Raw genomic sequence first — 57,671 nt, forward strand, 5'->3', positions numbered from 1 at the left:
GGCGAGCACAGTGCCCGCGGCCCCCCCACCCCCGACCCCTCCCCGCAAGGGGGAGGGGAGTTGGCGTCGCCCGTCGCCACCTTCCGCGCGTCATGCGGGCTTGCTAGCTTTGTGCGGCCGTTCGCGAACGCGCGGGGGCTCCGGATCGCTCATCATGATGGCCTGCGCGTCTGCTTTGGTCCGCATTGCCTTCGTCGCCGCGCTGGCGATTCTCGCTGGCGTCGGTGTCGCGTCCGCGCAGCAGCCGGGCGCCGGCGCCAATCCACCCGAACCGCCGCCGTCCATCCAGCCGTCCCAAATCCAGCCGTCCCGAATCCAGCCCCAGCCGATCCAGCCGCCGCCCGGCGTTACTCCCGTTCAGTTCGCCTCGTTCGATGGCGTCACCACGCTGACTGCTTATCTCGCGCGCCCCGAGGGCGATCAGAAGCGGCCGGCGGTGGTGATGCTGCATGGCTGCTCGGGGCTGATCAATCCGCGCGGGCGGTTCTTTCAGCTGTATCCGGCGTGGCTGCGCACCCTCACCGAGCAGGGCTATGTGGTGCTGGTGGTCGACAGCGCGACGCCGCGCGGCTTCGGTCAGACCTGCAGCGCCGGCGAGAAGCGGCGCACCATGCTGCGCGACCGGCCGAAGGACGCCTATGCGGCGCTGGCCTGGCTGCAGGCGCAGCCGTTCGTGCGCGCCGACCGTGTCGCGCTGATCGGCTGGTCGCAGGGCGGCGGCATCGTGCTGCTCAGCATCAACGACCGCAGCATCGGCCGCCCCGCCGATCTGAAAACCGATTTCGCCGCTGCGGTGGCGTTCTATCCCGGCTCCTGTTCGGAGAAACTGCAGAGCGCGCCCTACACCCGCGTGCCGCCGCATGGCTGGACCGCGCAGGTGCCGCTGCTGGTGCTGTTCGGCGAGGCCGATGTCTGGACCGAGCTGGCGCCGTGCCGCGACTTCCTCGAGGCCGCCAAGGCGCGCGGCAACGCTATCGAGCTGATCAGCTATCCGAACGCCGTGCACGCCTTCGACGCCCCCAAGCTGCCGCGCACCGAACTGCCGCAATACCGCGCCCCCGACGGCCGCATCCCGGTCGTCGCCACCGACCAGGCCGCCCGCGCCGACGCGCTGTCCCGCGTCGCGGCGTTCCTCGGTCGCCGGCTGGCGGAGTAGTTCGAATCCTGGATGCAGCGCAGAGCAATCCGGGACCGGCCGATTTGCCAATATGGCTTGGGCTTCCTGACGCCTACTCTCTGTGGATTGCCCTATCTGAATTTCGAGGCTTCGCCGTGCCGACGATTGCCTGGTTCTACGGTATTGCGATCAGGATGTATGTCCGCGATCACCCGCCGCCGCACGTCCATGCCATCTATGGCGAGCACGAAGCATTTGTTGCGATCGAAACAGGAGAGGTCATCGAGGGGCGCCTTCCGGCTGCCGCGGCGAGACTCGTCAAGGACTGGGCACTGGCGCGGCGCCAGCAATTGCGTGATAATTGGGATCTTGCGCGAGCAGGCGAACAACCCGAAAGGATTGCGGGCCTCGATGCTGACTAAGGTCATCCATCTGGACAAACTCGGCCGCCACCGGCTGCGGGTGCGGTTCAATGACGGCAGCGAAGGCGTCCATGACTTCGCCACCGACGTTGCTGCGCCCGGAGCGCTGCTGGCGCCGCTGCGCGACGAGGCTTACTTCGCCCGAGTGTTTCTAGACTTTGGCGCCCCGACCTGGCCCAATGGTTTCGACATCGCTCCCGAATGGCTGCGCCGGGAAATGGAACGTGCCGGTGAACTCACCCGCGTTGCCGCGGAGTAAGACGAGACCTAGGCTGCTTCGGAAGGCGGGCGGTCCCGATGCCGACGAATGACTGGCCGATGGACGAGGTGTTGCGCCTCAAGGCACTCGACGAGCGACGTCTGGCTGCGCTTCACCGACGGCTGCGAAGGCGTGCGTGATCTGTCGGATCTGCTGAATGCCGATGGCCCGATGCTGGCGCCGCTGCGCGATCCGGCGTTCGTCGCCCGCGCCTTCGTCGAGATGGGCGCACACGTTCCCATGGCGTGGCGCAGCCCGTCCTCGATCCGTGCCGTGTCGACCGATCCGTCCTACCGGCTGATGGCCGTTCAGCCCAACAAGTGGTTCGAGGAGTCCGACGACCATTCCGACTTCGTCAAGGCGCTCGCCGAGGTGCGGCGTCTCGGGACGCGGGAAGGTTGGTGTTATCACCACGTCCAGGCCATCCTGCTGTCGATCGACCAATACGCCGAAAGCGCGCTCGGCAACCGCGAGTACTTCTGGAACAAGCCGCACGGCATCCGATAGCGCCAGCGCAGAACGGCCCTCCGCCGTGCGACCGACATCCACTCCGCGCCCACCCCAAGCCGCAGCGCGCCCCCTCTCCCGCTTGCGGGAGAGGACTGGGGTGAGGGCGACACGAGCACGGACGCGGAAAGTCTGGACGCGGCCGCAGCGCGTATCTTCGGAGCCAGCGGCGTCGCCTCGTAGGGCGGGTTAGGCGAAGCCGTAACCCACCGCTCCGATCGCGGCGGATTACGCATTCGGCTAATCGCCCTACGAGCTACGAGCTACGCTCGCTATACCCACAGCTATAGGCGGAGGTTCGTGAGAGCGTCGCCGATCAGACGGATCGGGATTAAAGGAGTCTTCCATCTCGCCTTCTTAGCTAACCGAAGAATCATCGGTTCAAAATCAGTTCCCGCTGCTTTCGCGATCACATCGGTTGCGATTTCAATCTCTTTGTTTGCACTCGAATAAGTCAGGGGAACATAGAATAAGCCGTGCGATGCGTTAGCGAGCAACTGCCCCAGCGCATTCAAGTCCAATCTGATCCGTTTCCCCGAACTTAAGCTGTAGATGGTCGAGCCGGCTATTGCGGCCCGTATGCCTTCGCTGCCAACTTGAAAAATTTGTATTGGTGATCCAGTCTCCATGAATTGGCGCATTTTATGAATTGAGATGCTTGTAAGGCAGTTCGCGATTAGTGAGCGAGCGAGGCCTTGACTGCCGGAAGCCGACAGTTCAGCGGCTATACAATTCATAATAGCTAAGCAGGAATCGTACCTCTTTGAATCAAGTAGGCGGGCAATAAGATATTCGTCAGCAGGCACTTTGTTTTCTCTCATATAAAAGTAATGTGTGTAAATTGTGCTTGGATGCCTGCTATGTCGTCCAGGATCGCTTATTTCTTTAGCGATGTTCCTGTCAGTTGCGCAAACTTCTATTACGCGAGGGCTGATTTGTCCAAGGTCTCCTAAAAGGCCCTGCCGAAGGTGTGAAACTCCTCGTGGGGTGCCACTTTCAGAGGGTGGGCCTTCTTCTATGAAGGTCAGAATTTCACTATTTATGACTTCCATAAATTCTCTGTACGATCCTAGTTTGAATGATCCAGATTCGAAATAGTTCGCAATCAGGAATTCTAGGTAGCTTTTGTGGGGGAAGTAGTAAAACCTCTTAGCTTTGCTGCCCAGTACACCCGATTGATTAATAGGCTCGATTACAGAGCCAACGATTGCCTCTCGTATTGCCGTTATTGTTGTTTTTCCAGTTTTGATGGCGGACGGAATAATATCAATCGGAACTTCCTCTGCTTCGAAGCGGTTTTCCTTCTTTACGTTTAAGAGCCACCAGGCGATAGCCTGCATGAACTCTGCTCTCGGGTCATTGTCCGCTCGATCGTCTAAGAGCGGATTTGGTGGAAGCTTGCGAGCTGCTTTTCGAGACTCTCTTGAGATGAAGCCGTATATAAATCGCCGATATAACTCGTAGCGGTTGATTAGTTCGTTGGAGGACAAGCATTCGTCTATAATCTTTGTGAACATGCTGAGTTGTACGGGGCGTGCGAGTAGGCCGTCATCCCCGTCGGGAATTTTCTGTAGTAGAATGTTATAGTTCCTCTGCTCTGTAGGACTGAGTGTCGCGCCGCGCTTTCTTAGAAATGCGTCAAGATAACCAACGATTTCATCTCGCGAAAAGAAGGCGACCTCGACTTTAGCTAGCTTCTTAAGTTGCTCATTTTTGGCGTCGAACAGAGAGCCAAGTATCGCTTCCTCTTCGGAATTTGTCAGGAAGGAGTCGGGTCTACCCAGGATTATGATTTTGGCTCTGTCGCCAAATAGGGGCTTCATCTCTTCAAAAGTATAGACAAAATCGTCGATAGCCATTGCGTGGCGCATCTCATCGAAGCCATCTAAAATCAGTAGGTATTGCCCCTGCCGATTCATTTCCAGAAAATAACCAAATGAGAAATCTTTGACCGAGGCGCCTCCTTCTCCGCTGCTTAGCGCGGAGCAAATAAGCGCGGTTAAATCTTGTTTTGAATACATTCCCCCTAACGCTATGCGAATAGGTATTCTATCGAATTGCCCTTTCTGATATTCTTCGGAAAGAACGCTGGCTAAATGGAGGCTAAATGTTGTCTTCCCCAGTCCGTAACCACCGTAGATCATCAGTCCGGTCTTGTTTGACTTTATCCAATCGCGGACTTCGGCGAGCAATGTCTTGTTGCTACCTTTGACGCGGGTGTGAACATAGCTCTTCGAGACATCGTCGTGTTCGTAAACGAGAGTGTTGTTTCTCAGTAGCGCGCTGAAATTCATTAATGATGCGCAGAATTCGCCGTAAGTTGAGTATCTAACGTGCGGCAAATTATCCAATGTTGATCGCGGAGATCCTGACAACGGTTCGCGCCCCACAATCCAAAGATTGTCGATCTCTCTTGAGGCAAGGGATGGCTGGTAGAGGTTTGCGATCGAGGCAAGGTTTTGGCTTGTAAGTCGGCCAGCCCAATCCTTTGCCTCAATCGCTATCGGTCGCTCAAAGGTTGGATTGGTGTCGTCTATAAAAAATACATCGGCTGTAGTTGCCGTCAGCCGTTTCTCCACCCAAACTCTCTGATACTTAATTCTGAGCAATGCTGCTATTCTGTCTCGAAGATCGTCTCCTGGCAGTTCCATAAGGCACCCTGTATTATTCATTTTCGTCCGTATCTGAAGCAATGCATACTGACGAATATCAAGGTGGTCGGCAATTAGTGTGCAACCATTGTCTAACGCCCATACCATTTTCTGGCGCTGTTCTCCGCGCTTCAACTTCTCCGCCGCGACCACAATGATAGTTTGCTAGCGCTTCGCAAAATCCGCTACTGAGGGATCGACGGCGATCTTCTTGACAATCCTCTGCGTCGAGCTTATATTCCTATCCATCCCGCTCCACTCCCGAGGGGCGGCTCGCGATCGTCACTTGTCGCGGGGCGGGGTGCGGTGGACGCGGCAGCGTCGGCGCGGAGGAAGGCGGCAGGGGGCCGCGAGGCAGGAGGTCCGCAGGGCCTGGCCTCGGGGTCTATGGAGCCGCCGACCAAAGCGCGGACGACGACGCTGTGCGGTGCGGGCCGGGGCGGAGATGCGCCCCATCTGCATCGCCTTTGCGCGCCGGCCCAAGTCGTGTGGTCCTGACGCCCGTCGCTGGCGTCAAGGGACGGAGCGCCTGCACGCCGACCGGCCGCAGGAGTCAAAGGTCCGGACGTCCGCGTCCGCTCCGCTCAGTCCCGACGGTGACGAACCCAAGCGTATCAATCGCCACCGGGGAGAGCACGAAGCAAGCCGGAAGCCTCACCGCGTGCGGAACGCCGGACGACCGGTGCTTTCGTAGTGACTAACTCATGCGCTTTTTGCTTTGCGCATGAGGCTGCGGACGCATCGCGCGTCCGGCGTTCCGCGCGCCCTCGGTTCGGGCGCGGCGCCAAGGGGCAGGGCCCCGCGGCAGATGGGCTAACGGCGTCCCCCGCGCCGTCCAAACAACAGGGGCGATGACGCATGTCCGCAGGCAGCCGGAACGAGGGAGCGCCGCCATGGCCGCGATCGCCTGTCCTTTTGGTTCCGTTTCGGCCATAACTGTCGCAGATGGGCACGAATCCGCAGAGCCTGCTTTGGCGCGTCTGAAAGTCTGGGACATCATTCACGCCACCCGGCGGCTGCGCTCGCTCGGGCTGGTCGGCGATCTCGCCGCGGTGGTGGCGACCGCGCTGGCGCTGCTGCTGCGCTTCCTGACCGATCCGGCGCTGCCGCCCGGCTTTCCCTATCTGACGTTCTTTCCGGCGGTGGTGCTCACCACCTTCTTTTTCGGCCTGCGCGCCGGCATCGTCTGCGGCGTGCTGAGCGGGCTGGCGGCCTGGTACTTCTTCATCCCGCCGTTCTTCAGCTTCAATCTGGGCGGCCCGACCACGATCGCGCTGGGGTTCTATGTGGTGATCATCGCGGTCGACATCGCGCTGATCCACATCATGCATCTGGCCGCCGCGCGGCTGCGCGAAGACGCCGAGGAAACCGCGCGGCTGTACCAGCAGCAGCGCACCATGTTCCAGGAGCTGCAGCACCGCGTCGCCAACAACATGCAGTTCGTCTCGGCGATGCTGCGGCTCTACAAGAAGCGCGCCGGCGACGATCCGGCCGCGATGCTGACCGCGCTCGACGACGCGCGGGTGCGGCTCGACACCATGTCGCGGATCCACCGCTATCTGTACGACCCGGCCAGCGTCACCCGCCCGGTCGGCGCGTTCTTCGAGGATCTGTGCGCCGATCTGCTCGAGGCGGCCGGCGCCGAGCACGTCCGCGTCACCGTCGACATGCCGCCGGTGCGGTTCGATCTGACGCGGCTGACGCCGCTGTCGCTGATCGTGGTCGAAGTGATCACCAACGCGCTGAAGCACGCCTTCCCGGACGGCCGCGGCACCATCGCGCTGCGGCTGGTGCAGGACGAAGGCCGCATGGTGCTGACCGTCGCCGACGACGGCAAGGGCATGACGCCGGGCGCCGTGCCCGGCGAGGGCGGCAGCCTGGGGCTGAAGATCGTCAACAACCTCGCCAGCCAGATCGGCGGGACGATCAGCTACGAGACCGGGCGGGGCACCACGGCGCGGATCGCGTTCGACGCGGCCTGATCGAAACGGCACGCCGCGGCGGGCGGCTCCGCGCTATCATCGCGGCGCTCCGATTGCTCTGACCAACCCATTTCAAGGAGACCGCGCATGCCCCAGATGCTCACGCCCGTCTCGTTCGCCGATCCCGAAGCCCCCGCCGCCGGCGGCGGCAGCGGCCCGCTGTCCGGCGGCGTCGCCCAGGTGATCAATCCGTGGCGCTGGTTCACCAGCGTGTTCGGCAATCAGGTCAGCCTGTTCCAGATCAACCTCGGCCGCTCCACGGCGCCGGACACCGAAGCCCGGATTCTCGACGAGGTCGGCTCCTACGGCCGCCAGCTCGGCCGCATCGGCGACGCGCTCGAGGTGCTGGTGAAGGAGTTTCCGCGTGAAGGCCTCAGCGACCACGCCGTCGCGGCGCTGGAAGACTTTTCGGCGCAGATGCGGGAGATCAAGCGGGTGAAGGAGAAGCAGCGGGCTTCGTCACGCTGAGCCAGCGAGGCCGATGCCGTGCGGCGCACCGCAGCGGCCACGTCCCGGCCGTGCCCGGCTCCTCGTCACGACGAGCCGGCACGGAGCAGGCGCGGCTCAGCGCTTCTTCACAAATACGGTGCCGGCCGAGTAGCCGGCGCCGAACGAGCAGATCAGGCCGAGGTCGCCTTGCGTGAGGTCATCCGAGGTCTTGTGGAAGGCGATGATCGAGCCGGCCGACGAGGTGTTGGCATAATCGTCGAGGATGATCACATTCTCCTCCGGCGTCGGATCGCGACCCAGCACCTTGCGGCCGATGATCTCGTTCATATTGATATTGGCCTGGTGCAGCCACATCCGCTTCAGCCCATGCGGATCGATGCCGAGCTCGCGGGCGTGCTCGATGATCATCTCGGAGACCAGCGGCACCACTTCCTTGAACACTTTCCGCCCCTGCTGCACGAACAACTTGTCGACATTGTCGCGCCCTTCCGGCGCGGCACGGTTGAGGAAGCCGGCATTGTTGCGGATGTTGTTGGAGAACTGCGTCTTCAGCCGGGTGCCGAGAATGTCCCAGCCTTCCTGCGCATCGTCGGCGCGCTCGACGATCGCCGCGGTGGCGACGTCGCCGAAGATGAAGTGACTGTCGCGGTCGCGGAAGTTGAGATGGCCCGAGCAGATCTCCGGATTGACCATCAGCACCGCATCGACCGAGCCGCCGCCGACGAAGTCCGCCGCGGTCTTCAGTCCGAAGGTCGCCGACGAGCAGGCGACATTCATGTCGAACGCGAAGCCGCCGAGGCCGAGCGCGGCCTGCACCTCGATCGCCATCGCCGGATAGGCGCGCTGCATGTTGGAGCAGGCGCACAGCACCGCGCCGATCTTCTCGCGCGGCTTGCCCCAGCGCGCGATCGCTTGTTCAGCCGCCTTGACGGCGATCTCGGCCAGGATCGAGATTTCCTCGTTCGGCCGCTCCGGGATCACCGGGCGCATGACCGCCGGATCGATGATGCCGGGCTTGGCAACGACGTAGCGCGACTTGATGCCCGAGGCTTTCTCGATGAATTCGGACGACGACGGCGCAAGCGGCTCGACCGAGCCGGCGGCGATCGCGTCGGCATGGGCCGCGTTGAAGTTCGCCACATAGGTGTTGAAGGCCTCGACCAGCTCCGCGTTGGAAATGCTGTCGGGCGGGGTGTAGAGGCCGGTCGCGGCGATGACGGCAGGGCGCACGGAAAGCTCCGGTCACGAAGGCTGAGTGAGAGGACCGCCGGCCGAAAGCGATCCGTCGCGCCCCGCCGGATCCGACGCCGAACGGCCGCCGTCTTCTTTGACGCCGGACAAAAGGCGGCAGCGGCCGGATCGTCCGTTGGTCGAGCGCGGTCGCGGGCAGGGCGCGCAGGCGTTCTGGCCGGCGCGGGCCGATGCGGTATGAAACGGCCTGCGGCGAAACACAAGCAGATTGCCCACCAAACAGGCGCTAAAATGCGCTGCAGTGCGGCCGTTCAGGGCGGGTTCAAGGAGATTGACGATGCGATCCGGACATCTGCTCGACCCGCTGCCGCCGGCCGGCCCCGACGAAGCGCTCGATACCCTGCTGGCCCGCGGCGGCGTCCGCATCGAGCGCATCGTTTCGTTCGGCCAGTCGAGCCCCGAGGACTTCTGGTACGACCAGGCCGAGGACGAGTTCGTGCTGCTGGTGTCCGGCTCGGCGACGCTGCGCTTCGACGACGGCCGCGACGTGACGCTGACCCCCGGCGTCTGGGTCGACATCCCCGCGCACTGCCGCCACCGCGTCGAGGCGACGGCGGAGGGAGAGGCGACGGTGTGGCTGGCGATGTTCTGGCCGGGCGGGACACAAGCGACGACGTAGCGTGACGGCGTGTGTAGTAATCGCTGGGTAGCGCGCGCCCGGCGATGACTACGCCTCACCGCACTCGGCGTCGAATCGCCGGGGCGAGCGCGCGCAATGACGTGGACCTGATGAGGCGCCGTCCGGCCCTGACAGATCGATCTGTCACTTGGCGAAACACCGGCTGTGACGCGGTGAAACAGTCCGCCGTTCGGCGCGCGACGCGAAGCAATTCCACGTCCTCATCGCCGGAACGATCACCCGCGCAATCGATTAGGCAGGCAGGCTGGGCGATCGGATAGCAGAGGGAGATTCAATCATGGCAGGCCAACTCGATGGCAAGCGCGTGCTCATTCTCGCCACCAACGGCTTCGAGCAGGCGGAACTCGAAACGCCACGCGATCGACTCAAGGCGGCGGGTGCGCAGGTCGACATCGTCTCGCCCGAGCAGGGCGAGATCAAAGGCTGGGACGTCAAGGACTGGGGTCGGCCGGTGAAGGTCGACAAGCAACTCGGCTCGGTAAAGGCGGACGATTACGACGCCATCGTGCTGCCGGGCGGGCAGATCAATCCCGATCTGCTGCGCGTCGATCAGGACGCGCTGAAGCTGATCAAATCGTTCTTCGACGCCGGCAAGACCGTCGCGGCGATCTGCCATGCGCCGTGGCTGCTGATCGACACCGGCATCGCCAAGGGACGCAAGATGACGTCCTACAACTCGATCAAGCAGGACGTGATCAACGCCGGCGCCAAGTGGGAAGACAGCGCGGTGGTCACCGACAACGGCGTCATCACGTCGCGCAACCCGGGCGACCTCGAGGCGTTCTCCAACAAAATCATCGAGGAAATCCGCGAAGGCCGTCACCAGCGCAAGGCGGCGTAACGTCGACGCTTTTCCTCAGCTCGAAGACGAAAAAACCGCGCCGGTTGATCGGCGCGGTTTTGGTATGAAGAGGAGACGGATGGGCGCCGCGTAGGTTCGCGAGGGCCGGTCGTGCGCCGTCGACTTGCGGCGACGCTCAGCCCTGCAGCCGGCGATGCCGTTGCATCACCCGCGCGGTGCTTTCGGCGCGGACCGGGATCGGCTGCAGACCGAGTCCTGCGGGGATCCGCTTGCCGCGGTCGCCGCCGCGCCAGTCGGTGCCCATCGCCATGACGGCCGAGCCCATCGCGGCGCTGCCGAAGGTGATGACGAAGCCGAACAGCAGCAGGCCGAAGGCGGTGCCGGGAGAGGCGTCGGCCAGGATCAGCTCGCGCAGATGCCCGGGGTTCACCCACATCAGCCCGCCGATCAGCAGCATGGCGAGGCAGATCCCCGCCGCCAGATTGATCGCCAGCAGCCGAAACAACGGTTGTCGCAGAAGCGTGCGGGACATGATGCGGTCCTCATTTGTCGGCCAGTCTGCCGAGCAGGCTCGTGTCAGGCAGTCAGTCAAGGCAGTCGGACGACCGGCGATGATCAATCTCGGGAGGCGTTCATCCGCCGATCATGTTGTCTGCCGTCATGATAGCGTTCCGCGAATATGGGACTCCGGGGCGCGCCTCGCAACGGCGATCCGGAAATGCTAGATTCGCCTTATTGTCATAGCAATCCGCATCAATACGCATCCTGAATAATCCCCTTCCGCTCGGAGAACAGCGTCAGATGGTCAACCTGCGTCCCGCCCTCGCCACCTGCGCCGCCATTGCCGCGCTTCTTGCCGCCGCCCCTGCGCAGGCCGCGCGCTGCGGCGGCGATTTCAACACCTTCGTCTCCAGCATCTCGGCCGAAGCCGCGCAGGCGGGAATTTCGCAGGACGTGATCTCGCAGGCGCTCGGCGGCGTGACGCCCGATCCGGCGGTGCTGGCGTTCGATCGCCGCCAGCGCGGCACGTTCAACAAGACCTTCGAACAGTATGTCTCGACCCGGGTCGGAGCTGGCCGGATCAAGACCGGCAAGGCGATGATGCTGCGCCACGCCTCGCTGCTGTCGCGGATCGAGCAGCGCTTCGGCGTGCCGCCGCAGATCCTGGTGGCGATCTGGGGGCTGGAGTCTGATTTCGGCAAGGGCGACATGGGCAAGCTGCCGGTGTTCCGCGTCCTCGCCACGATGGCGCACGACTGCCGTCGCACCGAGCTGTTCCAGGGCGAATTGCTGGCGGCGCTGAAGATCGTCGATCGCGGCGACCTGCCGCTGCGCGACATGATCGGCGCCTACGCGGGCGAACTCGGACAGACCCAGTTCCTGCCGTCGTCCTACATCAAATACGGCGTGGACTTCGACGGCAACGGCCATGTCGACCTGCGCCACAGCGTGCCGGACGTACTGGCCTCGACCGCCAATCTGCTGAAGACCAACGGCTGGAAGGCCGGCGGCTCCTACGAAGAGGGCACGCCGAATTTCGAAGCGATGCGTGAATGGAATCGCGCGCTGGTCTATCGCAAGACGATCGCTTACTTCGCCGATCAACTCGCCGGGCAATAGCCGGCGCCGGCCGCGAGGCCGGCGTGACGCTTACTTGCCGGCCTGGACCACGCGCTTGATCTGATCGAGCGTGAAGGTCTGGGCACCGATCGACAGCAGCGGCGGCGATTTCGACAGATCGACCGAGCTGATAGTGCCCTGGATCTGGGTCGAAACCGTCGCGGTCTGGCCTGCCGCGTCGGTCGCGACGATCGACAGCGAGTAATCGCCCTCCGGCCATTTGGTGCCGTCGTTGCCGCGGCCGTCCCAGGTGAAGCCCTGATTGTTGCCGGCATTGAGGGTGAACTTGCCGGTGTACACCGTCTGCCCGGTCGAGCTCTGGATCGCCACCTGGGCGCTCACGGGCTTCTCGGTCGATAGCGACCAGCCGGCGGTCTTGCCGTCGAAATGCGATTTGCTGCCGTCCACCACCGCATTGGCACCGACGAAATTGATCGCCTGCGACGCCTGCGCCGTGGTCTGCAATTTCAGCAGCGACGCCAGCGTCTCGTTGCCCTTGAGCTGCTGTTCGACACCGGCGAACTGCACCAGTTGCTGGGTGAACTGATTGGTATCGAGCGGGTCCATCGGGTTCTGGTTCTTCAGCTGCGTGGTCAGCAGCGTCAGGAACGTCTGGAAATTGTCCGCAATGCCCGGGCTCGACTTTCCCGACGAGCCCGAACTGCTCGGGGTGTAGTTGGCGTTGGGTGCCGAATACGGCGTCGTCGCATTGGTTGCATCGACCGACATGATGGCGACCTCCTCAGATCTTGATATCGACGCCGCCGCTCGCACCGAGCATGCGACCGTAGCTGCGCCCGGCGGGTATCGCGGGGGGCAGGTCCTCGTCCTTGATGACCAGCCGCTGCGCGTGCCGGCCGCTGTCCTGCTGCTGGCCCTGCTGACCTGACGACGACTGGTCGCGCAGGCTGAATTGCAGGCCACTGTCGCCGGTCTTGAGGCCGGCATTGTCGAGCGCGCGCTGCAGCTGGGTCTGGTCCTGGCGCAGCATCGCCAGCGTTTCGGGTTTCTCGACGGTGAGATGCGAGGTGACCTGGCCGTGGCGGTCGACTTCGATGCGGACGTCGATGCGACCGAGTTCGGCGGGGTCGAGCCGGATGTCGAACCGGCTGGCACCGGCATTGGCGCGCGCCGCAATCGTGACGGCGAGATCCTGCACCGCGACCGGAACGTTGGTGGCGAGCGCGGCGGTGAGCTGCGGCGCCGCGGCGGTCTGCTGTGTGAGGGTAGAGGCCTGCAGCGGCTGCGCCGCCTGCACAGGCGGCTGCAGCGCGCTCGGATCCGGTGCGGCCAGCGCCGTGGCGTCGGCATGGTGCTGATGGGGGGCGGGCTTCGGCTGCGCGTTGAGCTGATCGACGGCGTTTCCGGTCGCCGTAGTGGCGCTCGCCTGGTCGTCCTGCGGCTTCGCGGCAGCGGTCTGCGTCTGGCCCTGCGGCGCGCCGGTGGCGGGCGTGGCGTCCGTGGTCACCGGCGTCTTGATGGTCGCAGCCGGATCGGTCTTGGTCGTCGCCTCTGCGGTCTTGCCGGCGTTCGGCTGAGCCGCCAGCAACGCGAGCTTGGGATCGGTGGTGACGCCGGTGGCCGTCGCTGCGGCGGCCGTGGACGTTGTGCCGGCTTCGGCTGGCTGTGCGCTTGCCGCGAGGTCGGCGATCGTGGCCTGCGCCTTCAGCGCGGCGGCCGCGGCGATGGTGAGCGGTCCGGCACTGGCGGCCGCGTCGGCGGTGCCTTCCGTCGGGGTGCCCGTCGCTGTCGCAGGCGTCGTCGGCACAACGGTCGGGACGACCACGGCCGGCACCACCGGCTGGGTGGCGGCAGCGGTGCCGTCGGCCGGCTGGGTCTGGTCCGCCGTCTTGGTGTCCGAGCCGTCCTTGCTGTCGGCCGCTTTAGCGCCATCGGCCGGCTTGCTGTCGTCGCCCTTGGCGGCCTTGCCGTCCTTGCCGGGTTTCGTCGGCGCAGCCGAATTGGATTGAGGCGCATCGTTCCGGCTCGGCTGCGGAGCCGAGTTGTCGGTGCTGCTGTCGCGCGGGCGGCTCTGGTCGGCTGAGTCGCTGCGCCGCGGGCGGGCGGTGCGATCGTCCGCTGCGTTGGCCGTGCGGGTGTCGGGCGCCGGGGCGGGTTGAGAGCTGGCGGCATTGGCGGTGTTGCTGTCGACCAGCGACGCAAAGCTTTCGGTCGGCGCCGCCCGATCCTGGCGGGGCGCGCTCCGCTGGGCCGGGGGTGCGGTCGCGGCGATGTCCGAAGATGCGTTCAACACAGGCATGCTCTCACAACTGTTCCGCGGCTTTCTCAGCAAGGAGCGGGCCACCTGCGAGAAGGCAAAATAGCTGAACAATATCAATGCGGCTGGCGCCAGAGCGGGGCGAGCCTGAACGCCGGTCGCGGCGCGCTTTCTGCCCGCCCGGCAAGAATTGCCCGAGCCTTCCGGGAAACCCGGAGCCCGCGCATTGCGCCCCCGAAACGCCGCCTATATTAAAGAACCAGCACCATCGAAGTTTGCGGAAACTGGTTTTGCGGCTTCCGGAACAGGCGGAAGGAATGGTCGCGTCGGCACTCCCCGCGACCGCAGCGTATGACTGACACCATGCTCAACAGCCTGGATCTGGAAGGCCGCCCGCAGGACACCCGCGTGGTGGTGGCGATGTCGGGCGGCGTCGATTCGTCGGCGACGGCGGCGCTGCTGAAGTCGCAGGGCTACGACGTCGTCGGCATCACGCTGCAACTCTACGACCATGGCGCTGCGATGCACCGCAAGGGCGCCTGCTGCGCCGGCCAGGACATCCACGACGCCCGCATGGTGGCCGAACGTATCGGCATTCCGCATTACGTGCTCGACTACGAAAGCAAGTTCCGCGAGTCGGTGATCGACAGCTTCGCCGACAGCTACGCGTCCGGCGAGACTCCGGTGCCGTGCATCGAATGCAATCGCTCGGTCAAATTCCGTGATCTGCTGGCGACCGCGCGCGAACTGGGCGCGTCGGCGCTCGCCACCGGGCATTACGTCTCGTCGCGCCGCCTGCCGGACGGATCGCGCGCACTGGTCTGCGCCGCCGATCGCGACCGCGACCAGAGCTACTTCCTGTTCGCCACCACGCGCGAACAGCTCGATTTCCTGCGCTTCCCGCTCGGCGACATGACCAAGCCGCAGACCCGCGAACTGGCGCGGCAGTTCGGCCTCTCGGTCGCCGACAAGCACGACAGCCAGGACATCTGCTTCGTCCCGACCGGCCGCTACACGGATATCGTCGAGCGGCTGAAGCCGAACGCGATGGAGCCGGGCGATATCGTCGATCTGGGCGGCCGCGTGCTCGGCAGCCATCCGGGCATCGTACATTTCACCGTCGGCCAGCGCCGCGGCCTCGGCATTGCGTCGCGCGCGCCGCTGTATGTGCTGCGCCTCGACGCCGCGACGCGGCGCGTGGTGGTCGGTCCGCGCGAGGCGCTGCGGATGGAGCGTATCGTGCTGCGCGACGTCAACTGGATCGGTGACGGCGCGCTCCATCAGGCGGTCGGTGACGGTCTTGAACTGTTCGTGCGCGTGCGCTCGACGCGCGCGCCGCAGCCGGCGTGGCTGCGCGCGGCCAATGGCGGCTACGAAGTCGAACTCGTCGCCGGCGAGGAGGGAGTTTCGCCCGGGCAGGCCTGCGTGTTCTACGACGCGGCCGAAGGTCAGGCGCGCGTGCTCGGCGGCGGCTTCATCAAGAGCGCCGCGCCGCGATCGATCGGAGATGCCGCGCGCGAGTCCGTGGAGTCGCCCGCGCTCGCGGCGATGCGCGGTTAGGAATTTCGGGGCAGGTTATGGGGAATGATATCGACCGCGCAGGCGTCGCGAAGGCGTATGCGCGCTGGGCGCCGATCTACGACATGGTGTTCGGCAAGGTGTTCGACAGCGGCCGGCAGTCGACCATCGCGGTGGCGGATGCGATCGGCGGCCGCGTGCTCGACGTCGGCGTCGGCACCGGACTATCGCTGTCGGACTATTCGCCGACCACGAAACTATGCGGCGTCGATATTTCCGAGCCGATGCTCCGCCGGGCACACGAGCGCGTCCGCACGCTGAACCTCACCAACGTCGAAACGCTGGCGGTGATGGACGCCAAGAACCTCGCCTTCCCGGACGGCTTCTTCGACGCGGTCGTGGCGCAATACGTCATCACCGCGGTGCCGGATCCGGAAGCGACGCTCGACGATTTCGTCCGCGTGCTGAAGCCGGGCGGCGAACTGATCCTCGTCAACCACATCGGCGCCGAGAGCGGCCCCCGCAAAGTGTTCGAACTGGCATTCGCGCCGCTGGCGCGGCGGCTGGGCTGGCGCCCGGAGTTTCCGTGGGCGCGATTGGTGAACTGGGCTAAGCGCCACGGCGGCGTGGAACTGGCCGAACGGCGTCCGATGCCGCCGATGGGGCATTTTTCGCTGATCCGCTACCGAAAGCTCTGAGCCGATTTCGGAACTGCGCGGCGGCCCGTCCGTTGTCGCGCATGACCCGGACAATCGCACTCGCATACGCCTGTCTGATGCTGGCTTCGGCGCCCGCCCTGGCGCAGGCGCCGCCGAAGACGCCCGCCAACCCGGCTCAGACGCCGGCGACGCAATGCCCGCCGGGCGCCGCCCGGATCAATCCTCCAGGAACGACAGCGCCCGGCGGGACCACCGGCCAGACGCAGGAGCCGCTCGGCGACAAGCTGGCCCGAACCGATGGGGTGCTGTGTCCGCCGGCTGGCGTCGACCCCGAGATGCACACGCCGGCGCCCGACTCGGGCACAATGCGCGTCATTCCTCCGCCGGGCTCGCCGGGTGGGGACCAGAGCGTGCAGCCGAAGTAGGCCACGACCAATTTGAGGTGGGCTGCGATTGCTTGACAGCGCGCCGCGCGCCTCCTTATATGCCGCGCGTTCGCATCGGTGCCCACAACGGCACTGCCGAACCGCCGTGGCGGGGTAGCTCAGCTGGTTAGAGCACGGGAATCATAATCCTGGGGTCGGGGGTTCAAGTCCCTCTCCCGCTACCATTTTTCCCAGCAAGTTCCTGAAATTGCAGTCCTTCGGCGATTTTTGCTGCGCCAAAGGAATGTATCAGCGATGCATTGGCGCGGGTTTTCTGCAACGAGCGGAGGGCCGCCAGCTGGTTCGTGCCTGTTCACGTCCCTAGAGCCCGGCTTCGTTGACGGCCTCTCGATCCCGACGCCAAACGGTCGCGACCTTTCGTGTGTCATGGGACTGACACCCGGAGCTAGTAGCTATTCGGCGCTAGGTTTGGCGACGGCTTGGCCGCAGCTCATGGCGGGGCGTCGCGTTCGTCGCTGCCGCATCTGATGCGTGCAGAAGATGTGCCGGGCACGTCCATGCGCGATTGGCCGGTCGGCGATGAGAGTGTTGCGGCTGCTCTATGTGGTCATTGTGGCGTTGTGGTCTTTCGGCCCGGCGAGCGCCGAGCCCTTTATCCGGTTTGATATTCCGGCAGCGCCCCTGGACGTCGCGCTCGCAGCCTTCGGCCGCGTCACCAAGGAACAGTTGCTGGTCGATGCCGCTGGCCTCGACGGGCGGCGTTCCAGTCCGGTGATCGGCCGCTTCACGCCGGAGGCGGCGCTGCGGCAGATGCTGGTGGGGACCGGCCTCGGCGTACAAGCGATCGAAGGGCAGGGGTTTGCTGTTGCCGCTGCGGGGAGCCAGGCTGCCGACGAGGTGATCCGCAACGCAGGAGCCGCTTCGCGTTTCACCGCGTTTTCGGCGCTGATCCAAGCGGCGTCGGCCAAAGCGCTCTGCGTTTCGCCCGACACCGCGCCCGGCAGCTACCGGGTGATGGCGCGGCTGTGGATCGGCGGGTCGGGCGTTGTCGAACGAGCCGAGTTGCTGACATCGTCCGGCGACCTCGGCCGCGACGCGCGGTTGACCGACACGTTCCGTCACCTTGGTGTCGGTATCGTCCCGGCCGGATTGCCACAGCCGGTGACCTTGCTGATTACTTCGGAGCGGGCGACGCCCGACTATTGTGCGAAACTGATCGCGTCCGACAAGACGTTGCCGGCACGATGACCGAGAACCCGCTTTCGGCACTGCGCCGCCTCCTGGTCGACGACTATCACGCTCTGCGCGAGCGTCTGGCGCGCCGCTACGGTTCGGCGGATTTCGCCAGCGAACTCCTCCACGATATCTGGCTCAAGCTCGGCCGGGCGCCTGCAGAAGGGGCGGCCGTCGCGGTGCGCAATCCGCGCGCCTATCTGTACCGCGTCGCCATCAATCTCGCCGCCGATCGCGGCCGCTCGGAGCGTGCGCGGCTGTCGACCGCCGAGCTCGACGCGCTGCATCGGCGCGCCTATGAGGATCTCGATCCGGAACGCATCGCCGAGGCGCGGATGGATATGCGGGCGCTGGCGGACGCCATCAACCGGCTGCCGCCGCTGCGTCGCGCCGTCTTCATTGCGGCGCGGCTCGAAGAACGTCCCTATAAGGAAATCGCGGCGCGTCATGGCATATCCGTGCGCGTGGTCGACCGTGAATTGAGCCTCGCACTGGACGATCTCTCCCGGGCGATCGAAAAAGATCGCCACGGCGGTGGGAACGCCGTGCGAAAAACGTCATCGTCATGATGGAACAGATGGACACTCCAGGCGCCGCCTCGACCGCGGAGGCCGCGACGCAGTCGGCGCGAGGCGAAGCGCGAGGCTGGCTGCGGCGCCTGCACGGCGGCGAGGCGACAAGCGACGATGTTGCGGCCCTCGAGCATTGGCGCGCGCAGAGCCCGGCTCACGCCCGCGCCTTTGCCGAAGAGTCCTTGTTCTGGAGCGTGCTCGGCGATGCGGCGCGCCAGGCCGAGCGCGAGCGCGCCGCGCAGCCCGTACGCGCGCGGCTGCCCGCGTCGCGTCGCGACTTTCTGATTGGCGGCACCGCCTTGGCGGCCTCGGCCGCCGCCATCGCGGTTATAAGTCCGCCGCTCGGGCTGTGGCCCTCGGCCGCCGAATGGAGCGCCGATTATCGCACCGCGACTGGCGAACGCCGCCAACTCGATTTGCTGCCGGAATTGTCGCTGGAGCTCAACACCCGCACCAGTCTGGATATCCGCCAGCGCGGCGAAACCGGCGCGGTGCTCGAACTGGTGTCCGGCGAGGCCGCCATCGTTAATCGCGGCGGATCGACGGCCAACGTCACCGTCGTCGCCGGCGCGGGCCGTATCAACGGCCGCGATGCAGCCTTCAATGTCCGCAAGACAGGCGCGGATGTGCGCGTCACCTGCACCAGCGGGCGCGTCGACGTCGATTGTCACCAGCGCACGCGATCGCTCGCGGCCGGCCAGCAATTCGCCTATGGGGCAAGCGATAGTGGAGACATCGTCGCCGCCGATGCGGAGATCGTCACGGCCTGGCAGCGCGGCATGCTGATGTTCCGCCGCGCGCCTCTGTCGGAGGTCATCGAGGAGGTCAACCGCTATCGATCAGGGCGGGTGGTGCTGGTGGATTCGACGCTCGCTCAGCGCCAGATCATGGCCAACTTCCGGCTGGACCGCATCGACGACGTCATCGATTTCATCGCCAAGGGCATGAATTTGCGGGTGCGCACGCTGCCCGGCGGCGTCGTTCTGGTCGGTTGAGCGCGCCTCGCGCTGCGTCGCCGATTTTTAGATTTTTTGTCTGGTCGCGGTGGAAACCGGATTCGGCATCCGTCTTCGCTTCGGAACGTGTGTGACTTCCGCGAAAGGACGACGATGCCGACCCAGCTCCGCCGACGCTTGAAATCTCCGTCGCAGCCGACTGCCCGGCGGTGGGCGAATGTCCGTCAGCCCGGTGAAGCGCCGCTGTCGCGTCGGCTTCTGCTGACCAGTGTCAGCGTCCTGACCGTGATGCTTGCGGCGCCCCAGGTTTCGGCGCGCTCGCTCGGCGTCGCGGCGCCAGTGTCGGCGCCGGCGATCGCGGCCGACGCGGCGGCGCAGGCTGCAGCTCAGGCAGCAGCAGCCGCGGCGCAGGGCTCGGCGTCGTTGAACCGGGCGACCGCGGCGATCCAGGCGATGCAGGCAGCGCAGGCTGCGGCGCGGGCGGCGGCTGCTGGTGCCGGCGGTGTAGCCAACGGTTTGGCCAGTGGTGGCCTTGTGCCGGATTCGGGCCTGGCGGCGCAGGGCGTCGCCAAGCCGGTGTTGAGCTGGACCAATGCGCGCACGCCCGTCCAAAGCGGACCGGCGGATGCTCCGACCGTGACCGTGCAGCAGACCGGCGCGCAGGCGATTCTGAACTGGTCGAGCTTCAATGTCGGCGCGAACACCAGTCTGGTGTTCGATCAGCAGGGCAATTCGAACTGGGTCGCGCTCAACCGCGTCGGTGCGTCCGCATCGCCGAGCCGCATCCTCGGCAGCATCCGCGCCGACGGGTCGGTCTATGTCATCAACCAGAGCGGCATCATCTTCGGCGGCGGCAGCCAGATCAATGTCGGCAGCTTGATTGCGTCGACGGCGGCGATCACCGACAGTCAGTTCCTGACCTATGGTATCTATTCGAACGTCATCAACACGTTCTACACGCCGTCGTTCACGGCGGCCGGCGGCAAAGTTGTCGTCGAAGCCGGCGCGCTGATTACCACGGCGGCGCCCAAGACCGTCACCAGCGGCGGCGGCTCGGTGATTCTGCTCGGCACCGAGGTGTCGAATGCAGGCAGCATCACCACGCCCAAGGGCCAAACCGTGCTGGCGGCCGGCGACAGCTTCATTCTGCGCGCCGGTTACGGCACCGACAGTAACGCCGTCTCGACGACGCGCGGCATCGAAGTCGCGCCGGTTCGCGCCAGCAACAGCGCCAGCGGCGCGGTCAGCAACAGCGGCCTGATCTTCGCCCAGCAGGGCGACGTCACGCTCGCCGGTCACAGCATCGCGCAAAGCGGCATCGCGATCTCGACCAGCTCGGTCGATCAGCGCGGCACCGTGCATCTGCTGAACTCCGCTTCTGACGCCACCAGCAGCGTAACTTTGGGCGAGGACGCCATTACGGCGATTCTGCCCGAAATGGACAGCAAGGCGACCGCGCTCGACAGCCAGCGCGACGCTTTGATCGCCGACTCGGCGAAGCAGAACGCCAATCGCTGGACCGCCGTGAACGGCGTGCCGCAGTTCGACAACCTCTCTCTCATCGCCGACCGCCAGGATCAGTCGCGCGTCGAGATCGTGTCGGGCGGTACCGTTACCTTCAAGCGGAATTCGTTGACGCTGGCGCAGGGCGGTCAGATTGCGGCCTCGGCGCTCGGCGAGATGCGGATCGAAACGCAGGCGACCCTCGATGTGTCCGGCACCACCGGCACGTTGCTGCCGGCGTCGGCCAACAATCTCAAGGTCAACGTCCAGCCCAACGAGATGCGCGACGCTCCGGTCAATCGCGACAGCGGCGTGCTGGTCAACAAGGATGTCTGGATCGACATTCGTGATCTTGTGTTGGTGCCGGCCGGCACCGGCGGCTACGCGTCCGATCGCACCTACACCAAAGGCGGCCTGCTCGAAGTTGCAGGCTATCTGGCCAACACTGGCCACACCATCGGCGAATGGACCGCAGTCGGCGGCACCGTGACGCTCGCGTCCGCGACCAAGGTGACGGCGGAGCGCGGCGCGCTGATCGATCTGTCGGGCGGCATGGTGAACTATGCGGCGGGCGATATCCTGTCCACCATGGTGATCGGCGCGGACGGTCGCATCTACAGCATCGGCAACGCTCCCGTCGACATGCCGATCATCGGCTACGGCAGCAGCTTCACGCGCGATCATGCCCGTTGGGGACAAAGGGAGACCTGGACCGGTCCGGCGCATGGCGCCGTGCGCAGCGTGCACCAGGAAGCCTACAGCATCGGCCGCGACGCGGGATTGTTGCAGCTGCTCGCGCCGACGTCGGATTTCAAGGCCGATATCGACGCCGCCGTTTATACGTCAGACCGTCAGACGTCGGCGCGGCCCTCGACCAAGACCGACGGCTACAAGCTTGGTCAGACGCAACCCGGTCTGCCCGGACAACTCTTCGTCGGTTTCATGGATCTCGGGCGCAGCGCGGCCCCGCCGCCTGCGAACAACGCGGTCCTGTTCGCCGGGCCAGGAACCGCGCAAGTCACCTCGCCGAGCCATGTCTTCGATGCGGCGGCGATCAGCGCCATGGGCCTTGGCGGACTAAGCGTATCCGGGGCCGCCGACGTCGAGGGCGACCTGACCTTCGCGCCTGGCGCGATCGTGTCGCTCAGCGTCAGCCGTCTGGCAGGCAACATCACCGCGCGCGGCGGCAGCGTCAACCTCGTCGTCTATTCGATCGAACCCGGCGTGACGATCGACACGCGTGGCCTGTGGACCAACGCGCTGATCGATCAGACCAACGTTTCCGGGCTGGCTTACCGCAACGGCGGCTCGATCAGCGCCTCAGCCTTTGATGCCGGTCTGGTGATCCCGGCCGGCGTGCGGCTCGACGCATCGGCGGGCGGTGCCATCCTGTCGAACGGCAAGTTCTCCGGCGGCAATGGCGGCGACATCACTTTGTCGGGCACGTCGGTGGTGTTGAACGGCGACGTGGTCTCGAACGGCTTCGGCAAGGGCGGCAAGCTGACGCTGAGTTCGTCGGGCGCGGTGGTGATCGGCTCCTCGCCGCTGTCCGGCACGACGCTGGCGGCGGGCGAGGCGGCGCCTGTCCTGCTGGTGCTCAACTCGGCCGTGACGTTGCCCAAGGGCACGGTCGCGCCGTTCTCGATCTCCATGACGATCAAATCGGTGGCGCCCGGCCAGTTAGTTCCGGCGGGCGCCTCGCCGGTGGTCTCGTTCGCCAGCCCGATCACCGTTGGCAGCGCCGGCTGGACGGTCCCGAGCGGCATTTACTACGCCATCGACATGAACGGCAACTATTACTATCCCGGTAACACCGTGCCGGCGGATCGCTCTCTTCAATACATCTACGGCAGCTTCGCGGGCGGCTACGTATTGCCGCTGAACTCCTTCACGACCGAGCTGAAGATCAACCCGACCAACCTGACCTTCGCGGCCGGAAGCGTGCTGGCGTACGATGCGGTTCTGTCCAAGGGCTACGTCCTGCCGGCCGGAGCGGTTCTGCCGCAGTCGGTTGAGGTGGCGCCGGTGACGGTGCTGGACCCGGCGCTGTTCCAGAAGGGCTTTTCCTCCTACACCATCAATGGCGGGCTCGGGACGACGGTGCAGCCCGGGGTACGGCTCGACGTCGTCGAACCGACCTATCAATTCTCGCCGGCGCTGGTCGGTCTGCCGACCGGCGGCAGGGTCGACACGGTGGCATCGCTGGCGCTGGCGCCGCTATTCAGCGAGGACGCGCTACGCCGGACATTGACCCAGCGGCCCGGCGCCGATCTCGTTTTGAACGGGTATGCGCAGTACGCGGTGGGGACCTCCTCCGGAGAACACGCCGAGGCTCCCATCACGGTCGGCCGCGGAGCCTCGATCACCGTCGATCCGGGCTACAAAGTCAGTATCACCACTCAGGACCAGATCACGATCGACGGCCGCATCACCGCGCATGGCGGCGCCATCACCGCCTTCAACACCCGGCCGAACGCTCCGATCCAGGGCGGCTCCGTGTTCGGACGCTCGATCTGGATCGGCGGCAGCGCGGTGCTCGACGTCTCCGGCGTCGGCTATGCGGCGACCGACATACGCGGCCGCCGCTACGGCGTGGTGACGGATGGCGGCTCGATCATGCTGGGCACCAGCGAGACGCCCAGCACCGACGGCCTGGATTCAGGCAACGCTTTCGTGGTGGTTCGCCCCGGCGCGCTGATCGATGCATCGGGAGCGAGCGCGGTGCTTGACGTGATCGGCGAAGGCCCTGCGCTGGTCGCCGGCAACGGCGGATCGATCAGCCTGACCAGCCTGTGGGGATTTGCCATCGATGGTATGCTGCGCGCCGCGGCGGGCGGCGCCGGCGCCAGCGGCGGATCGCTGTCGCTGATGCTCGAATCGCCGATCGTCGCGATCGGCAGCGGCGTCTCGTCCGATCTCCTCGCCGCCGCCACGGCCGGCCGCGTCATCACGGTCAGTCAGGACGCCCGGTCGAGCGGCCTTGCGGCCGGTCTGGCGCCCGGCGCCGCGGACCCCGCGCTGGTGCTGGGCAGCGGTCGCATCAGCGTCGCGCAGATCGATGCCGGCGGCTTCGACTCCCTGTCGCTGTGGGCACGCAGCGCCATCGCCTTCGACGGCAATGTCGATCTGTCGCTCGGCCGCAGCCTGGTGCTGCAGCAGGGCAAGATCGTCAATTCCAGCGCGACCGGACAAGTCACGCTCGCTGCGCCCTACGTGTTGATGGACGGTTACACCCTTCAGGCCAATACCAAGCATCCGGAATGGACGACCGCGTTTGCGGATCGGCTCCCGGCCTATCCGAAGGGATCGTCTTTCTCCATTTCGTCCGATCTCGTCGACGTCCGCAACGTCGTCTCCATCGCCTACGGCAAGGTCGGTGTTTCCAGCACCGGCGACATCCGCTTCCTGAAGGCGACGGCCAGCGCCAGCGCCGGCCTCGGCTACGTCACCATTCTGGGCGCGGGCGGCGATCTCGACCTTACTGCGGCGCAGATCTATCCGGCCTCCGGCACCGACGCGATCGCCGCGGCCGGCGGGGTCGAGTCGGCGGGCAGTTCGTTCGGCTACACGCGGTTCAGCGACGCCGGTTCGCGGCTGACCGTGCACGGCACGGGAACGGTGCCCGGCATGCCCTATTCGGTGTTCGGCAATCTGACCCTGCTGGCCGAGACGATCGAGCAAGGCGGCGTCGTTCGCGCCCCGATGGGGCAGATCAAGCTCGGCGCCGTCGGCTCGGCCTTCGGCCAAGCGATCAATACCACCAGCCTCATCGAACTCCTGCCCGGCAGCATCACGTCGATCAGCGCCAACGGACTGGTCGTCCCCTATGGCGGCACCGTCGACGGCATCACCTACACGGTGGATGGCTTTGCCCCTGTGACCCCGTCCCTGCTCAACGGCCGCTACCAACAGGTGCAGCAGCTATCGACCTATTTCAACGTCGGCGTCGTCTTCACCGGCTCCTCCGTTCAGACCGATTCCGGATCGTTGATCGACCTGTCGGGCGGTGGCACCCTCGCCGGCGCCGCCTTCGTCTCCGGCCGCGGCGGGTCGGTCGATCCGCTGCTAACGCCGCTCGCCAACGCCGGCATCCACAGCTTCAGCAGCGCTTCGAACAAAGTCTATGCCATCGTGCCGGGCGTGGTCACCGCGCCGGTGGCCGGCGGATACAACACGATCTGGACCGGCGGCGCCCCGTCGATCGGCAAGCAGATCAAGATCCCGGCCGGCGTGCCGGGTCTGCCGGCCGGCACCTACACGTTGCTGCCGGCCAACTACGCGCTGCTGCCGGGCGCCTACCGGGTCGAACTCGGCGCGCGGACCGATCAGGCCATGAGCCCGGCGCTCGCCGGCGGCTCCTATGTGCTGACCGGCCATCAGGGCGTCGCCAACACCGCCATTCAGGATGCGCTGGCGACCCGCCTGGTCATCACGCCCGGCGCTGCGGTGCGCAGCTACGCTCAGTTCAACGAACAGAGCTATGGTGACTTCATCGTAAGTTCGGCCGCGCAGTTCGGCACGCGGCGCACGCTGACCGAAGCCGACGGCAAATTCCTCACCTTCGATCTGACGCCCGACGCCAATCGGGCCGCGAACAGCGCCCTCAAGATCAACGGCGCGATCAATTTCGCCGGCGCTGCCGGCGGCCTCGACGGCACGCTGTTTCTGACCACCGGCGCCAACCTTGTCGGCGCCGACCTGGTGATCACCGGGCCAGGCAGCACGACCACCAACACGGCGAGCCGGACCACGGTGAGCGCGGATACGCTGGCCGCCATCGGTGCGCCCAACCTCGTGCTCGGCGGCCGGCCCTATGATAACGGCACGATCGCGAGCGTCGATCGCGGCAATCTCGATCTGGTCAGTTCGCTGACGATCGAGTCCGGCGCCCGCATCGTCGGCTCGCAAGTCATGGCCTTCTCCGCCACCAACATCACGCTGCAAGCCGGCGCCGAGATCAACACGCTCGGGCGCGGTTTCCGGGGCCTCGATTCGAGCTCGGGTCTGGCGTTCGGCTCCGCGCCGTCACGCGATCCCGTCTACTACACGTTCCTCGCCGTCTCGAACGGCTCGATCATCCTCAACGCCAGTTCGGGCGTCGGCAGCGGCAGCATCGTCATGAACGACGGCGCCGCGCTGTATTCGGAAGGCACCATCGGCTTCTACTCGCCGACCGGGCTGCAGACCAACGGCAGCGTCAAGCTCGGCACCCGCAATTTGGCGCTCAGCGTGGCCTCGTTCAACATCGGGTCGGCGGAGGCGCTCGCCGCGGTGCCGAACCTTCCGGTCGGGCTGCGGTTCGACCAAAATTTCCTCGAGACGCTGCTGTCGGGCGGCGGCGCTGCCGGCGCGCCGGCGGTCGAGCATCTGATCATGACGGCGAGCCAGTCGATCAACTTCTTCGGCTCGGTCGATCTGTCGACCTTCGATCCGGTGACCGGCCGCTCGCGGCTGGAAGAACTGGTGCTGGCGAGCCCAGCCATCTACGGCTATGGCTCCAGCTCCGACCGCGTGCATCTCGCCACCAGCCGGCTGGTCTGGACCGGCGGCCGGGTGTACGACCCGGTCGTCACTGGGGTCAACAGTACCCCGCAATTCAAAAGCGCGACGCCGCCCGAGCGGCTCGGCGGTCTCGGCGACAGCGGAAGCTTCGTCGTCGATGCCCGCGAGGTCGTGTTCGGCTATTCGGCCTCCGCGCAGCCCGACGCCAATCTGGTGTTCAACCGCCTGATGCTCGGCTTCGGCAGCGCCGTGTTCAACGCGGCCGAGCGAGTGACGGCGAACAACAAGGGCACCGTCTCAGTCTATGCGAGTGGTCCTGCGATCGGCAGCAGCTTCGATCCGGCCAGCTATCAGGGTGTCGGCGGCAATCTCCTTTTCAACACGCCGCTGATCACCGGCGATGCTGCGGCCAATCTCGCCATCTACGGCAACGTGGTGACCTTCGCGTCGACCGGTGTAACTCCGGGCAACGCCGGCGGGCTCGGCGCGACGCTGGCCGTCACCGCTGACACGCTGCGGGTCGACACCTCGGTGCTGCTGCCCGGCGGCGCGCTGACGCTGACGGCGCGGCAGGATTTGCTGATCGACTCCGGCGCAAGGCTCGATCTGTCCGGCCACGCCGTCGCCATCGGCCGAGCCGTGCGCCAAGCTTGGGCCGGCGATGTGACGCTGACGAGCCTGAACGGCAATGTCACCCTGGCGGCGGGCTCGGTTGTCGATCTGTCGTCCGACGGCAGCGATGCCGGCACCCTCAAGCTGCGGGCCGCCGGGACGGCGCGACTCGCCGGCACGCTGATGGGCAGCGGCGGCGGCCACGGCGCCCGCGACGGCGCTTTCGATCTCACCACAGCATCGCTGGGCGGCGATCTGAGCGCCGACTTCGCCGTACTCAACCAGAAGCTCAATGCCAGCGGCTTCGCCTACAGCCGCAGCTTCGCGTTCAGCAGCGGCGATCTCGTCGTCGGTAGCGACGTCAAGGCCCGCAACGTGGCGATTACTGCCGATGGCGGCGGCCTGATCGTCGATGGCCGCATCGACGCCTCGGGTCTGCGCACCGGCGCGATCCGGCTTGCCGCGCGCGACGATGTGGTGCTGACCGGCAGTGCGGTGCTGGACGTGCATGGCACGCAACTGGTGATCGACAGTTATGGCCAACCGATCGAAGCCTCCAACCGCAACTCCATCGAACTTGGTACCAGGCAGGGCTGGATTCGGATCGGCGGCGGCGCCACGATGGACACGTCGTCGCCGGACGGCATCGCCCGCGGCCGGGTCGACATCAATGCGCGCCGCAGCAGTGAGACGGGTGGCGACGTGGATATCGACGCGCCGGCGCCGCTGAATTTGCGCGGCATCGCCAGCCTCGCCGTCAATGCCTATTGGACCTACAGCCCGACCGATGCCGCCGGCACCATCGTGCAGGACAACACGGCGACCGGCATTGTATCCGGTGCGGTCGGGTTGGCGCAGATCGATGCGACGAACCAGATATTCTACGCCAACGCGCTCGCCAACAGCGCGCTCCAGGATCGGCTGGCCGGCCTGAAGAGCATCGGCGCCGCCTATCATTTCCGCCCAGGTGTCGAGATCGTCTCGAGCGCGGCGTCGGGCGGCAAGCTGACGGTGGTGGGCGATCTCGATCTGGCGGGCTATCGCTACGGGTCGAACGCCGACCGCGATCCGGCGTCCGCGACCTACGGCTCCGGCGAGCCGCTTGCGCTGATGATTCGCGCCAGCGGCGACCTCACCATCAAGGGCAGCATCACCGACGGATTCGGCCAGCCCAAATCGAGTCCCGACGAGGTCAATTTCCGCGACCGGCCGCAGAACGGCGCTGTCACGGTGATTCCGGCCTATGCTCCCCCTTACGATGATTACACGCCGACGGAAGATATGACTCTCGGGGAGGATTGGGTCGTCCCTTATTATTATTACGATGGCACAACCAGATTATATGTCAGTACCGACCGCGGTTACTTCTATTCGGGTGATTTAATTCCCGCCGGCACGAAAATTCTGTGGACCGGTGACACCTATTTTTTCTTCGGCGGGGATCAGCTCGTGCCGGCGGCCGCCAACATCGTCCGTCTGTCGCAGGGCAAGATCTATGCGATCGCGCCGATGCTGGCGCCGGGCGCCATGTCGGCGTCGATCCGCCTGGTCGGCGGCGCCGATCTCGCCTCGGGCGACAGCCGCGCTTTGCTGCCCGCCGACAGGCTCGGCGGCGCCGGTAATCTCGTGCTGGACGACTACCACACCCATTCGCCGACCAAGATGGGCGCCGACACTCGCCAGACTGAAATCGCCAGCGTGATCCGCACCGGCACCGGCGACCTCGATCTTCTGGCCGGTGGCTCGCTGAGCCAGCGCTCGCTGTTCGCGGTCTATACGGCCGGCACGCAGCAGGACCTGCCGAGCGGCAACAGCGCCTACATCATCAAGCAGCCGGCGATTCAATTGCCGATCGGCACAGGGCTGGAATCCACCTACAACGACCGCGCCAACTACTTCCCCGATCACGGCGGCGATCTGCGGGTGTCGGTGCAGGGCAACCTGTCGGGCTACAACGCCAATCTGAGCCTGATGGGTGACGGCGGCGACTGGCTGATGCTGCAGGGGGCGCCCGACCTCGGACTGCCGGCCGCCTGGTCGGTCAATTTCGGCAACTACAAAGGCCAGGTCTACGTCAGCGGACCGCTCGGCTTCGGCACCTATGGCGGCGGCAACGCCACCGTGCTGGTCGGCGGCAACGCCGGCGGGATCGGTATGACCAACATCTATGCGCCCAATCGGGTGACCACCGGACTGTCGGTCGCGGTCGGATCCACTGGCCGCGTGCTGGCGGACGGCACGCTGGTTGAAACCGGCGGCGGCGATCTCACCGTGCGGATCGGCGGCCGCCTGAACCCGCTCAGCGCGGGCGGCCAGGTCACCAATCTGCGCGGCAGCGTCTCGCTGCAGGCGGCCGAGATCGGCAGCATCGGCAAAGCCTATGCAACGGCGCTGCCCGGCGATCCTCGCCCGGCGGATTTCACCAGTGCCGCCAACATCGCTTTCTCGGTTCTGGGGCCGTCGCTCCGCCTCGGCGACGCCGCCGCGGCCATCCGCTCGCAGGGCAGCGCTCTGCTTGGCACATTGGGCGAAATCGGCATCAGCCAGGCGCAGAACGTCAGCTCCTATGGCGACGTAGCCGGTCCGGGGAACACGTCGATCGTGACCTGGTTCTCGCTCTACCAACCCTCGACGGCGGTCGATGTGGCGTCGCTCGGCGGCGACCTGTTTCCGTTCATGGTGGGTGACGGGCTCTACGCGCCGCCGCAGTTCAGAGCCGCCGCGCTGAGTGGCAGCATCTATGCGACCGCCTCGCAGGTGCCGTCGGCCCGGGCCAGTTTCGAATTGCTGGCGCAGGGCTCGATCTATGGCAGCGGCGGCGTCGTGATGTCGGCGGCCGATCCTGCGCTGGTGCCGACGCCGTTCCACCCTGCATTTGCGCAAGTGCGCACCGGCTCCGTGTTTCTGACCAACGCGATATCCACCACGAGAGGAGCTTTGGTCGCTTTCGGCCCCGATGCGCCGACCTTCGACCTTCACGCCGGCGATCCGGAGCCGGTGCGGATCTACGCGGCCAACGGCGACATCGTCGGTCTCACGCTGTCGACCGCGAAGCGGCTCGACATGGAGGCCGGCGGCGACATCGTGATGACCACGACGGATACCAACAACTCGACCAGCGTGACGATCCTGCATGCGAACGCCACCGATGTCTCGACGGTGACGGCCGGCGGCAAGATCATCTATCCGCGCATCACCGTGAAGGGACCCGGCGAGCTCGCGATCACCGCCGGCAGCGACATCTATCTTGGCAACCTCGGATCCATCACCAGCAGCGGCCCGGCTTATGCGGCGGACCTGCGGCCCGGCGCGTCGATCGCGCTGCTCGCCGGCGCCGGTACGGCGGGGCCGAACTACGCGGCGATCGCGGCGCTCTATCTCGATCCCGCCAATCTTGCAGTCGCCGGCACGCCGCTCGCCGACCAGCCCGGCAAGATCGCCAAGACCTACGAGGTCGAGCTGAAGAGTTGGCTGGCGCAGCGCTTTGGCTACGGCGCGACCAACGACGCCGATGCGCGTGCTTATTTCGGCAAGCTCGCGCCTGAGCAGCAGAACATCTTCCTGCGCCAGGTATATTTCGCCGAGTTGAAGGCCGGCGGCCGCGAGTACAACGACTCGTCGTCGACCCGCTACGGCTCCTACCTGCGCGGCCGGCAGATGATCGCGGCGCTGTTCCCGGATCGCGATGCGGGCGGCAAGCCGATCGCCTATGACGGCGACTTCGTGATGTTCGGCGATAACGGCGTCCGGACCATTGCCGGCGGGGACATCAGCATCCTGACGCCCGGCGGCCGTCAGGTGCTTGGCGTCGAGGGCAAGGTGCCGCCGGGCACTGCGGGTGTGATCACGCAGGGGCAGGGCGACATCTCGCTGTACTCGCAAGGCTCGATCCTGCTCGGGCTCTCCCGCATCATGACGACATTCGGCGGCAATATCCTGGCGTGGTCGGCGCAAGGCGACATCAACGCCGGCCGCGGCTCCAAGACCACGTTGGTCTACACGCCGCCGAAGCGCATCTACGATCGCTACGGCAACGTCAGGCTGTCGCCGCAGGTGCCGTCGACCGGCGCCGGCATCGCCACCCTCAACCCGGTGCCCGGCACCACCGCCGGCGATATCGACCTGATCGCGCCGCTCGGCACCATCGACGCCGGCGAGGCCGGCATCCGTGTCTCCGGCAACATCAACCTGGCAGCGCTGCAGATCGTCAACGCCGCCAATATTCAGGTTCAGGGCGCCTCGACCGGTCTGCCGACCGTGCAGGGTCCGCCCGTTGCCGCCCTCACCAATGCCAACAATGTTGCCGGCGCTGCCACGCCGGCCGCCGCGGCGCCCGCCCAGAATAACGATCGTCCGTCGATCATTCTGGTCGAATTCCTCGGCTTCGGCGGGGGCGACGGCGAAGGCGACAATCGGCCCGCCAACAAACCAGCAAGTGGGCAGAAGCAAAGCTACGATCCAAACGCACCGATCAAAGTCGTCGGCTACGGACCAATCAAGCCGTCGGAGACCAGCGACCTCACCGAAGAGGAAAAGCGCGCACTGGCGCGATGATCGAGGCGGGATGTCTCCGGCGGAGGGAGAAGGGCGGCAGGCGTATGACCCGATCGCGCTGCCGTTCCTCCAGATGCCGTGGAGAGCTGCTGCTGCGTTACTTCGATGGATTTTGATCGCCGGAGCAGGCCGACAAAGGTGCGGTGTGCCGGGATGCCTTTGCCCGAAGTAACTGCCATGAGCGTGCCGCTGCCGATCGCTTTCTGTAAGCCTCTGCTTCATAGGCCTTAAGGCCCATAGCGGTCGCAGTGATTGCTGATGCTTCGGCAATCACGGCAAGTGCATACCGCTCGATTGATCTGACAGCATGATCATCTTTGATCAGGACGGCACGCGAAAAAGACGGCGTGTCTCAGCCTGCACTATGAAAGCCAATCCTCGAAAAGATGAGCTACGAACCTCGGTGCCGGCGTATTTGCTTGCGACGCGCTCGTTGAGCGACGTTGCGAACGGTTACAAGGTTCTGATGAAGTAGCACATGGATAGCAGGCTGAACTCGATCGATGATGAAGCTGGCACGGCGAACGCCTGTCCGGCGCAGGCGATGCGCATGGCTGCGTCAACGCCGGCCTTCCCGGCGCTCGAAGGCCGGCATCCCTGCTTCAGCACCACGGCCGAGGGACATTCGCGTAGCGCGCGGTTACACCTGCCGGTCAGCCCGGGCTGCAACATTGATTGCGCGTTCTGCATTCGCGATTTCAACCGGCGCGACCAGCGTCCCGGCGTCGCCACACGGTTGCTGACGCCGGAGCAGGCGGTCGACATCGTCGAGCGGGCGCTGGAGTTGTGTCCCACGATCAATGTGGTCGGCATCGCCGGCCCCGGCGATCCTCTGGCGACGCCGCACGCGCTCCGCACATTTGCCTTGGTGCACGAGCGCTGGCCGGAGCTGGTGCTGTGCCTGTCGACGAACGGCCTGATGCTGCCCGAGCGCATCGAGGAGATTGCAGCGGTCGGCGTCACGACGCTGACGGTGACGGTCAATTCCGTCGATCCGCTGATCCAGGCGCAGATCACCCCGAAGATCGCGTGGCAGCGCAAGCGCGTCGACGGCGTCGCGGCCGCCGAGCGACTGATCGCCAATCAGCTCGAGGGCATCGCCCGCGCGGCTGCGCTCGGGCTGACCATCAAGATCAACACCGTGCTGATTCCGACTGTCAATGACCATCATATCGGCGCCGTCGCCGAACGCGCCAGCGCGGCGGGCGCGCATCTCATCAACATCATACCGCTGATTCCGCAGCACGGATTCGCGCATCTGCCGGCGCCCGGCATGATCGCGCGCCATGCCGCACGGACGGCAGCCGCGCAGCATCTGCGCGTGTTCACGCATTGCCAGCGCTGCCGCGCCGACGCTGCGGCATTCCCGGCGTCAGCGACTATGCGGCGCAGCTCTACGGCGACGGCCTCAGCGCCGAATCGACTTTTTCCCACGGCTGAGGCCGATCACAACTGGAGAAGCCGACATGGCGAGACAACTCAAACAGATCGCGATCTACGGCAAAGGCGGAATCGGCAAGTCGACGACCACTTCGAACATCAGCGCCGCGCTGGCCGAGGCCGGCTACAAAGTGATGCAGTTCGGCGCCGATCCCAAGGCCGACTCCACCAACACCCTGCGCGGCGGCGAGTACATCCCGTCCGTGCTCGACCTGCTGGCAGAGAGGCGGCGGGTCGATGCCTATGAGGCGATCTTCGAAGGCTTTGGCGGCATCTATTGCGTCGAGGCCGGCGGCCCGCAGCCCGGCGTCGGCTGCGCCGGTCGCGGCATCATCACTGCGGTGGAGCTTTTGAAGCAGCAACGCGTGTTCGAGGAATTGAATATCGACATCGTGATCTATGACGTGCTCGGCGACGTGGTGTGCGGCGGCTTCGCCGTGCCGGTGCGCGAAGGCATCGCCGAGCACGTCTTCACCGTATCGTCGTCGGATTTCATGGCGATCTACGCCGCCAACAATCTGTTCCGCGGCATCGAACGGTTCTCCAATTCCGGCGGCGCGCTGCTCGGCGGGATCATCGCCAACTCGATCAACACCGATTTCCAGCGCGAAATCATCGACGATTTCGCGGCGCGCACCGACACCCCCATCGTGCAGTACGTGCCGCGGTCGCTCACCGTGACGCAAGCCGAACTGAGCGGCCGGACGACCATCGAAGCCGCGCCGGACTCGGCGCAGGCTGACGTCTATCGCCAACTCGCCAAGCGCATCGCCGAGCACACCGACTCCAAGGTGCCGACGCCGCTCAATCCGCAGCAACTGCGCGAATGGTCGGCGCGCTGGGCGGATCATCTCGTTGCGGCGGAGCGCGCCGAGGCCGAACGAAGCCGCGAGCCCGCGTAATCGCGTCGATCATGCCGGCGCGCGGGAAACGATCCGGACCTGTTCGAGTGGAGCATCTGCGATGACCCTCAATCTCAAGACCTCGACCGTCGAGACCCGCGAACAGCGGCTCGGCACGATTATCGGCTGGGACGGCACGGCCTCGAAGCTCGCCGACGAATCCGCGTTCTCGCGCGGCGAGTGCGGCGGCTGCGGATCCAAGGCGCGGCGGGTGTGCGAACTGGAAGGGCCGTTCACCCAGGGCTCGGTGTGCAGCGAGCAGATGGTGGAATGCCAGGCCGGCAACATCCGCGACGCGGTGCTGATCCAGCATTCGCCGATCGGCTGCGGGGCCGGGCAGGTGATCTACAACTCGATCTATCGCAACGGCTTGGCGATGCGCGGCCTGCCGGTGCAGAATATCCGCTTCATCTCGACCAATTTGCGCGAGCGCGACATGGTCTATGGCGGCGCCGACAAGCTCGCCGTGGCCATTCGGGCGGCGGTGGAGCGCCACGCGCCGAAAGCGGTGTTCATCGCCACGTCCTGCGCCAGCGGCATCATCGGCGACGACGTCGAAAGCGTCGCGCGCGCCGCCGAGGCGGAGTTCGGCATCCCGATCATCCCACTACACTGCGAGGGCTTCAAGTCAAAGCACTGGTCGACCGGCTTCGACGCCACCCAGCACGGCATCCTGCGCCAGATCGTGCGTAAGAATCCGGAGAAGCGACAGGACGACCTGATCAACGTCATCAATCTGTGGGGCACCGATGTCTTTACCCCGATGCTGGCCGAACTTGGCCTGCGGGTGAACTACGTCGTCGACATGGCGACCGTGGAGCAATTGGCGCAGATGTCGGAGGCAAGGGCGACCGTGAGCTTTTGCTACACGCTCGGAACCTACCTCGCGACGGCCTTGGAGCAGGAATTCGGCGTCGAGCAGATCAAGGCGCCGCAGCCTTACGGCTTTCCCGGCACCGACGCCTGGCTGCGCGAACTCGCCCGCGTCACCGGGCGCGAGTCGCAAGCCGAGGATTATATCGCCCGCGAACACGCACGGGTGAAGCCGTTGCTCGACGAACTGCGTCCGAAGCTGAGGGGCCTCAAGGGCTACGTCGCGACCGGCTCGGCCTATTCGCACGGACTGATCGGCGTTTTGCGCGAGATCGGCGTCGAGGTCGACGGTTCGCTCGTGTTCCACCACGACCCGGTCTACGACAGCGAGGATCCCCGACAGGACTCGCTCGGTCATCTGGTCGAGCACTACGGCGACGTCAGACATTTCACCGTCGGCAATCGCCAGCAGTATCAGTTCTACAATCTGCTGCAGCGGGTGAAGCCGGACTTCATCATCATCCGCCACAACGGTCTCGCGCCACTGGCGGCCCGCCTCGGCATTCCGGCGATCCCACTCGGGGACGAGCATCATGCGCTGGGTTATCAGGGCATGGTCAATCTCGGCGAGTCGATCCTGGCAGCGCTGCAGCATCGCAAATTCCATCAGGACATCGCGCGCCGCGTGAGCCTTCCCTACAAACAGTCGTGGCTGTCGCAGCAGGATCCGTTCGCGCTGTCCCGCGCCGCCGTCGCGTAAAGGTTCTTTCCGAATGGCTATCCTTGCCCTCAAGTCGCGTCCGACCGAAGTCACGCCGGAGGCCGATACGTCCGGCCCCATCGAACTGGTGCGCTACGTCTGCGCAATCGGCGCGATGCAGAGCGCGGCGGCGATCCCGCGGGTGGTGCCGATCACCCATTGCGGCCCCGGCTGCGCCGACAAGCAGTACATGAACCTCGCATTCTACAACGGCTTTCAGGGCAGCGGCTATGGCGGCGGACCGGTGGTGCCGAGCACCAACGCGTCGCAGCGCGAGGTGATCTTCGGCGGTGTCGACCGACTGCGCGAACTGATCGAGTCGGCCCAGCTCGTGCTCGACGCCGATCTGTTCGTGGTGCTGACCGGCTGCATCCCCGATCTCGTTGGCGACGACGTGGGCTCGGTCGTGCGCGACTTTCAGAAGAAGGGCGTGCCGATCGTCTATGCGGAGACGGGGGGATTCCGCGGCAACAATTTCACCGGCCACGAGGCGGTGACCCGGGCAATCATCGAGCAATATCTCGGTCCGTGGAACGGCGTGCGCGAGCAGGGGCTCGTCAACCTGTGGTCACTGCTGCCGTATCAAAACACATTCTGGCGCGGCGATCTCGAAGAGATCAAGCGGCTGCTGGAAAGCATAGGTCTGAAGGTCAATGTGCTGTTCGGTCCGGATTCGGCGGGACTTGGCGAGTGGCGGAACATCCCCCGCGCGCAATTCAATCTCGTGCCGTCGCCGTGGCTCGGGCTGGCGACCGCGAAGCTACTGGAAGAGCGTTACGACCAGCCGTTCTTGCACATTCCGGTGTTGCCCATCGGCGCGCGGCAAAGCGGCGAGTTCCTGCGCCAGGTCGCCGACTTCGCCGGCCTTGCGCCGGAGCCGGTCGAAGCGGTCATCGCCGCAGAGGAGACGCGCTACTACAACTACATCGACGGCTTCACCGATTTCTATTCAGAATATTGGTGGGGGCTGCCGGCGCGGTTCGCGGTGGTCGGCGACAGCGCCTACAATCTGGCGCTGACAAAATTTCTCGTCACCCAGCTTGGGCTGATCCCGGCCAAGCAGATCGTCACCGAGGATCCGCCGGTCGAGCATCGGGACGCGATCCGGGAGCAGTTCCGCACGATCGACCACGACGTCTCGGTCGAGGTCGAATTCGCCGAGGACAGCTATCTGATTCACGAGGCGATCCGGAAGGCTGATTTCGGTCACAAGCCGCCGATCATCTTCGGCACCACATGGGAGCGCGACCTGGTCAAGGAGATGAAGGGCTCGCTGATCGAAGTGGGGTTTCCGTCGTCCTACGAGGTCGTGCTGTCCCGCAGCTACGTGGGTTATCGCGGCGCGCTGTCGCTGCTCGAGCGGATCTACAGCACGGTGGTCAGCCACAGCGCCTGAGCCGTGGGTCGCGTGACGATGCGGCTGGGGGAGTCCCCCGCAATCGAACCGCTAAGGTCGGTCAGTGACATGTCGGCGGGTCGCCGAGACCGCGTTCATCCCATGTCAGGCCCAGGCCGATGGCGTGTCGACGTCGCCGGTCCAGGAATAGATCGCGAGCAGGGGCTCGCTCTCGGTGCGCATCGCGTGCACCACGTTGCTGTCGTGCAGGGTCGCCTCGCCCGGCGTGCGCGACGAGGTCGTCGAGCCCATGGTCCAATGCGGATGCCCGACAAGAATGCGGTAGAGCTCGACGGCCGGATGGCGGTGCGGCAGGTAGTGCGTGTGCGGCCCGATCAACGTCAGGCCGAAGCAGACCTCGCGGCTGACGATTGGGGCCAGCGGGCCGATCAGTTCGGTCCATCCCATCGCTGCATCGAGCCCAGGCGCATCGTCGCGCGGCGCATAACCGTAGCGCCAGGGCAGGTGAGCCGCGACCGGCCGCAGCGCCGCAGCAATGTCCGGTGCCTGACGAGACGCGAGGTCGAGGACTGCGGGAAGCTGCTTCGTCAGAGGATGATGCGTCGGTCGGGCCGGATTCGGCACCGCGGTGGCGGCGGCGAGCAGCGCCTCGACGCGCCCGATCTCGTCGTGCGCTGCGGCGTCGGCGCCGGCCGGATCGGCGAACGCTCGACGTAACGCTGACACGAGGTCGAGCAGGCGTATACTTTCGTCGTCAGCGTTCATTGCGTCGGGCTCGATTGCTGCACCACATAAGTCTGGCCGATCCACGCACCGCTTCGACGCGCCTCCCATGCCGCGATCACGCCGACTTCTTTCCTGCGAAATTGCGATTGGAGTGACTAATCGATTCGCGAGCGCCTGAGAGAAGCGCGCTCTAATAGGGTGGTCTGATTGCTCCCAAGAACGCTGCCAGACGCCGGATTCGATGCCTTCAATGTACTTGGCTGCAATGTTGTTGGATAGGCGAAAGTCGTAGCCGCCGTTGTGTTGATAGTGAGCTGGTACCAATTGCCGAAGCGTGTAGTGAAAATCTGCTGTATCTCGCCGGCAAACGAAAATCGGGCTCTGGCTTCTGCCTCGATTTGGAATTGGTCCCGGAGTTCCGCCAACTTACTATCACATTCCATTAACAACTTGTTTGCTGACGGCACGATCAACGGTGAGGCGCAGCGGACGATTGGGTATGTCTTGGGGGACAGCATGTCGAATTGGGACTTCATTATCAAACCTGCCCGCGGTCTTGCGCGGGCCGCGATCGCCGGCGTGGCGTTGCTCGCAGCGGGCGGTGCGGCGTCCGCCGACCCGGTCAGCCCTGCGGGGTGGACAGCCGGTATCGCACTCGGCGCGCCGTTGCCGGAAGGCGTGTACTTCATCAATACCGCGACCTATTTCGAGCGTTCGCCGAAGTCGGGCACCGGTGCGCCGACGATCGATGCGGGCGTGAACATCCCGGTGGTGGCGTGGGCGACGCCGCTCACGATCCTCGGCGGCCGCGTCGAGGTGCTCGGCATCGTGCCGGAGTTGGCGGTCGGGGTGAACCCCAATGCCGGCGTCGGCAGCAGCTCCTGGCGCGACTTCTACAATCCCGCAGGCCTCGTCGGCGTCGCCTGGGATCTCGGTGGCGGTTTCGGCTTCGCCAACTATATCGGCGCCTTTGCGCCGGTGAACACGGCGCTCGGCAATACACTGAACCTCGGCGGCAACTACTGGACCTTCCTCGAACTCGCCACGCTCGCCTACAATCGCGATACCTGGAGCGCCACGGCCAACTTCACCTATTCGAGCAGCGGCAACGATCGCAGTACTGGCATCCACATTCAGCCGGACACCGCGCAGATCGACTTCACGATCACCAAACACTTCAATAAATGGGAAGTTGGTCTGGTCGGCTACGGTTCGACCGACCTCGGCGATCCGTGGCCCCTGCGCACCGCCGGTGGTCTCTATGGTCGCAAGCAGAGCCAGTTCGCACTCGGCGGTCTCGTCGGCTACAATTTCGGCCCGGTGATCACGCAGTTCTATCTGACCCGCGACGTCGCCGAGAGCAACTATTCGGGCTACGATACGCGGTTCTGGTCCCGCGTGATCGTGCCGCTGTGGAATCCGGATGCGCCGGCGAAGAAACCGCTGATCGTAAAGTAACCCGGACGGGAGTCGATCCATCCCACGCGTTGCGCTCGGCGGCCGGTCCCAAGGCATCGTGCCGCCGACGCCATTTCGTCGGCGGTCGGATCGAGTCAGGCGACGCGGCTGAGAACAAGGCCGGACGGTCGGCGGAATGATCGTCGCTTTCGGTCGAGCCACACGATGTGCGGCGAAGCCGCCGCGGCCGGCGCAGCCAACGCCCGGCGGCGGGCCGCCGAGCTCGACGCAGAAGATGCTGCCGAAGCCTGAAAGATCGCCTCAGAGGTATCGGCCCAGTGACGCTCCGCGCGGAGGTCGAGCACTGAAGGGTGAGAGGCTGCCGCGCAGTGTGTTGCTGGAGTCGGCTGTGTGTTGAAACCGAACAGCATCGTTTCTGTGGCAGGCTTAACCGCCTCTTCCATGGGGGCGGTCTACGCCAGCGTCGTGGCTGTGTCGGCGTTCCAGCCGAGCGATGCGGGGGGACGTTCAGCCGTGCGAGAAGGTCGGCTCGGCTTCGAGCGCGTTGCCGTCGAGTTCGGGGACGTAGTCGCTGAGGCCTCGGACGCCGCAGGCGTCGGCGCGGCACTGTGTGCAATCGTGGAACACACGCAAATGGCGCTCGGCCTCAGCGCGCGCCACGTAGCGCTTCATCAGCCCCGGTGACGGCAGATGCGCGAAGCGGTGCTGGGGGATCAACGGGACGATCGTGATCAGCTGCGCTCCGGCGGCAGCCACCTCCGCGGCGACGTCGCCGATGTGATCCTCGTTGACGGTCGGGATCAGCATTGTGTTGACCTTAATGGTCAGCCCAAGGGCGGCTGCCCGGGCGATGCCGTCGAGCTGATTGGCGATGAGGCGCTCGCCTGCTGCCACGCCGTCGAGCCGGTGGCGCTGCCAAGTGATCTTCGGGGTGATCTGCGCCTGGATCGTCGGTTCGATGGCGTTGACCGTCACGGTCAGGGTCTCGACTCCGAGTTCGGCGAGCTGGTCGACACGCTCGGGCAGCATCAGCCCGTTGGTGGAAAGGCACAAGGAGAGCTGCGGCCAGCGCGCCCGCACCGCCGCGAAGGTGTCGAGCGCGTGGTTGGTCGCCAGCGGATCGCCGGGGCCGGCGATCCCGATCACCGAGAGCGTCGGGAAATGCTGCAACGCGCGCTCGACAATGCCGAGGGCCTGATCCGTCGTGAGCACCCGGTATGCGCTGCCGGGCTGCTGGTTACTGCAATTTAAGTCCCGCATACAGAACGAGCAGTCGATGTTGCAGTCCGGACTGACCGGCAGATGCAGCCGGCCCGGCTGGATGTCGCCTTCAAAAGTGCTGCTGAAGCAGGGTTGGCGTCCCCGCAGCGCCGGGAACGCTGGCGTCGGCGCGGCCTGGACGTCGCTGGTGATCGCCTTGAGTTGGATCGTCATGCGGCGTTCCGCGCCCGCAACAGATCACTGCCGGCAAGCTCACGAACCGCCGTCGCGACGCTGTCGTCGGTTTCGAATACAAGAATGCCGAGCGCGTTCAGGCGATTGACGCCGCATTCGCCGATCTTCGCCACGATCACCGCCTTGCAATCGGCCACAAGATCGACCGACAGGTCGAGCGGATCGGGGCCTTCGCCGCCGCGTGCGGCGCCGCAGCCGGGCGTATTGCGCCGCGTCTCCAACAGCCGCGGCTCGTCCGAGGAAAAATCCCAGATCTGGAATTGCAGCGCGTAGCCGAAATGATCCGTGATGCCGACACCATTCCCGGTCGCAATTGCGACCTTAATGGGTCCGGTATCAGTAAGCGGCAAAGCCATCGGAACCGCAACGGCTGCGAGCCGGCGATGTCGGCTCAGTCGACCGCGGAAATTGCGGACAATGATTAGTTAACGCATTCTGCGGAGGAATGGCTGTTGTTGTCGCCGCGTTTGGATGATGCGTGTTCTTTCGATCGAGGGCCCGTCATCAAATCGATGCTACGCTGTCGCTAACTGGTATCAGTCTGCCGCCGTGTTCCTGGGGCGAGCGCAGCCAGGCAAGTGTCACCAAAGCCGCGCCTGAAGCGCGCCGTGGCTCCGGCGACTGCTGGACGGAGTTCCCGAACGGAGAACTGGATGTCGTGCAACGCCCGGCGGCGATGCATTTGTTCTGTGCCGCGGCGCGCGAAGCTGCGTTCTTTCTGAACTGACGGCAGTGTATTGACGACGTGCCGCCACAGGATCAGTTAGCTGGTGAGACGTGGCCGCTTCGGCCATCACGCGATATGGTGAGACGCGCCGTGAGCCTTGCAGAATTCGCCAAATGGAAAACGGACGCGCCGAAAGGCGTGCTCGATCTGATCGGCAACACGCCGCTGGTTGAATTGACGCGGCTCGACGTCGGACGATGCCGGCTGTTTGCCAAGCTCGAAGGCCAGAACCCCGGCGGCTCGATCAAGGATCGCCCGGCGCTGGCAATGATCGAGGCATTCGAGCGCAGCGGCGAGCTCCGACCCGGCGGGACGCTGGTGGAAGCGACCGCAGGCAACACCGGGCTCGGCCTGGCGCTGATCGCCGCGCTCAAGGGCTATCGCCTGATCCTGGTCATACCCGACAAGATGAGCCGCGAGAAGGTGCTGCACCTCAAGGCCATGGGCGCCGAGGTGGTGATGACGCGATCGGACGTCGGCAAGGGGCATCCGGCCTACTACCAGGATCTCGCCGACAAAATCACGCGCGAGACGCCGGGCGCCGTGTTCGTCAATCAGTTCGCCAATCCGGCCAACCCGCTGGCGCACGAATTCGGCACTGGGCCGGAGATCTGGGAGCAGATGGATCACCGCGTCGACGCGATCGTGTGCGGCATCGGCTCGGGCGGCACACTCAGCGGCATCGGCCGATTCTTCCAGCGCGCGTCGCCCGCCACCGAGATGGTGCTGGCCGACCCGAAAGGCTCGGTCCTGGTCGACGTCGTCGAAGGGCGTCAGCCCGGCGAGGTCGGCAGTTGGCTGGTCGAGGGCATCGGCGAAGACTTCGTGCCGGACAATGCCGATCTCAAGCTGGTTGCGCGCGGCTACACGATCAGCGACGCCGAATCGTTCCATGCGGCGCGTGATCTGCTGCGGCACGAAGGCATCCTCGCCGGGTCGTCATCGGGCACCCTGCTGGCGGCAGCGCTGCGCTACTGCCGCGAACAGGACCGGCCGAAGCGCGTGGTGACGCTGCTGCCGGACGGCGGCAACAAATATCTGTCGAAGATGTTCAATGACACCTGGATGGCCGACCAGGGATTCGTCGAGCGCCGTCACGACGGCGATCTACGCGACCTGATCGTGCGACGCCACGACGAGGGCGCGTCGATCACAGTGGCGCCGGGCGACACGTTGAATTTCGCCTATTCGCGGATGAAGCTCTACGAGGTGTCGCAACTGCCCGTGCTGGACGGCGATCGCGTCGTCGGCATCATCGACGAGTCCGACCTGCTGATCGCCACGATCGGCGATCCGTCGAAATTCACCGAGCCGGTGCATCTGGCGATGAGCAAACGAGTCGAGACGGTGCCGCCGTCGGCATCGGTCGAGTCGCTGATGCCGGTGTTCAATCGCGGTCATGTGGTCATGGTGGTGGATGGTACGCGCTTTCTCGGCCTGATCACCCGGATCGACCTGATCAATCATCTGCGCAGCAAGGTTCACTGACGAGGTTCACTCATATGGATAAGTCGACCAATCTGCGCCCGCGCGGCGCCAACACCCGCGCGGTGCACGGCGGCCAGAACTATGATCCGGCGACAGGCGCGGTGACGACGCCGATCTATGCGACCTCGACGTTCGTGCAGTCGGCGCCCGGCGTGCACAAGGGCTACGAATATGCGCGCTCGCAGAACCCCACGCGAGCCGCCTTCGAGGCTGCGATCGCCGACGCCGAGCGCGGCGACGCCGGCTTCGCGTTCGCATCAGGTCTTGCCGCGGAGGCGGCGCTGCTGGAAATCGCCGGGCAGGGCAGCCATATCGTTGCGTCCGACGATCTCTATGGCGGCAGTTGGCGACTGTTCCACCGCGTCCGTAGCCATTCGGCAGGGCTCACGATCGATCATGTCGACGCCGCCAATCTCGACGCCGTGCGCGCCGCGTTGAAGCCAAACACCGCCTTCATCTGGATCGAGACGCCGAGCAATCCCACCTTGCGGCTCGCCGATCTCGAGGCCATCGCGGCGATCGGGCGCGAGCACAAGGTGCTCACTGTGGTCGACAACACCTTCGCGTCGCCCGCGATCCAGCGGCCGCTCGACCATGGCATCGACATCGTGGTGCACTCGGTGACGAAGTACATCGGCGGTCATTCCGATATCGTCGGCGGCGCCATCGTGGTGCGCGACCCGGCACTTGCCGAGAAGCTGGCCTTTCTTCAGAACGCTACTGGCGGCATCCTCGATCCGTTCTCCAGCTTCCTGGCGCTGCGCGGTATCAAGACGCTGCCGCTCCGGGTGCAGCGCCACAGCAGCAACGCGCTCGCGGTGGCGCGATGGCTGGATGCACATCCCAAGATCGAGCGGGTGGTGTATCCCGGGCTGAACAGCCATCCGCAGCACGCGCTGGCGGCTCGGCAGATGCACGGCGGCGGCGGCATGGTCGCCGTCTACCTAAAGGCAGACGAGCAACAGGTGGTCGACGTGCTGAGTCGATTTCGGCTGTTTGCGCTCGCCGAAAGCCTCGGCGCGGTGGAGAGCCTGGTCGGTCAGCCGTGGACCATGAGCCACGGCTCTCTGCCGGAGGCCGACCGGCTGTCACGCGACATCCGGCCGAACCTGATCCGGCTGTCGATCGGCATCGAGGATGTCGAAGACCTCACCGACGATCTGGAGCAGGCGCTGTCGATCCTCTGAACGCGGGCTGGCCTTCGCCGTCAATAGGCGGCAGCCAGGCTCGGCTTGATCGCGTACTCCGCCAGCAGATCGGCGTGATGCCGCTGCGCCACATCGCGATGCGAGCGCAGGCGGCCTTTCAGATAGTTGCGGCCGACTTCGCGGAATAGCGGGTTGTTCGGGTCCTGGGTCACCCCGCGGGCGTAGGGGGCCAGCTCCGGCGGCAGCGTCAGCAGCGGCACGGTGGCATCGAGCCGGGCGCCGAGGAAGAACGCGACCGACAGCCGATCGACATCCGCCGGCGGCGACACCACGCGATGGACGTTGGCGCGTAGCACGCCGTTCGATGCGAGTTCCAGGATCTCGCCGATGTTGACGACGAACGAGCCGGGCAGCGGCGGCGCGTCGATCCAGCCATCGTCGGTCTCGACCTGGAGGCCCGCCTCGGTGTCCTGCAGCAGGATAGTGACGAAGCCGGAGTCCTTGTGGGCGCCGACGCCCTGGTCGCTTTCATCGGAGGCGCGGCCCGGATAGCGGATCAGCTTGATGAGCTGGTTCGGCGACGGCGCATGGATCGGCTCGAACACGTCCTCGCGTTGACCGAGCGCCGCGGCAAAGACGCGCAGCACCTTGATCGCCAGGTCGGTGACCTGCTGCTGATAGCGGAGCAGCAACGGCTTGAGCTCGGGTATCGCGTCGGGCCATTGGTTCGGCCCCTGCAGCCGCGTCCAGGGCGGCGCGGATCCACTGAACGAAAAGGCTTCGCGCTCGGCGCCGACGTCGAGCTGTTCGCGCCAGTCGGGCCGGCCGCGTGTGAACTCGCGGCCGGCCCGGGTGTAGCCACGAAAGTGCGGCGAGTTGATCATTTCGATCGCCAGCTTGTCCCGCTCGGGAAGCGAGAAGAAATTACGCGAAGTCATCAGCACGTCGCGGATCAGCCGGTCCGGGATGCCATGGCCGGTCAGATAAAAGAATCCCGGTCCGAACGCCGCGGCCCGAACCTCCTGCAGAAATGCAGCCCGCTGGGCGACCTCTCCGGAAAAACGGGTGAGATCCAGGACAGGAAGAGAAGGGCTCGTGTCAGCCATCGAACCAACTCCAATTGATTGACCCGTGCGAGCATGGGGATGCCTCACACCGCTGTCGAGGCTCCTAATGAAAAAGCACTGCCTGTGCTGTCGCGATGCCAATGTGGGCATGATTTGTTGCGATCAAGTGTAGCAAGGGCGAATGATCGTGCCGTCTGACAGAGGGCCTGCGCAGCCGAGGCAGGTCAATGTACTGCAGGTTCGCATCGATGTGTTGGTGAGGTCTGTGAAGAGCGCGGGCATTATGATGGTACCAAGCCGCGTCCCGCGCTTCGCGACCAAAATCTTTCGAACGTCATTCCCTCGATGCGCGCGAATATAGATAGCTGTTCTCGCGCTGCTGATTGAAAAGGGTCCGGGCGCTCTCTAGCATCGGGAAATAGCTCTGGATCATTGCTGTATGGTTGATAGCAGAAGCGGGGTGGTGGCGAAGCGTGTGGTGCTCCGTGGCCCCCAGGTCGTGGCGGCCACGCTCCGTCGGCCTATGATGATGGGTGCCACAAACATGAGATGTCCCGACAAGGCGTGAGAAGTCCGCCCATGAGTTGTTTTCTATTCCCCTCGTCGTCGCCGTCCCGATCTCCGGGGTATCCTCTTATCGACGCTTCTTGCCGGAAGTGATGATCGTGGTGGTCGTTGTGCTTGTTCCATCATCCAGCGCGTTCAGTTGCTTGGTGGCGTCGCGGTGCGCGCCGTCAATCACCGCGTCGCGCGCGGCAAGCGATCGTGGTGACGCGCATAGTTCAGGCCGCTGATTCATTCCGGGGAAACATTATGTCGCTGCAGACCGTCCAACCGCTTTATCCCGCCAATCTCGACACGCTCGCACTGCACGGCGGCTCGTTCCGCGCCGATCCGGCCACCGGCGCGACGCAGGTGCCGATCTATCAGAGCACCTCGTTCGATTTGCAGACCACCGAACGCGCCGACCGGCTGGTGAATTTCGAGGAGTTCGGCTTCGTCTATTCGCGGATCGGCAACCCGACCGCGCACGTGCTGGAGGAGCGGCTGGCGGCACTCGAAGGCGGTGCCGCCGCGCTGGCGCTGGCGTCCGGGCAGGCGGCTGTGGCGCTGTCGGTGCTGACGCTGGTGCAGGCTGGCGACAACATCGTCACCGGCACCGACCTCTACGGCGGCACCTGGAATTTTTTCGCCAATCGGCTGAAGCAGTTCGGCATCGAGGCGCGCTTCGTCGACCCGGCCGATCCCGAGGCGTTCCGCGCCGCCACCGACGACCGCACGCGTTTGTACTTCGGCGAGACCCTGCCCAATCCGAAGCTCAACGTGTTTCCGATCCGCGAAGTCGCCGACATCGGCCGCAGCTTCGGCATTCCGCTGATCATCGACAACACCGCGGCGCCGCTGCTGGCACGGCCGATCGACCACGGCGCGGCGATCGTGGTGCATTCGGCGACGAAGTATATCGGCGGCCATGGCACGACGATTGGCGGCGTCATCATCGACAGCGGCCAGTTCCCGTGGGAGGAGTTCGCCGACCGTCACCGGCTGATCACGGGTCCCGATCCATCCTACAACGGCCGCACCTGGCCGGATATCGCGCGGCCGTTCGGCCCGGTGGCCTATGCTTTCGCGGCGCGGGCTGGGCTGCTCCGCGATCTCGGGCCAGCGCTATCGCCGCAGAACGCGTTCCAACTGATCCAGGGCGTCGAAACGCTGCCGCTGCGCATCCGCCAGCAGACCGCTAACGCGGCGCGGATCGCCGATTATCTGGCGCAGCATCCCAAGGTCGAAAGCGTAATCTATCCCGGTCTGCAGAGCGGCGAGGCACGGCGGCGCGCCGACACGTATCTGAAAGGCGGCTACGGTGCGCTGGTCGGCTTCGAATTGCCGGGCGGCTTCGCGGCGGGGCGACGCTTCATCGATCAGCTCAAGCTGCTGTTCCACGTCGCCAATATCGGCGACGCCCACAGCCTCGCGATCCATCCGTCGTCGACCACGCACGCCCAGCTCGCGCCAGACAAGCAGCTCGCCGCCGGCGTCACGCCCGGCTATGTGCGGCTGTCGATCGGTATCGAGAGCGTCGACGACATCATCGCCGACATTGCCCAGGCGCTCGACGCGACCTGATAACTGCCAGCGAACCGAGAGGCGCGCCATGGCGCTCAATTTGAAGAATCCCCAAGTCGAAACCCGCGATCAGCGGCTCGGCACCATCACCCAATGGGACGGCCGCGCCGGGCAGCTCGTCAAGGACTCGGCCTTCACCTATGGCTGCGCCAAGGGCTGCGATAACGGCGGGCGTCGCCTGTGCGAACAGTCGACGCCGTTCGCCCAGGCGTCGATGTGTGCCGAGCACATCGCCGTCACCAACGCCACCATCATTCAGGACTCAGTGGTGGTGCAGCATTCGCCGATCGGCTGCGCTGCCAGCCAGTCGTTCACTGCGCGCTACTATCGCGACCTGGCCGCGCGGCGCGGCTGGAAGCTCGAAGACCCGAAGTCGATCTGCACCAATTTGGGCGAGCAGGACATGGTGTTCGGCGGTGTGACGCGGCTGGAGGACACCATCCGCGACGCCTATGAGCGGCACAAGCCTCGGGTGATCTTCGTCGCGACCTCCTGCGCCACCGGCATCATCGGCGACGACGTCGACGGCGCCGCCAAGCGGGTTGAGGACGAGATCGGCATTCCCGTCGTCACTTTGCATTGCGAGGGCTTCAAGTCGAAGCACTGGTCGAGCGGCTGGGACGTGATCGAGCACGGCATCTTGCGCCGGCTGGTGCCGCAGTCGCCGAACAAGCAGCCCGACCTGATCAACGTCATCCATCTCGGCGGGCCCGACGTGTTCTCGCCGCTGCTAAGCCCGCTCGGCCTGCGGGTCAATCTGGTGATGGGCGGCAATACGTTGGAGCGGCTGGCGCAGATGTCGGAAGCCGCGGCGACGGTGACGATGTGCTTCGTGCTGTCGTATCTCGCCACCGGGCTCGAACAGGAGTTCGGCGTGCCGGAGGTGAGGGCGCCGTTGCCCTATGGGCTGGACGCCACAGACAACTGGCTGCGCGACATCGCGCGGTTGACAGGCACGTCCGGCAAAGTCGACGCGGTGATTGAAAGCGAGCGGGCGCGCATCGCCCCGGAGCTGGCGCGGCTGCGCAGGGCGCTGACCGGCAAGCGCGGCTTCGTCGCCGCTGGCGCCGCTTTTGCGCACGGGCTGATCACCGACTTGCGCGAGCTCGGCGTTACGGTCGACGACGCGTTCTCGTTCCACCACGATCCGGCCACCGACTCCGGCGATCCTCAGCAGGACTCGCTCGGCCATCTGGTCGAAACGTGGGGTGACATCCCGAACTACACGGTGAGTCCCGATCAGCACTTCCAGGCCCACGCGGCGCTGCTGCGCGCCAGGCCGGACTTCGTGATCTGCCGCCACACCGGCACGCTGGCGGTGCTGGCCGGGCGGATGGGCATCCCGGTGCTGCCGATTTTCTATTCCAACGACGGCCTCGGTTACGAAGGCCTGCTGACGATCGGCCGCGCCATCCTGCGTGTGCTGCCTCGCAAGCGCTTCTACGCCGACATCGCCGCGCACAGCTCGTTTCCGTATCAGCCGTGGTGGCTGGCGGAAACCGATCCCTATGCGCCGATTGGCGAGCCGGCGTGACTGCGCAATGTTGATAAGTAACAAACCTTTCCCCGTCATTGCGAGGAGCGAAGCGACGAAGCAATCCAGCGCCGTGCACTGGTCTGGATTGCTTCGCTTCGCTCGCAATGACGAGGAGAAGGCGATGAACATATCCTGAGAAGTGAAGCTATGCTGTCTCCCGTCACCAACACCCAGGATCCCACCGGTGCGTTCTGTGCTTCGCCGGGCGCCATCGAGCAGGTGCGCTATGGCTGCAGCCTCGGTGCGCTGGCCAGCGTCATCGCCATTCCCGGCGCGATCCCGATCACGCATTGCGGACCGGGCTGCGCCACCAAGCAGTTTCACGCGCTGTCCGGCATCAACGCCTATCAGGGCGGGGAATTCCATGTGCCGAGCACCAATCTCGGCAATCAGGAAGTGATCTTCGGTGGCGCCGACCGCCTCGACGAGTTGGTCGCGTCGACGCTGAACGTGATGGAGGCTGACCTTTTCGTCGTGCAGACCGGCTGCATCCCAGGGCTGGTCGGCGACGACGTCGGCAGCGTCGTCCGCAAATATCAGAAGCGCGGCGTGCCGATCGTGGTGGCCGAGACCAGCGGCTATCGCGGCAACAATTTCACCGGCCACGAAACGGTGATCCGCGCCATTATCGATCAGTTCGTCGATCTCCGCGATGCGCCGCTACAGCGCGGTCTCGTCAATGTCTGGTCGCTGCTGCCGTATCAGAACCCGTTCTGGCGCGGCGACCTTGCCGAGATCCGTCGGCTGCTCGAGGGCATCGGTCTGCAGGTCAATATTCTGTTCGGGCCGGCCTCCGCCGGGGTCTCCGAGTGGCGTGCCATCCCGCAGGCCCAGTTCAACCTCGTGCTGTCGCCGTGGCTCGGACTCTCGACCGCGGCGCATCTCGAGGAGCTTTACGGTCAGCCCTTCCTGCACGAGCCCACGATCCCGATCGGCGCCAAGGCGACCAGTGCGTTCCTGCGCCGTGTGGTCGAATTCGCCGATCTCGACCGCGTCCAAGCCGAAGCCTTCATCGCACGCGAGGAAAAGGAGCACTACATCTATCTGCGCGACTTCGCCTGCTTCTATGCCGGCTCGACCAGCCAGTATCGGCTGCCGTCGCAGGCGATCGTGGTCAGCGAGAGCGCTTACAATCTCGCCGTGGCGAGCTTCCTGGTCGAGCAGCTCGGCCTCAATCCGGGGCCGTTCGTGATCAGCGAGAACCCACCGGAAGAATTGCGCGAGACCATCCAGAAGCAGTACCGCGCGCTCGCCGACCATGCCGGCGCCGAAGCGATGTTCGAGCAGGACGGCAAGCGCATCCACCAGATCGTGCGGGCCACCGACTTCACCGGCGAATTGCCGATCGTGTTCGGCTCGACCTGGGAGGCGGCGCTCGCCGACGAGATCGGTGCGCCGCTGGTCGAGATCGGCTATCCGTGCACCGACGAGGTCGTGCTGTCGCGAGCCTATGTGGGCTATCGCGGCGCGCTGCAACTGATCGAGCGGACCTACACCACGGTGGTGCGCGCCAGCACCATGGGCTGAGCGGGCACCGACGAACGCGGCTCGGCTCGAGGCCTGCTGCGTTGCGCGGTGCGCACGACCTCGCCGACGATATCCACCGTTTCGATGATCATCGCAGGAGTAACATCGAGATGAGTGCAGGCGCGAAGCCGCCCGCCAAGGGTCGAGATCAGGATGCCGTGGCTGCGCAGCGCGGCGACGAAGGCGTCGTCGGCCAGTCCCGTGCCCGTGATATCGAAATAGACGAGGTTGGTCTCCGGGAACTGCACGGTGACGCCGTCGATCGCCGCCAGCCGTGACGCCAGCAGCGCCGCATTGGCGTGATCGCCGGCGAGGCGATGCACATTGTGGTCGAGTGCAAAGATGCAGGCTGCAGCGCAGATCCCGGCCTGGCGCAGCGAGCCGCCGAGCCGCTGCTTCCAGCGCCAGACTTCGTCGATGAAGTCGCGCGATCCCGCCAGCACGGCGCCGAGCGGCGCGCCGAGGCCCTTGCTGAAGTCGATCCACACCGAGTCCCACCCCTCGGCGAGCTGCCGCGGCGAGGTTGCACTGGCGACGCAAGCGTTGAGCAGCCGCGCGCCATCCATGTGCGTGGCGAGGCCGGCGGCGTGGGCAACGGCGACGACTTCGTCGAGCACGGGCTTGGACCACACCGTGCCGCCGCCGAGATTGGTGGTCTGCTCGACGCTGACCAGCGTCTGCTTGGCCTGATGGCGATCCGGCGGCCGCAACGCCGCGCGCAGCGTGTCGGCCGAGAACTGTCCGCGTGCACCAGCTAGGGGCTTGATCTGGAAGCCGCCGAGCGCCGCATGCGTGCAGCCTTCCAGCGAGACGATGTGCGAGCTCTCGTGCGCGAGGATCTCGTCTCCGGCCCGGCAATGCGCCAGCGTCGCGGCGATGTTGCAGATTGTGCCGGTCGCCATGAAGACTGCGGCCTCCTTGCCGAGCAGATCGGCGACGCGCTCGCACAGCCGGTTGACGGTCGGGTCCGCTCCGATCTGTTCGTCGCCGACGGCAGCCTCCGCCATCGCCGCCCGCATGGCGCGGCTCGGCGTGGTTTGGGTGTCCGACAACAGGTTGATGCGGACCGGCGGCAGCAGCGGATCGTCGGGAGCAGGGGCGTAGACCACGGTGCTACTTCACTTCGACACGCGCCGCTGCATCGATGCTGCGGCCGTCCTCATGGGTCCAGACGAACCGGAAGTCGGTTGGACCTGAAATTCGGGCGTGAAAGACGAGGTAGGGATTCGCCGACGTCGCGTTGCGGAAGTCGACGTTCAGCAGAGGAGAGCCGTTGGCCTCGACCTTGAAGCTGGCCAGGATGTCGCGTTCAATCTGCCGCCCATCCGGCGTTTTGCGCAGGCCGGTCTCCATTGGATGCTCCAGCAAGGTGCGGATCTCGATCACGTCGCCAACCGCAGCGGTGGAGGGTAGCTTGAGACGCGGACGGCCCGTCAGTGGCACGGTCATGTCAGGCAGCCTCCCACGCTCACTTTGATCTCGGCGGCGGCGCGGTTGACGGCGCCGTCGCTGTGCTCGGCGAACACCAGCAGCGTCTGCTTCTCGGCGAGCCGGATGCGCATCGACACCCGGGCTTTTCCCGACGCAGGTGTGAGCCTGAAGCTGGCGATGCCGGGTGTGGGATTTTTTGTCGCCACCAAATGGATGGCGCAAACGTGCTGTTCCGCCGTCATCGGGCTGTCGACGACGACGGTGACCGGCACCACAGCGCCGTTCTCTGCCGTCTCCGGCACCTGCAGCGCGATGCCGCCGTCGCGTGGCGTGGCGGTGCCGATCAGTTCGCGGATCGCGGCATCGACCTCATCCGTGGTCGCAGCCCGAGCGAAGGGTATGATCGATGCGACGAGGCCGACCGATCCGGCGATCAGCATCTGCCGGCGGTCGACCTCTAAGGGGACATCATCGAGGCGCGGCATCAGCTGAACGCGTCCTTGGTGATGCTTGCGTACCAGGAGTCCGCGTATTGAGCTTCGAGCTTGCGCTGCAGCTTCGTTTCCGCGAGCGGTCCGCGCGGCGACACCCCGCCGGAATTCGGCGTTTCAATGAAGCCCTTGTCGCTCGGCCGGAACACGCCGACCACCGAGATGCCGTAGTCGTCGCCGACATGGCTGTAGCAAGTGTTGAAGTAGACCGGATCTTTGGGCGGCTCGCGCCCTTCGAGCAGGGCGACGGCGGACGCCACCGCCTGCTTTGAGGTCGAGTTGGCGATGAAGCCGGACTTCGGCAGCGGACCTCCGATATTGGCATCGCCGATGACGTGGATGTCTTTCGCCTTGACGGCCTCGAAGGTGAAGGGATTGACCGGGACGAAGCCGGTCTCATTGACGAGGCCGGCATCGACGGCGATCTTCGCGGCGGACTGCGGCGGGATGACGTTGCCGACATCGACCTTGTGGCGCGTGCCGAATTCGGTCTGAAACACCTTCTCCTTGATATCCACGGAGACGACCTTGCCGTCCTTGCTGCCCGGCACCCACTCGATCAATCCGGGATAGAGCTCATTCCAGGCGTCCTGGAACAGGCCCTGCTTGGAGAACGCGTCCTTGGCGTCGAGCGCCAGAATCTTGGCCCGGGGCTTGTGCTTCTTCAGGTAGCTGGCGACCAGGCTGATGCGCTCGTAGGGGCCGGGCGGGCAACGGAACGGGTTGGCGGGAATGGAGAAGCCGACGACGCCGCCCTCTGGAAGCGCCTCCAGCTGCTTGCGCAGCAGCAGCACCTGCTCGCCACGCTCCGGCACCCAGGCGTGCGGAAAAATCTGCGCCGCGTCCTGATCGTAGCCGGGCAGGGCGCCCCACTTGATGCCGATGCCCGGCGACACGATCAGTTTGTCGTAGGCGACGCTCTTGCCGCTGCGCAGCTTTACCAGCTTCTTGTCCGGATCGATCGCATCGGCCCAATCGTGGATGAAATTGATGCCGCGCTTCTTCAGCGCGACGTATTGATGCGTGATGTCAGACAGCGTGCGAGTGCCACCGAGCAGAAGGTTGCCGTAGGGGCAGGTGACGAAGTGCTTCTGCGGCTCGATCACCGTGACGTCGATCTGCGGGAAATTGATCCGCGCGAATCGTGCGGCTGATGCGCCGCCAAAGCCACCGCCGATGATCACCAAGCGAGCGGCGTCTTTGGCGTGAAGCAGGGAAGGTGTCGCGAAGGTGGCGAGGCCTGCGGCCGCGAGCTTGCCGAAAGAGCGACGGGAGATGCTGGTCATGGTGTCCTCTTCAGCGCTGCAGCGATGAGAAATAGTCGGCCAAGGCCGCGACTTCGGCTTCCGAGTAGCCGCGCGCGATGCGCGGCATGATGGTCGCCGCCGGTCGCTGGTTGCTGCGGAATTCGTCCCAGACCAGGACGAAGGCATCCTTCTTGTAGCCGGCGAGTTCGGGAGTGCCGCCCTGACCCTTGCCGAGCTGACCGTGACAGCCGGAGCAAGCCTGAGCGATCAACGGTGCCGCGACGGCACCCTTCTTCTTGTGCGGCTCGGCGGCAGATGGAGACGCGGCGGCCGCCAGCGCGGCGGCAGCGAGAAGCGTTGCAAAACTTGATGAACGTGTGACTGACATAAATCCCCCTCGGATAATCAAACGGAATGTCCGATAGCTTGGCGTCGGCCTCGTATCTCATCGAGCCCGAACAGCGGGCGCAGTTGGACGCCGAGCCAATTGCCGGGCAGCGCCGCCGCAATCCAGAGCCAGCCGTGCAGGCTTCCCGAAGCGATGCCCGAAAACATCGCGCTGATATTGCAGCCGGTCGCGATGATGGCGCCTGCTCCGAGCAGCAGTCCGCCGATCACGGAGGCGAGCAGATGCGACGGGGTGGTCCGCCATTGTGGAGAGAACCTGCCCGCGAGACCGGCGGCGAGCAGCGCGCCGACCACAACGGCGACATCCATCACCGAGGTGGTGTCGACCCACAGCGGTCGATGCAATGCTTCAGCACGCGTCGGCTGCTCCCAGAACGCCCAGAACACCGGATCGGCGAGACCGGTGAGGTCCAGGGTTTTGGAGCCCCACAGCGCGAAAGCCTGCGTAATGCCCCAAGGGCGACCGGCGATCAGCAGCGTCGCAAAGTTCAGCGCGGCGAGCGCCAACGCCCCCCACGCGAACGACCACTCCAGCGTCGAGGCGCGCTGCCAGATCGAGACCGCAGATCCGTGCCGGCGCCGCTCGTGGCCGAGTGCGAAGTGCCACAGAAGCGCGAACACCGCGGCGTAGAGCGCGAGCAAAGGGAGCAGCCCAAGCGCGGACAGCAACGATACGCTCGGCAATGTCGGCAGATCGAGCCACAGCTCGGCATGTTGCGCGGCACTTGTCGCACCGACGACGATGAACAGCAGGGTGATCAACATTCGCGTCGATCCGCCTCCGACCGTGTACAGCGTGCCGGACGCACAACCGCCGCCGAGCTGCATGCCGACGCCGAACATGAAGGCGCCTGCGCCCAATGCGACTCCGGCAGGAAATACGAAAGCGCGGACCGGCTGGCCGAACACCGTGCCAGCTTCGAGCGTCGGCAGAAACGCTAGGGTAGCCGTGGCGAGCATCAGGCATTGGGCGCGGACATGCGCAGTCCGCCCGTCGCGGAGCAGCGCGCGAAACCCAGCGCTGAATCCGAACGTCGCCTGATAGAGTGCGTAGCCGAGTGCAATGCCGACGGCCCATAGTGCGACGCTCCGCCAACCTTGCAGCAGGACCGCACCGCCGGTCACAGCAAGTGCAGTCGCGGCGCTGACGACACCCCACCGAATGCGAGGAGGTAATGAGATGAGACGCTCAGTCATTCTCTCAAACGAAGCTCACGGATTCGTCATATCGAAGCCGTACGCAATTCGAATCTCAAGCGACTGAAGTCGGTTTCGTCAAATAAGTATCGATGACTTTGCGAGCGATGCCTGTGAGTATGACATTCTCTAACTTTGCAAGAAGGCGCTCACATCGTTCTCATGCCGCACCTGCTGCATACGGCGCCGGAGCAGAGTCGCTTTCGATCGGGCGAAGGTGAAGCGGAAACCACCGCTAGCAAGAGTTTCCAAGTCTTCGCTGAGATACAGAATATTGAAGTCGTCAAATTCAATGAACGCCTCTGGATCGTTCGTTCTGAGCAAAATGCGGATGCGATTTGATCTGAGATAAAGTCGTTCGGTACAAGCCACACCAATAACGTCTCTCTGGCAGCAATCCTGTTTGGAGGAGAGAGGCGGGATGACGAGTGCCGTCGCCGAGGAAAGAGCGTTCGATGCGCGGGAGTTCGACAGCATCGATAGCGTGGTGCAGCGCGCGCGGAAGGCTCAGGCCGCATTCGCGGACGTGACGCAAGAGGCCGCCGACTCTGCCGTTCGCGCGTTGGCGTGGGCTATCTACCGGGCGGACCATGCCCGTGAACTCGCAACGCTGGCGGTGGCGGATACGTCGCTCGGCAATGTGCCGGACAAGATCATCAAGAAGCGGCGCAAGACGTTCGGAACTTTGCGCGATCTGCTGCGGGTGAAATCCGTCGGCGTGATCGATGAGGATGCAGAGCGCGGCATCGTCAAATATGCCAAGCCGATCGGAGTCGTGGCTGCGTTGACGCCGTCGACCAATCCAGGCGCCACGCCGGTCAACAAGGCGATGATGGCGCTGAAGGGCCGCAACGCAATCATCGTCGCGCCGTCGCCGCTCGGCTATTGCACGACCGCACGCGCGGTCGATCTGATGCGGGCCGAATTGGCTGCCGTCGGACTCGATCCCGATCTGGTGCAGGTGCTGCCGGCCCCGGTCACCAAGGATGCTACTGATCTCTTGATGCGGGCTGTCGATCTCGTGATTGTCACCGGGTCGCAGGACAATGTCCGGCGCGCTTCTGCCAGCGGTACGCCGGCAATCGGCGTCGGCGTCGGCAATGTCCCGGTGATCATCGACGAGACGACGGATCTCGCCGACGCCGCAGCCAAGATCGCGGCGTCGAAGACCTTCGACAACGCGACGTCGTGCTCCTCCGAGAACGCATTGGTCATCGTCGACGCGATCTACGATCGGGCGATCGAGGCGCTGCGTTCTGCCGGAGCCTATCTATGCAGTGCCGACGAGACGCGGCGGATCGAGCGTACGCTGTGGCAACGTGGCAAGCTCAACCGTGACTTGATCGCACGCGACGCAAAGGTGCTGGCGGCGGCATTCGATTTGCCAGCTGAGGCGGCATCCGCACGGTTTTTCCTGGCCGAGGAGAGCGGCATCGGCAAGGCGCATCCGCTGTCGGGCGAGAAGCTGGCGCTGGTGCTGACCGTGTATCGCGCTAGCGACTTCGCCGCCGCCAAGGCGATCGTGCGCGACATTCTAGTCTATCAGGGACGGGGCCATTCGGTTGGACTGCACACGCGCATACCGGCTCGCGGCGATGAATTGGCAGCCGAGCTGGATGTCGCCCGCGTGCTGGTCAATTTCGCCCATACGTTCGGCAATGGCGGCGGGTTCGATTCCGGATTGAACTTCACGCTGTCGATGGGCTGCGGATCCTGGCAGAAAAATTCGATTTCCGAGAATCTGAACTATCGGCACTTCCTGAACATCACACATCTCGTCCGCGTGATCCCCGAGGATCGTCCGAGCGAGGAGGAACTGTTCGGATCGCATTGGCGGAAGATCGGTTACGCGCCGGATACCGACGCAGCGCTGGCCGAGTGTCGTCCATGAACTTGCTCGAACATGCCGCCAAGAGCCTGGTTCTGACACCGGCCGGGATCGCGACGCTCAAGTCTCGCCTCTGCACCACCGCCGAGGAAGCAGCGGCGGGCGTCGCAGCGCTCGGCCCCGCCATGATCAAGGCACAGGTGCCGGCCGGCAAGCGCGGCAAGGCCGGTGGAATCCGGCCGGCCAATACCAGCGAGGATGCAGAGTCGGTGGTACGGGATATCCTCTCGATGAGCATCGACGGTCATCGCGTGGGCAGCGTCCTTGTCGAGCAGCGTGCGGCGATCGCCCGCGAGTTCTATGCCGCGGTCTTGTGCGACCCCGTCCGGCGGGGACCGGTCGTGCTGTTCTCGCCAGAGGGCGGCGTGGAGATCGAAGCCACGGCCGCGCACAGCCCCGCTCGATTGCGTCGCCACGAGGTCGACGTGCTGCACGGCTTTGCGCGCGACGACGCCGAACAACTCGTTGGAGGCATCGATCTTGGCAACGTCCATGATGCTGTCATCGACGCTTTGCTGCGACTGTATGATGCGTTCATCGGCAACGATGCTGAACTCATCGAGATCAATCCGCTGGCGGAGTTGGCCGACGGGAGGATCGTTGCGCTCGATGCCAAGTTCACCCTCGACGACGCGGCGGCGTTTCGTCAGCCGGCGCCCGCCGCCGCGGCGGCGACTGAGCCTGCGACCGAACTGGAGCAGCGCGGCTCAGCGGCGGGTCTGAAATTCCTGCAGTTCGACGGCAATGTCGGCGTGCTCGCCAACGGGGCGGGGCTGACGATGACGACGATGGACGTCATCCGGCATTTCGGCGGCCGGCCCGCGAATTTTCTGGAGATCGGCGGCGAAGCCTACACCAAGGCGGAAGCCGCGCTGGCTCTGGTGCTCGACAACCCCGGCGTGAAGAGCCTCGTGGTGAACTTCTGCGGCGCCTTCGCCCGCACCGACGTGATGGCAGCCGGGGTGGTCCGGGCCTGGCAGCAACTGAGGCCCAAGGTGCCTGTCTTCTTCTCGATCCATGGCACCGGTGAAGACGAGGCGATCCGTCTGGTCCGCGATCAGCTCGGCATCGAGCCGTTCGATCTGATGGAAGACGCGATCCA

44 protein-coding genes, 1 tRNA gene and 2 pseudogenes (1 of these 47 running past the window's edge) are annotated in these 57,671 nt (G+C 65.2%); 30 read left to right on the top strand and 17 right to left on the bottom strand.

Features of this window, described 5'->3' with window-relative positions; genetic code table 11:
• The first annotated feature begins 154 nt into the window (after positions 1-154).
• From IP86_RS01040 to IP86_RS29625, 4 genes are all read left to right on the top strand, one after another.
• Positions 155-1,156, top strand: coding sequence for a dienelactone hydrolase family protein (locus tag IP86_RS01040; protein WP_082363710.1), 1,002 nt, complete (start codon positions 155-157; stop codon positions 1,154-1,156).
• 116 nt (positions 1,157-1,272) lie between these two features.
• Positions 1,273-1,539, top strand: a complete 267-nt coding sequence (locus tag IP86_RS01045; RefSeq protein WP_054160716.1) for a DUF4160 domain-containing protein — start codon at positions 1,273-1,275, stop codon at positions 1,537-1,539.
• Positions 1,529-1,798: a DUF2442 domain-containing protein gene (locus IP86_RS01050; protein WP_054160717.1), complete on the top strand. Its 270-nt coding sequence runs from the start codon at positions 1,529-1,531 to the stop codon at positions 1,796-1,798. Before IP86_RS01045 ends, IP86_RS01050 begins: the two co-directional genes overlap by 11 nt.
• A 48-nt stretch (positions 1,799-1,846) precedes the next feature.
• Positions 1,847-2,305, top strand: a complete 459-nt coding sequence (locus tag IP86_RS29625) for a hypothetical protein (protein ID WP_349509520.1) — start codon at positions 1,847-1,849, stop codon at positions 2,303-2,305.
• A gap of 284 nt (positions 2,306-2,589) precedes the next feature.
• Here IP86_RS29625 and IP86_RS28395 read toward each other — a convergent pair whose 3' ends face one another.
• Entirely contained in the window at positions 2,590-5,091 is a 2,502-nt protein-coding gene (locus tag IP86_RS28395) for an NACHT domain-containing protein (protein WP_156332346.1), read from the bottom strand.
• Between the two features lie 836 nt (positions 5,092-5,927).
• On the opposite strand from IP86_RS28395, the gene IP86_RS01065 reads away from it, so the two are divergent.
• Both IP86_RS01065 and IP86_RS01070 read left to right on the top strand, forming a co-directional pair.
• Complete coding sequence (locus tag IP86_RS01065) at positions 5,928-6,938, top strand: sensor histidine kinase (protein ID WP_245290498.1); 1,011 nt, start codon at positions 5,928-5,930, stop codon at positions 6,936-6,938.
• An 87-nt stretch (positions 6,939-7,025) separates the two neighbouring features.
• Complete coding sequence (locus IP86_RS01070; RefSeq protein WP_082363714.1) at positions 7,026-7,406, top strand: hypothetical protein; 381 nt, start codon at positions 7,026-7,028, stop codon at positions 7,404-7,406.
• A 96-nt stretch (positions 7,407-7,502) separates the two neighbouring features.
• On the opposite strand, the gene IP86_RS01075 is transcribed toward IP86_RS01070, so the two are convergent.
• On the bottom strand, positions 7,503-8,618 hold the full coding sequence (locus IP86_RS01075) for a beta-ketoacyl-ACP synthase III (RefSeq protein WP_054160719.1): 1,116 nt from the start codon (positions 8,616-8,618) through the stop codon (positions 7,503-7,505).
• A gap of 298 nt (positions 8,619-8,916) precedes the next feature.
• Here IP86_RS01075 and IP86_RS01080 point away from each other — a divergent pair, with 298 nt between their 5' ends.
• Both IP86_RS01080 and IP86_RS01085 read left to right on the top strand, forming a co-directional pair.
• The gene (locus IP86_RS01080) at positions 8,917-9,258 is read left to right on the top strand and encodes a cupin domain-containing protein (protein WP_054160720.1); all 342 of its coding nucleotides are present in this window, start codon (positions 8,917-8,919) and stop codon (positions 9,256-9,258) included.
• A gap of 298 nt (positions 9,259-9,556) precedes the next feature.
• A complete protein-coding gene (locus tag IP86_RS01085) occupies positions 9,557-10,120 on the top strand; it encodes a type 1 glutamine amidotransferase domain-containing protein (RefSeq protein ID WP_054160721.1) in 564 nt (187 codons plus the stop codon).
• A gap of 136 nt (positions 10,121-10,256) precedes the next feature.
• Here the strand turns inward: IP86_RS01085 and IP86_RS01090 are convergent, their stop codons facing one another.
• Positions 10,257-10,613 carry a hypothetical protein gene (locus IP86_RS01090; RefSeq protein WP_054160722.1) on the bottom strand — a complete coding sequence of 119 codons (357 nt, stop codon included), beginning with the start codon at positions 10,611-10,613 and terminating at the stop codon, positions 10,257-10,259.
• A gap of 269 nt (positions 10,614-10,882) precedes the next feature.
• Between IP86_RS01090 and IP86_RS01095 the strand changes: the two genes are divergently transcribed.
• Positions 10,883-11,701, top strand: a complete 819-nt coding sequence (locus IP86_RS01095) for a lytic murein transglycosylase (protein WP_054160723.1) — start codon at positions 10,883-10,885, stop codon at positions 11,699-11,701.
• Between the two features lie 30 nt (positions 11,702-11,731).
• On the opposite strand, the gene IP86_RS01100 is transcribed toward IP86_RS01095, so the two are convergent.
• Both IP86_RS01100 and IP86_RS01105 read right to left on the bottom strand, forming a co-directional pair.
• Complete coding sequence (locus IP86_RS01100) at positions 11,732-12,430, bottom strand: flagellar hook assembly protein FlgD (RefSeq protein ID WP_054160724.1); 699 nt, start codon at positions 12,428-12,430, stop codon at positions 11,732-11,734.
• A gap of 13 nt (positions 12,431-12,443) precedes the next feature.
• Positions 12,444-13,961, bottom strand: a complete 1,518-nt coding sequence (locus IP86_RS01105) for a flagellar hook-length control protein FliK (RefSeq protein ID WP_054160821.1) — start codon at positions 13,959-13,961, stop codon at positions 12,444-12,446.
• A gap of 321 nt (positions 13,962-14,282) precedes the next feature.
• On the opposite strand from IP86_RS01105, the gene mnmA reads away from it, so the two are divergent.
• From mnmA to IP86_RS01165, 12 genes and pseudogenes are all read left to right on the top strand, one after another.
• The gene (gene mnmA, locus IP86_RS01110; RefSeq protein ID WP_082363723.1) at positions 14,283-15,479 is read left to right on the top strand and encodes a tRNA 2-thiouridine(34) synthase MnmA; all 1,197 of its coding nucleotides are present in this window, start codon (positions 14,283-14,285) and stop codon (positions 15,477-15,479) included.
• A gap of 17 nt (positions 15,480-15,496) precedes the next feature.
• Positions 15,497-16,135 (top strand): class I SAM-dependent methyltransferase, encoded by a 639-nt coding sequence (locus IP86_RS01115; protein WP_054160726.1) that lies wholly within the window; start codon positions 15,497-15,499, stop codon positions 16,133-16,135.
• 41 nt (positions 16,136-16,176) lie between these two features.
• Positions 16,177-16,521, top strand: coding sequence for a hypothetical protein (locus IP86_RS01120; protein ID WP_054160727.1), 345 nt, complete (start codon positions 16,177-16,179; stop codon positions 16,519-16,521).
• A 108-nt stretch (positions 16,522-16,629) separates the two neighbouring features.
• Positions 16,630-16,706, top strand: a tRNA-Met gene (locus IP86_RS01125).
• 364 nt (positions 16,707-17,070) lie between these two features.
• A complete protein-coding gene (locus IP86_RS01130) occupies positions 17,071-17,730 on the top strand; it encodes an STN domain-containing protein (protein ID WP_054160728.1) in 660 nt (219 codons plus the stop codon).
• On the top strand, positions 17,727-18,284 hold the full coding sequence (locus IP86_RS01135) for an RNA polymerase sigma factor (protein ID WP_054160729.1): 558 nt from the start codon (positions 17,727-17,729) through the stop codon (positions 18,282-18,284). The genes IP86_RS01130 and IP86_RS01135 overlap by 4 nt, the downstream gene beginning before the upstream one ends.
• Before the next feature lie 8 nt (positions 18,285-18,292).
• The gene (locus IP86_RS01140; RefSeq protein WP_197279586.1) at positions 18,293-19,282 is read left to right on the top strand and encodes a FecR family protein; all 990 of its coding nucleotides are present in this window, start codon (positions 18,293-18,295) and stop codon (positions 19,280-19,282) included.
• A gap of 114 nt (positions 19,283-19,396) precedes the next feature.
• Positions 19,397-31,414, top strand: a complete 12,018-nt coding sequence (locus tag IP86_RS01145; protein ID WP_082363719.1) for a filamentous hemagglutinin family protein — start codon at positions 19,397-19,399, stop codon at positions 31,412-31,414.
• Positions 31,415-31,964: 550 nt separating this feature from the next.
• A pseudogene (locus IP86_RS29290) lies at positions 31,965-32,546 on the top strand (radical SAM protein); the annotation flags it as partial.
• A 334-nt stretch (positions 32,547-32,880) separates the two neighbouring features.
• Entirely contained in the window at positions 32,881-33,756 is an 876-nt protein-coding gene (gene nifH, locus IP86_RS01155) for a nitrogenase iron protein (protein ID WP_054160731.1), read from the top strand.
• Positions 33,757-33,817: 61 nt separating this feature from the next.
• Complete coding sequence (locus tag IP86_RS01160; RefSeq protein ID WP_054160732.1) at positions 33,818-35,329, top strand: nitrogenase component 1; 1,512 nt, start codon at positions 33,818-33,820, stop codon at positions 35,327-35,329.
• Between the two features lie 13 nt (positions 35,330-35,342).
• Positions 35,343-36,725: a nitrogenase component 1 gene (locus IP86_RS01165; RefSeq protein ID WP_054160733.1), complete on the top strand. Its 1,383-nt coding sequence runs from the start codon at positions 35,343-35,345 to the stop codon at positions 36,723-36,725.
• 105 nt (positions 36,726-36,830) lie between these two features.
• Here IP86_RS01165 and IP86_RS01170 read toward each other — a convergent pair whose 3' ends face one another.
• The gene (locus IP86_RS01170) at positions 36,831-37,451 is read right to left on the bottom strand and encodes a dimethylsulfonioproprionate lyase family protein (RefSeq protein WP_054160734.1); all 621 of its coding nucleotides are present in this window, start codon (positions 37,449-37,451) and stop codon (positions 36,831-36,833) included.
• A 477-nt stretch (positions 37,452-37,928) separates the two neighbouring features.
• Between IP86_RS01170 and IP86_RS01175 the strand changes: the two genes are divergently transcribed.
• The gene (locus tag IP86_RS01175; RefSeq protein ID WP_054160735.1) at positions 37,929-38,870 is read left to right on the top strand and encodes a transporter; all 942 of its coding nucleotides are present in this window, start codon (positions 37,929-37,931) and stop codon (positions 38,868-38,870) included.
• A 189-nt stretch (positions 38,871-39,059) separates the two neighbouring features.
• Here IP86_RS01175 and IP86_RS29665 read toward each other — a convergent pair.
• The 3 genes and pseudogenes from IP86_RS29665 to IP86_RS01185 all read right to left on the bottom strand — a co-directional run.
• Positions 39,060-39,113, bottom strand: a pseudogene (locus IP86_RS29665) (hypothetical protein); the annotation flags it as partial.
• A 225-nt stretch (positions 39,114-39,338) separates the two neighbouring features.
• Complete coding sequence (locus IP86_RS01180; protein WP_054160736.1) at positions 39,339-40,265, bottom strand: radical SAM protein; 927 nt, start codon at positions 40,263-40,265, stop codon at positions 39,339-39,341.
• On the bottom strand, positions 40,262-40,642 hold the full coding sequence (locus IP86_RS01185; RefSeq protein WP_054160737.1) for a NifB/NifX family molybdenum-iron cluster-binding protein: 381 nt from the start codon (positions 40,640-40,642) through the stop codon (positions 40,262-40,264). The genes IP86_RS01180 and IP86_RS01185 overlap by 4 nt, the downstream gene beginning before the upstream one ends.
• Before the next feature lie 461 nt (positions 40,643-41,103).
• On the opposite strand from IP86_RS01185, the gene IP86_RS01190 reads away from it, so the two are divergent.
• Positions 41,104-42,501, top strand: a complete 1,398-nt coding sequence (locus IP86_RS01190) for a pyridoxal-phosphate dependent enzyme (protein ID WP_054160823.1) — start codon at positions 41,104-41,106, stop codon at positions 42,499-42,501.
• 14 nt (positions 42,502-42,515) lie between these two features.
• Positions 42,516-43,688 carry a trans-sulfuration enzyme family protein gene (locus tag IP86_RS01195; RefSeq protein WP_054160738.1) on the top strand — a complete coding sequence of 391 codons (1,173 nt, stop codon included), beginning with the start codon at positions 42,516-42,518 and terminating at the stop codon, positions 43,686-43,688.
• A 20-nt stretch (positions 43,689-43,708) separates the two neighbouring features.
• Here the strand turns inward: IP86_RS01195 and IP86_RS01200 are convergent, their stop codons facing one another.
• Positions 43,709-44,755, bottom strand: a complete 1,047-nt coding sequence (locus IP86_RS01200; protein WP_054160739.1) for an isopenicillin N synthase family dioxygenase — start codon at positions 44,753-44,755, stop codon at positions 43,709-43,711.
• Between the two features lie 595 nt (positions 44,756-45,350).
• Positions 45,351-45,515, bottom strand: coding sequence for a hypothetical protein (locus IP86_RS28405; protein WP_156332348.1), 165 nt, complete (start codon positions 45,513-45,515; stop codon positions 45,351-45,353).
• Between the two features lie 14 nt (positions 45,516-45,529).
• Between IP86_RS28405 and IP86_RS01205 the strand changes: the two genes are divergently transcribed.
• The 3 genes from IP86_RS01205 (at position 45,530) to IP86_RS01215 (ending at position 49,907) form a co-directional block, all read left to right on the top strand.
• On the top strand, positions 45,530-46,843 hold the full coding sequence (locus IP86_RS01205) for an O-acetylhomoserine aminocarboxypropyltransferase/cysteine synthase family protein (RefSeq protein WP_054160740.1): 1,314 nt from the start codon (positions 45,530-45,532) through the stop codon (positions 46,841-46,843).
• Positions 46,844-46,871: 28 nt separating this feature from the next.
• Positions 46,872-48,377: a nitrogenase component 1 gene (locus IP86_RS01210; RefSeq protein ID WP_054160741.1), complete on the top strand. Its 1,506-nt coding sequence runs from the start codon at positions 46,872-46,874 to the stop codon at positions 48,375-48,377.
• 150 nt (positions 48,378-48,527) lie between these two features.
• Positions 48,528-49,907, top strand: coding sequence for a nitrogenase component 1 (locus tag IP86_RS01215; RefSeq protein ID WP_054160742.1), 1,380 nt, complete (start codon positions 48,528-48,530; stop codon positions 49,905-49,907).
• On the opposite strand, the gene IP86_RS01220 is transcribed toward IP86_RS01215, so the two are convergent.
• Genes IP86_RS01220 through IP86_RS01245 form a run of 6 tightly spaced genes read right to left on the bottom strand, consistent with a single transcriptional unit; the run spans position 49,871 to position 54,681 of the window.
• Entirely contained in the window at positions 49,871-51,016 is a 1,146-nt protein-coding gene (locus IP86_RS01220) for a threonine aldolase family protein (protein ID WP_054160743.1), read from the bottom strand. The two genes, IP86_RS01215 and IP86_RS01220, sit on opposite strands and share 37 nt — an antisense overlap.
• 4 nt (positions 51,017-51,020) lie before the next feature.
• A complete protein-coding gene (locus IP86_RS01225) occupies positions 51,021-51,356 on the bottom strand; it encodes a thiosulfate oxidation carrier complex protein SoxZ (RefSeq protein ID WP_054160744.1) in 336 nt (111 codons plus the stop codon).
• On the bottom strand, positions 51,353-51,823 hold the full coding sequence (locus IP86_RS01230) for a thiosulfate oxidation carrier protein SoxY (RefSeq protein ID WP_054160745.1): 471 nt from the start codon (positions 51,821-51,823) through the stop codon (positions 51,353-51,355). Before IP86_RS01230 ends, IP86_RS01225 begins: the two co-directional genes overlap by 4 nt.
• On the bottom strand, positions 51,823-53,115 hold the full coding sequence (locus tag IP86_RS01235; RefSeq protein ID WP_054160746.1) for an NAD(P)/FAD-dependent oxidoreductase: 1,293 nt from the start codon (positions 53,113-53,115) through the stop codon (positions 51,823-51,825). Before IP86_RS01235 ends, IP86_RS01230 begins: the two co-directional genes overlap by 1 nt.
• A gap of 10 nt (positions 53,116-53,125) precedes the next feature.
• On the bottom strand, positions 53,126-53,464 hold the full coding sequence (locus IP86_RS01240) for a c-type cytochrome (protein WP_054160747.1): 339 nt from the start codon (positions 53,462-53,464) through the stop codon (positions 53,126-53,128).
• Between the two features lie 17 nt (positions 53,465-53,481).
• Entirely contained in the window at positions 53,482-54,681 is a 1,200-nt protein-coding gene (locus IP86_RS01245) for a YeeE/YedE family protein (RefSeq protein WP_054160748.1), read from the bottom strand.
• A 162-nt stretch (positions 54,682-54,843) separates the two neighbouring features.
• On the opposite strand from IP86_RS01245, the gene IP86_RS28410 reads away from it, so the two are divergent.
• The 3 genes from IP86_RS28410 to IP86_RS01260 form a co-directional block, all read left to right on the top strand.
• The gene (locus IP86_RS28410; protein ID WP_156332349.1) at positions 54,844-55,023 is read left to right on the top strand and encodes a hypothetical protein; all 180 of its coding nucleotides are present in this window, start codon (positions 54,844-54,846) and stop codon (positions 55,021-55,023) included.
• A 79-nt stretch (positions 55,024-55,102) separates the two neighbouring features.
• On the top strand, positions 55,103-56,572 hold the full coding sequence (gene sauS, locus IP86_RS01255) for an acylating sulfoacetaldehyde dehydrogenase (protein ID WP_054160750.1): 1,470 nt from the start codon (positions 55,103-55,105) through the stop codon (positions 56,570-56,572).
• Positions 56,569-57,671: the 5' portion of an ATP-grasp domain-containing protein gene (locus IP86_RS01260; RefSeq protein ID WP_054160824.1), read on the top strand. 25 nt of this gene lie beyond the right edge of the window; only the first 1,103 of its 1,128 coding nucleotides appear in the window; its start codon is at positions 56,569-56,571; its stop codon lies beyond the right edge, outside the window. Before sauS ends, IP86_RS01260 begins: the two co-directional genes overlap by 4 nt.

It is taken from the genome of Rhodopseudomonas sp. AAP120 (assembly GCF_001295845.1).
GTDB lineage: Bacteria > Pseudomonadota > Alphaproteobacteria > Rhizobiales > Xanthobacteraceae > Rhodopseudomonas.

Excerpts from the sequence above, each read along its gene's own strand:
- IP86_RS01040 (WP_082363710.1), top strand. The coding sequence starts at position 155 with ATGATGGCCTGCGCGTCTGCTTTGGTCCGCATTGCCTTCGTCGCCGCG.
- IP86_RS01230 (WP_054160745.1), bottom strand. The coding sequence starts at position 51,823 with ATGCCGCGCCTCGATGATGTCCCCTTAGAGGTCGACCGCCGGCAGATG.
- IP86_RS01165 (WP_054160733.1), top strand. The coding sequence starts at position 35,343 with ATGGCTATCCTTGCCCTCAAGTCGCGTCCGACCGAAGTCACGCCGGAG.
- IP86_RS01120 (WP_054160727.1), top strand. The coding sequence starts at position 16,177 with ATGACCCGGACAATCGCACTCGCATACGCCTGTCTGATGCTGGCTTCG.
- IP86_RS01195 (WP_054160738.1), top strand. The coding sequence starts at position 42,516 with ATGGATAAGTCGACCAATCTGCGCCCGCGCGGCGCCAACACCCGCGCG.
- IP86_RS01205 (WP_054160740.1), top strand. The coding sequence starts at position 45,530 with ATGTCGCTGCAGACCGTCCAACCGCTTTATCCCGCCAATCTCGACACG.
- IP86_RS01085 (WP_054160721.1), top strand. The coding sequence starts at position 9,557 with ATGGCAGGCCAACTCGATGGCAAGCGCGTGCTCATTCTCGCCACCAAC.
- IP86_RS01070 (WP_082363714.1), top strand. The coding sequence starts at position 7,026 with ATGCCCCAGATGCTCACGCCCGTCTCGTTCGCCGATCCCGAAGCCCCC.
- mnmA (WP_082363723.1), top strand. The coding sequence starts at position 14,283 with ATGCTCAACAGCCTGGATCTGGAAGGCCGCCCGCAGGACACCCGCGTG.
- IP86_RS28405 (WP_156332348.1), bottom strand. The coding sequence starts at position 45,515 with ATGAATCAGCGGCCTGAACTATGCGCGTCACCACGATCGCTTGCCGCG.
- IP86_RS01140 (WP_197279586.1), top strand. The coding sequence starts at position 18,293 with ATGGACACTCCAGGCGCCGCCTCGACCGCGGAGGCCGCGACGCAGTCG.
- nifH (WP_054160731.1), top strand. The coding sequence starts at position 32,881 with ATGGCGAGACAACTCAAACAGATCGCGATCTACGGCAAAGGCGGAATC.
- IP86_RS01080 (WP_054160720.1), top strand. The coding sequence starts at position 8,917 with ATGCGATCCGGACATCTGCTCGACCCGCTGCCGCCGGCCGGCCCCGAC.
- IP86_RS01180 (WP_054160736.1), bottom strand. The coding sequence starts at position 40,265 with ATGACGATCCAACTCAAGGCGATCACCAGCGACGTCCAGGCCGCGCCG.
- IP86_RS01135 (WP_054160729.1), top strand. The coding sequence starts at position 17,727 with ATGACCGAGAACCCGCTTTCGGCACTGCGCCGCCTCCTGGTCGACGAC.
- IP86_RS01105 (WP_054160821.1), bottom strand. The coding sequence starts at position 13,961 with ATGCCTGTGTTGAACGCATCTTCGGACATCGCCGCGACCGCACCCCCG.
- IP86_RS01100 (WP_054160724.1), bottom strand. The coding sequence starts at position 12,430 with ATGTCGGTCGATGCAACCAATGCGACGACGCCGTATTCGGCACCCAAC.
- IP86_RS01090 (WP_054160722.1), bottom strand. The coding sequence starts at position 10,613 with ATGTCCCGCACGCTTCTGCGACAACCGTTGTTTCGGCTGCTGGCGATC.
- IP86_RS01240 (WP_054160747.1), bottom strand. The coding sequence starts at position 53,464 with ATGTCAGTCACACGTTCATCAAGTTTTGCAACGCTTCTCGCTGCCGCC.
- IP86_RS01225 (WP_054160744.1), bottom strand. The coding sequence starts at position 51,356 with ATGACCGTGCCACTGACGGGCCGTCCGCGTCTCAAGCTACCCTCCACC.
- IP86_RS01095 (WP_054160723.1), top strand. The coding sequence starts at position 10,883 with ATGGTCAACCTGCGTCCCGCCCTCGCCACCTGCGCCGCCATTGCCGCG.
- IP86_RS01235 (WP_054160746.1), bottom strand. The coding sequence starts at position 53,115 with ATGACCAGCATCTCCCGTCGCTCTTTCGGCAAGCTCGCGGCCGCAGGC.
- IP86_RS01115 (WP_054160726.1), top strand. The coding sequence starts at position 15,497 with ATGGGGAATGATATCGACCGCGCAGGCGTCGCGAAGGCGTATGCGCGC.
- IP86_RS01210 (WP_054160741.1), top strand. The coding sequence starts at position 46,872 with ATGGCGCTCAATTTGAAGAATCCCCAAGTCGAAACCCGCGATCAGCGG.
- IP86_RS01175 (WP_054160735.1), top strand. The coding sequence starts at position 37,929 with ATGTCGAATTGGGACTTCATTATCAAACCTGCCCGCGGTCTTGCGCGG.
- IP86_RS29625 (WP_349509520.1), top strand. The coding sequence starts at position 1,847 with ATGACTGGCCGATGGACGAGGTGTTGCGCCTCAAGGCACTCGACGAGC.
- IP86_RS01215 (WP_054160742.1), top strand. The coding sequence starts at position 48,528 with ATGCTGTCTCCCGTCACCAACACCCAGGATCCCACCGGTGCGTTCTGT.
- IP86_RS01245 (WP_054160748.1), bottom strand. The coding sequence starts at position 54,681 with ATGACTGAGCGTCTCATCTCATTACCTCCTCGCATTCGGTGGGGTGTC.
- IP86_RS01160 (WP_054160732.1), top strand. The coding sequence starts at position 33,818 with ATGACCCTCAATCTCAAGACCTCGACCGTCGAGACCCGCGAACAGCGG.
- IP86_RS01050 (WP_054160717.1), top strand. The coding sequence starts at position 1,529 with ATGCTGACTAAGGTCATCCATCTGGACAAACTCGGCCGCCACCGGCTG.
- sauS (WP_054160750.1), top strand. The coding sequence starts at position 55,103 with ATGACGAGTGCCGTCGCCGAGGAAAGAGCGTTCGATGCGCGGGAGTTC.
- IP86_RS01145 (WP_082363719.1), top strand. The coding sequence starts at position 19,397 with ATGCCGACCCAGCTCCGCCGACGCTTGAAATCTCCGTCGCAGCCGACT.
- IP86_RS01170 (WP_054160734.1), bottom strand. The coding sequence starts at position 37,451 with ATGAACGCTGACGACGAAAGTATACGCCTGCTCGACCTCGTGTCAGCG.
- IP86_RS01185 (WP_054160737.1), bottom strand. The coding sequence starts at position 40,642 with ATGGCTTTGCCGCTTACTGATACCGGACCCATTAAGGTCGCAATTGCG.
- IP86_RS28410 (WP_156332349.1), top strand. The coding sequence starts at position 54,844 with ATGCCGCACCTGCTGCATACGGCGCCGGAGCAGAGTCGCTTTCGATCG.
- IP86_RS01200 (WP_054160739.1), bottom strand. The coding sequence starts at position 44,755 with ATGGCTGACACGAGCCCTTCTCTTCCTGTCCTGGATCTCACCCGTTTT.